General features: G+C 64.4%; 54 protein-coding genes and 1 pseudogene (2 of these 55 running past the window's edge). 38 read left to right on the top strand and 17 right to left on the bottom strand.

Translation table 11 applies throughout. The features are described from left to right. The 6 genes and pseudogenes from OYT13_RS12560 to OYT13_RS12535 all read left to right on the top strand — a co-directional run. A protein-coding gene (locus OYT13_RS12560) for a metallophosphoesterase family protein (protein ID WP_268566327.1) crosses the window boundary here: on the top strand, positions 1-988 show its 3' portion. 8 nt of this gene lie to the left of the window's left edge; 988 of the gene's 996 nt are visible here — the last part of the coding sequence; the start codon falls outside the window, past its left edge; its stop codon occupies positions 986-988. A gap of 25 nt (positions 989-1,013) precedes the next feature. Next, complete coding sequence (locus OYT13_RS12555; protein ID WP_017232203.1) at positions 1,014-1,394, top strand: cupredoxin domain-containing protein; 381 nt, start codon at positions 1,014-1,016, stop codon at positions 1,392-1,394. A 115-nt stretch (positions 1,395-1,509) separates the two neighbouring features. Then, entirely contained in the window at positions 1,510-2,184 is a 675-nt protein-coding gene (locus OYT13_RS12550; RefSeq protein WP_261938523.1) for an RNA polymerase sigma factor, read from the top strand. After that, the gene (locus tag OYT13_RS12545; protein ID WP_268566326.1) at positions 2,171-3,028 is read left to right on the top strand and encodes an anti-sigma factor family protein; all 858 of its coding nucleotides are present in this window, start codon (positions 2,171-2,173) and stop codon (positions 3,026-3,028) included. Before OYT13_RS12550 ends, OYT13_RS12545 begins: the two co-directional genes overlap by 14 nt. A gap of 39 nt (positions 3,029-3,067) precedes the next feature. Continuing rightward, on the top strand, positions 3,068-3,859 hold the full coding sequence (gene tam, locus OYT13_RS12540; RefSeq protein WP_268566325.1) for a trans-aconitate 2-methyltransferase: 792 nt from the start codon (positions 3,068-3,070) through the stop codon (positions 3,857-3,859). A gap of 96 nt (positions 3,860-3,955) precedes the next feature. Beyond that, positions 3,956-4,807, top strand: a pseudogene (locus OYT13_RS12535) (AraC family transcriptional regulator); the annotation flags it as partial. On the opposite strand, the gene OYT13_RS12530 reads toward OYT13_RS12535, so the two are convergent. Both OYT13_RS12530 and OYT13_RS12525 read right to left on the bottom strand, forming a co-directional pair. After that, on the bottom strand, positions 4,768-6,009 hold the full coding sequence (locus OYT13_RS12530; protein ID WP_268566324.1) for a YbfB/YjiJ family MFS transporter: 1,242 nt from the start codon (positions 6,007-6,009) through the stop codon (positions 4,768-4,770). The pseudogene OYT13_RS12535 and the gene OYT13_RS12530 sit on opposite strands and share 40 nt — an antisense overlap. 179 nt (positions 6,010-6,188) lie before the next feature. Then, on the bottom strand, positions 6,189-7,115 hold the full coding sequence (locus OYT13_RS12525; protein WP_268566323.1) for a LysR family transcriptional regulator: 927 nt from the start codon (positions 7,113-7,115) through the stop codon (positions 6,189-6,191). Positions 7,116-7,237: 122 nt separating this feature from the next. On the opposite strand from OYT13_RS12525, the gene OYT13_RS12520 reads away from it, so the two are divergent. Then, a complete protein-coding gene (locus OYT13_RS12520; RefSeq protein ID WP_017232195.1) occupies positions 7,238-7,909 on the top strand; it encodes a glutathione S-transferase in 672 nt (223 codons plus the stop codon). 229 nt (positions 7,910-8,138) lie between these two features. After that, positions 8,139-9,800, top strand: coding sequence for a methyl-accepting chemotaxis protein (locus OYT13_RS12515; protein WP_268566322.1), 1,662 nt, complete (start codon positions 8,139-8,141; stop codon positions 9,798-9,800). A gap of 37 nt (positions 9,801-9,837) precedes the next feature. Here OYT13_RS12515 and dapA read toward each other — a convergent pair whose 3' ends face one another. Beyond that, complete coding sequence (gene dapA, locus OYT13_RS12510; protein ID WP_261938526.1) at positions 9,838-10,791, bottom strand: 4-hydroxy-tetrahydrodipicolinate synthase; 954 nt, start codon at positions 10,789-10,791, stop codon at positions 9,838-9,840. A gap of 629 nt (positions 10,792-11,420) precedes the next feature. Between dapA and OYT13_RS12505 the strand changes: the two genes are divergently transcribed. Together OYT13_RS12505 and OYT13_RS12500 are read left to right on the top strand one after the other, a co-directional pair. Beyond that, complete coding sequence (locus tag OYT13_RS12505; RefSeq protein WP_017232192.1) at positions 11,421-11,669, top strand: hypothetical protein; 249 nt, start codon at positions 11,421-11,423, stop codon at positions 11,667-11,669. A gap of 122 nt (positions 11,670-11,791) precedes the next feature. Then, positions 11,792-13,192 carry a sensor domain-containing protein gene (locus OYT13_RS12500; RefSeq protein ID WP_261938527.1) on the top strand — a complete coding sequence of 467 codons (1,401 nt, stop codon included), beginning with the start codon at positions 11,792-11,794 and terminating at the stop codon, positions 13,190-13,192. A gap of 28 nt (positions 13,193-13,220) precedes the next feature. Here the strand turns inward: OYT13_RS12500 and OYT13_RS12495 are convergent, their stop codons facing one another. Further along, the gene (locus OYT13_RS12495) at positions 13,221-14,006 is read right to left on the bottom strand and encodes an FRG domain-containing protein (RefSeq protein WP_017232190.1); all 786 of its coding nucleotides are present in this window, start codon (positions 14,004-14,006) and stop codon (positions 13,221-13,223) included. 161 nt (positions 14,007-14,167) lie between these two features. After that, positions 14,168-15,085, bottom strand: a complete 918-nt coding sequence (locus OYT13_RS12490; RefSeq protein ID WP_286798622.1) for a helix-turn-helix transcriptional regulator — start codon at positions 15,083-15,085, stop codon at positions 14,168-14,170. A gap of 220 nt (positions 15,086-15,305) precedes the next feature. Here OYT13_RS12490 and OYT13_RS12485 point away from each other — a divergent pair, with 220 nt between their 5' ends. The 5 genes from OYT13_RS12485 to OYT13_RS12465 all read left to right on the top strand — a co-directional run bounded on the left by OYT13_RS12485 (position 15,306) and on the right by OYT13_RS12465 (position 21,124). Beyond that, positions 15,306-16,064: a crotonase/enoyl-CoA hydratase family protein gene (locus tag OYT13_RS12485; protein ID WP_261938528.1), complete on the top strand. Its 759-nt coding sequence runs from the start codon at positions 15,306-15,308 to the stop codon at positions 16,062-16,064. Between the two features lie 19 nt (positions 16,065-16,083). After that, positions 16,084-17,022 carry a 3-hydroxyacyl-CoA dehydrogenase NAD-binding domain-containing protein gene (locus OYT13_RS12480; RefSeq protein ID WP_039829858.1) on the top strand — a complete coding sequence of 313 codons (939 nt, stop codon included), beginning with the start codon at positions 16,084-16,086 and terminating at the stop codon, positions 17,020-17,022. 99 nt (positions 17,023-17,121) lie between these two features. Next, positions 17,122-18,042 (top strand): 3-keto-5-aminohexanoate cleavage protein, encoded by a 921-nt coding sequence (locus OYT13_RS12475; protein WP_261938529.1) that lies wholly within the window; start codon positions 17,122-17,124, stop codon positions 18,040-18,042. 62 nt (positions 18,043-18,104) lie between these two features. Continuing rightward, positions 18,105-19,286, top strand: coding sequence for an ABC transporter substrate-binding protein (locus OYT13_RS12470; protein WP_261938530.1), 1,182 nt, complete (start codon positions 18,105-18,107; stop codon positions 19,284-19,286). Beyond that, complete coding sequence (locus OYT13_RS12465; protein ID WP_268566321.1) at positions 19,271-21,124, top strand: feruloyl-CoA synthase; 1,854 nt, start codon at positions 19,271-19,273, stop codon at positions 21,122-21,124. The genes OYT13_RS12470 and OYT13_RS12465 overlap by 16 nt, the downstream gene beginning before the upstream one ends. Positions 21,125-21,194: 70 nt before the next feature. Here the strand turns inward: OYT13_RS12465 and OYT13_RS12460 are convergent, their stop codons facing one another. Further along, positions 21,195-22,457: an MFS transporter gene (locus tag OYT13_RS12460; RefSeq protein WP_268566320.1), complete on the bottom strand. Its 1,263-nt coding sequence runs from the start codon at positions 22,455-22,457 to the stop codon at positions 21,195-21,197. A 212-nt stretch (positions 22,458-22,669) separates the two neighbouring features. On the opposite strand from OYT13_RS12460, the gene OYT13_RS12455 reads away from it, so the two are divergent. The 11 genes from OYT13_RS12455 (at position 22,670) to OYT13_RS12405 (ending at position 33,965) form a co-directional block, all read left to right on the top strand. Further along, positions 22,670-23,347 (top strand): hypothetical protein, encoded by a 678-nt coding sequence (locus OYT13_RS12455; protein WP_268566319.1) that lies wholly within the window; start codon positions 22,670-22,672, stop codon positions 23,345-23,347. A 33-nt stretch (positions 23,348-23,380) separates the two neighbouring features. Further along, on the top strand, positions 23,381-24,241 hold the full coding sequence (locus OYT13_RS12450; protein WP_268566318.1) for an IclR family transcriptional regulator: 861 nt from the start codon (positions 23,381-23,383) through the stop codon (positions 24,239-24,241). A 73-nt stretch (positions 24,242-24,314) separates the two neighbouring features. Continuing rightward, positions 24,315-24,446 carry a hypothetical protein gene (locus OYT13_RS12445; RefSeq protein ID WP_268566317.1) on the top strand — a complete coding sequence of 44 codons (132 nt, stop codon included), beginning with the start codon at positions 24,315-24,317 and terminating at the stop codon, positions 24,444-24,446. 95 nt (positions 24,447-24,541) lie between these two features. Beyond that, positions 24,542-25,273, top strand: coding sequence for an alpha/beta hydrolase (locus OYT13_RS12440; RefSeq protein WP_268566316.1), 732 nt, complete (start codon positions 24,542-24,544; stop codon positions 25,271-25,273). 61 nt (positions 25,274-25,334) lie between these two features. Next, positions 25,335-26,960 (top strand): AAA family ATPase, encoded by a 1,626-nt coding sequence (locus tag OYT13_RS12435; protein WP_268566315.1) that lies wholly within the window; start codon positions 25,335-25,337, stop codon positions 26,958-26,960. Between the two features lie 205 nt (positions 26,961-27,165). Then, a complete protein-coding gene (locus OYT13_RS12430; RefSeq protein ID WP_268566314.1) occupies positions 27,166-28,323 on the top strand; it encodes a PAS domain-containing sensor histidine kinase in 1,158 nt (385 codons plus the stop codon). Continuing rightward, positions 28,320-28,967, top strand: coding sequence for a response regulator transcription factor (locus OYT13_RS12425; protein ID WP_268567880.1), 648 nt, complete (start codon positions 28,320-28,322; stop codon positions 28,965-28,967). The genes OYT13_RS12430 and OYT13_RS12425 overlap by 4 nt, the downstream gene beginning before the upstream one ends. A 256-nt stretch (positions 28,968-29,223) precedes the next feature. After that, positions 29,224-30,492 (top strand): amidohydrolase family protein, encoded by a 1,269-nt coding sequence (locus OYT13_RS12420; protein ID WP_268566313.1) that lies wholly within the window; start codon positions 29,224-29,226, stop codon positions 30,490-30,492. Between the two features lie 31 nt (positions 30,493-30,523). Continuing rightward, a complete protein-coding gene (locus OYT13_RS12415; RefSeq protein WP_017232176.1) occupies positions 30,524-31,060 on the top strand; it encodes a DUF1097 domain-containing protein in 537 nt (178 codons plus the stop codon). A gap of 368 nt (positions 31,061-31,428) precedes the next feature. Next, positions 31,429-32,979 (top strand): gamma-glutamyltransferase family protein, encoded by a 1,551-nt coding sequence (locus OYT13_RS12410; protein ID WP_442796491.1) that lies wholly within the window; start codon positions 31,429-31,431, stop codon positions 32,977-32,979. A 59-nt stretch (positions 32,980-33,038) separates the two neighbouring features. After that, positions 33,039-33,965 carry a LysR substrate-binding domain-containing protein gene (locus tag OYT13_RS12405; RefSeq protein ID WP_268566312.1) on the top strand — a complete coding sequence of 309 codons (927 nt, stop codon included), beginning with the start codon at positions 33,039-33,041 and terminating at the stop codon, positions 33,963-33,965. On the opposite strand, the gene OYT13_RS12400 is transcribed toward OYT13_RS12405, so the two are convergent. The 4 genes from OYT13_RS12400 to OYT13_RS12385 form a co-directional block, all read right to left on the bottom strand. Further along, positions 33,922-34,761 carry a bifunctional allantoicase/(S)-ureidoglycine aminohydrolase gene (locus tag OYT13_RS12400; RefSeq protein ID WP_268566311.1) on the bottom strand — a complete coding sequence of 280 codons (840 nt, stop codon included), beginning with the start codon at positions 34,759-34,761 and terminating at the stop codon, positions 33,922-33,924. The genes OYT13_RS12405 and OYT13_RS12400 overlap by 44 nt on opposite strands. Positions 34,762-34,907: 146 nt before the next feature. Next, a complete protein-coding gene (locus OYT13_RS12395; protein WP_017232173.1) occupies positions 34,908-35,432 on the bottom strand; it encodes an AidA/PixA family protein in 525 nt (174 codons plus the stop codon). A 79-nt stretch (positions 35,433-35,511) separates the two neighbouring features. Further along, complete coding sequence (locus OYT13_RS12390) at positions 35,512-36,015, bottom strand: inclusion body family protein (RefSeq protein ID WP_130026056.1); 504 nt, start codon at positions 36,013-36,015, stop codon at positions 35,512-35,514. A gap of 353 nt (positions 36,016-36,368) precedes the next feature. Beyond that, positions 36,369-37,022, bottom strand: coding sequence for a GntR family transcriptional regulator (locus OYT13_RS12385; RefSeq protein ID WP_017232170.1), 654 nt, complete (start codon positions 37,020-37,022; stop codon positions 36,369-36,371). A gap of 252 nt (positions 37,023-37,274) precedes the next feature. On the opposite strand from OYT13_RS12385, the gene OYT13_RS12380 reads away from it, so the two are divergent. The 3 genes from OYT13_RS12380 (at position 37,275) to OYT13_RS12370 (ending at position 40,952) form a co-directional block, all read left to right on the top strand. Continuing rightward, complete coding sequence (locus tag OYT13_RS12380) at positions 37,275-37,742, top strand: VOC family protein (protein WP_017232169.1); 468 nt, start codon at positions 37,275-37,277, stop codon at positions 37,740-37,742. 276 nt (positions 37,743-38,018) lie between these two features. Beyond that, positions 38,019-39,068 (top strand): porin, encoded by a 1,050-nt coding sequence (locus tag OYT13_RS12375; protein ID WP_261938538.1) that lies wholly within the window; start codon positions 38,019-38,021, stop codon positions 39,066-39,068. A gap of 81 nt (positions 39,069-39,149) precedes the next feature. Then, positions 39,150-40,952 carry a hypothetical protein gene (locus tag OYT13_RS12370; protein WP_261938539.1) on the top strand — a complete coding sequence of 601 codons (1,803 nt, stop codon included), beginning with the start codon at positions 39,150-39,152 and terminating at the stop codon, positions 40,950-40,952. A 135-nt stretch (positions 40,953-41,087) separates the two neighbouring features. On the opposite strand, the gene OYT13_RS12365 is transcribed toward OYT13_RS12370, so the two are convergent. Beyond that, positions 41,088-42,083, bottom strand: a complete 996-nt coding sequence (locus OYT13_RS12365) for a 2-hydroxyacid dehydrogenase (RefSeq protein ID WP_268566310.1) — start codon at positions 42,081-42,083, stop codon at positions 41,088-41,090. Between the two features lie 148 nt (positions 42,084-42,231). Between OYT13_RS12365 and OYT13_RS12360 the strand changes: the two genes are divergently transcribed. From OYT13_RS12360 to OYT13_RS12320, 9 genes are all read left to right on the top strand, one after another. Next, positions 42,232-43,188 (top strand): fumarylacetoacetate hydrolase family protein, encoded by a 957-nt coding sequence (locus OYT13_RS12360; RefSeq protein ID WP_261938541.1) that lies wholly within the window; start codon positions 42,232-42,234, stop codon positions 43,186-43,188. A 37-nt stretch (positions 43,189-43,225) separates the two neighbouring features. Continuing rightward, a complete protein-coding gene (locus OYT13_RS12355) occupies positions 43,226-44,287 on the top strand; it encodes an ABC transporter substrate-binding protein (RefSeq protein WP_268566309.1) in 1,062 nt (353 codons plus the stop codon). A gap of 34 nt (positions 44,288-44,321) precedes the next feature. Then, complete coding sequence (locus OYT13_RS12350) at positions 44,322-44,879, top strand: VOC family protein (RefSeq protein WP_017232163.1); 558 nt, start codon at positions 44,322-44,324, stop codon at positions 44,877-44,879. A 28-nt stretch (positions 44,880-44,907) separates the two neighbouring features. Continuing rightward, a complete protein-coding gene (locus tag OYT13_RS12345; protein ID WP_017232162.1) occupies positions 44,908-45,651 on the top strand; it encodes an ABC transporter permease in 744 nt (247 codons plus the stop codon). Beyond that, complete coding sequence (locus tag OYT13_RS12340; protein ID WP_268566308.1) at positions 45,648-46,511, top strand: ABC transporter ATP-binding protein; 864 nt, start codon at positions 45,648-45,650, stop codon at positions 46,509-46,511. Before OYT13_RS12345 ends, OYT13_RS12340 begins: the two co-directional genes overlap by 4 nt. Before the next feature lie 56 nt (positions 46,512-46,567). Then, the gene (locus OYT13_RS12335) at positions 46,568-47,455 is read left to right on the top strand and encodes an alpha/beta hydrolase (protein WP_268566307.1); all 888 of its coding nucleotides are present in this window, start codon (positions 46,568-46,570) and stop codon (positions 47,453-47,455) included. A gap of 163 nt (positions 47,456-47,618) precedes the next feature. Continuing rightward, positions 47,619-48,524 (top strand): dihydrodipicolinate synthase family protein, encoded by a 906-nt coding sequence (locus OYT13_RS12330; RefSeq protein ID WP_268566306.1) that lies wholly within the window; start codon positions 47,619-47,621, stop codon positions 48,522-48,524. A 102-nt stretch (positions 48,525-48,626) separates the two neighbouring features. After that, complete coding sequence (locus OYT13_RS12325) at positions 48,627-49,886, top strand: porin (RefSeq protein ID WP_017232158.1); 1,260 nt, start codon at positions 48,627-48,629, stop codon at positions 49,884-49,886. A gap of 30 nt (positions 49,887-49,916) precedes the next feature. Further along, entirely contained in the window at positions 49,917-51,311 is a 1,395-nt protein-coding gene (locus OYT13_RS12320; protein WP_261938545.1) for an amino acid permease, read from the top strand. Between the two features lie 25 nt (positions 51,312-51,336). On the opposite strand, the gene OYT13_RS12315 is transcribed toward OYT13_RS12320, so the two are convergent. The 6 genes from OYT13_RS12315 to hutG all read right to left on the bottom strand — a co-directional run. Continuing rightward, entirely contained in the window at positions 51,337-52,665 is a 1,329-nt protein-coding gene (locus OYT13_RS12315; protein WP_268566305.1) for an NAD(P)/FAD-dependent oxidoreductase, read from the bottom strand. Positions 52,666-52,695: 30 nt separating this feature from the next. Beyond that, complete coding sequence (locus OYT13_RS12310) at positions 52,696-53,463, bottom strand: ABC transporter ATP-binding protein (protein ID WP_268567878.1); 768 nt, start codon at positions 53,461-53,463, stop codon at positions 52,696-52,698. Positions 53,464-53,534: 71 nt separating this feature from the next. After that, positions 53,535-54,305, bottom strand: a complete 771-nt coding sequence (locus OYT13_RS12305; protein WP_442796490.1) for an ABC transporter permease — start codon at positions 54,303-54,305, stop codon at positions 53,535-53,537. Between the two features lie 67 nt (positions 54,306-54,372). After that, the gene (locus tag OYT13_RS12300; RefSeq protein WP_268566303.1) at positions 54,373-55,377 is read right to left on the bottom strand and encodes an ABC transporter substrate-binding protein; all 1,005 of its coding nucleotides are present in this window, start codon (positions 55,375-55,377) and stop codon (positions 54,373-54,375) included. A 111-nt stretch (positions 55,378-55,488) separates the two neighbouring features. Further along, a complete protein-coding gene (locus tag OYT13_RS12295) occupies positions 55,489-56,451 on the bottom strand; it encodes a LysR family transcriptional regulator (protein WP_017232152.1) in 963 nt (320 codons plus the stop codon). 522 nt (positions 56,452-56,973) lie between these two features. Beyond that, on the bottom strand, positions 56,974-57,671 hold the 3' portion of the coding sequence (hutG, locus tag OYT13_RS12290) for a formimidoylglutamase (RefSeq protein WP_017232151.1). 265 nt of this gene lie beyond the right edge of the window; 698 of the gene's 963 nt are visible here — the last part of the coding sequence; its start codon lies beyond the right edge, outside the window — the gene reads right to left on this strand; its stop codon occupies positions 56,974-56,976.

The raw sequence follows: 57,671 nt of genomic DNA, 5'->3' as shown, positions 1-57,671 counted from the left end.
TCAAGGGGAAGTCAAGCCGGAGACCGGTTCCGATGCCCGTTCGTTCGACGAGGGCAACCCGTCGCGACGCATGTCGCGTCGCCGGGCGATGACATGTCTTGCGTGGGCGGGCGCGGGTATCCTGTGGACCCTCGACGGGGGCGTGCCGCGCGGCCTGTCGCTGGGGGCGCCGGCTGCGGCGGCCGACAAGGCGGCACGTCATGCACTGTCGTTCGTGCAGATCAGCGACAGCCATATCGGCTTCAACAAGGCGGCCAATCCCGATCCGGCGTCCACGCTGCAACTGGCCATCGATCGAATCCGCGGTGCATCGCAGCGTCCCGCGTTCCTGCTCCACACGGGCGACGTCAGTCATTTGTCGCGCGCCGAGGAATTCGATACCGCGCAGCAGATCGTAAGCAGCGCGGGCCTGGAAACCCACTACGTCCCCGGCGAGCACGACGTGATCGCCGACGACGGACGCGCCTTCTTCGCACGCTTCGCACCCGACAGCCGGGGTGTCGGCTGGTACAGCTTCGATCGACAAGGCGTGCACTTCGTCGCGCTGGTCAACGTGATCGGGCTCAAGGCGGGCGGCATGGGCTATCTGGGCGACACGCAACTCGCCTGGCTCGCGGCGGATCTTAAGGGGCGCTCGCGCAGCACGCCGCTCGTCGTGTTCACCCATATGCCGTTGTGGTCGGTCTATCCCGCCTGGGGCTGGGGGACCGACGACGGCGAACGCGCACTCGCCCTGCTCCGGCCGTTCGGCTCGGTGACGGTGCTTAACGGGCATATCCACCAGGTCCTGCAAAAAGTGGAGGGCAATGTGCGTTTGCAGACAGCCATGTCGACAGCGTATCCGCAGCCCGCACCGGGTGATGGCCCCGGCCCGGGACCGTTGAAGGTCGACGCGTCGCAACTGCGGCAGGCCCTCGGCATTCGTCGCGTCGACTTCACGGCGCTCGACGGAACGCCAATGCTCAGTGACACCTCGTTGGCGTCGTGACGCCCACGGCTTTCGGAGCCCTTCCATGAAATCGTCTCTTCTGAACGCTTGCGGTGCACGGCGTCGCGTATGGCTGCGTGGCGTCGCCGTGGCGTCGGCCGGCATGCTCACGCTCTGTCTGCCGGCGCTCGTGGGCGTCGTCAACGCCGCGGACGCCAATGCCGTCAATATCGACAACTTTGCGTTCTCGCCCGCGACGCTCACCGTCCGCGCGGGCACGCGTGTGACATGGACCAATCACGACGAGGACCCGCATACCGTGACCAGTTCGGACAATCCGCATGCGTTTGCGTCGGGCGCGCTCGATACCAACGGCACGTTCTCATTCATGTTCGACAAACCGGGAACGTATCGCTACTACTGCGCGATTCATCCTCACATGACCGGTGTGATCGTCGTGAAGTAGTCGCGAAATCGTCGTGGCGAAAGGCAGATGTGATTCAATGAGGCCATTGACGTCGTGTTCGCGACGACAGACCAATTCACCCGGGCACCGCGTTGCCCGCACTGGGGAGACTCCGGTGACCGACGCTGAAAAACCCGGCGCGCCTGCGTCGGAACGGTTCGATGCACTGGCCTTGCCGCACCTCGACGCGGCGTACAACCTCGCGCGCTGGCTGTCGGGCAGTGCAAGCGACGCCGACGACATCGTGCAGGAATCCTACTTGCGAGCGTTGCGCTTCTTCGACGGTTTTCGTGGCGACAATGCGCGCGCGTGGCTGCTGGCCATTGTGCGCAATACCTGGCTGACGGAGTGGCGTCGCCGCGCCGATGCGGCGCTCGGCACACCGTTCGACGAGGCCAGGCACGGCCTGCAGGATGACGCCCGTCTGCCCGGTTGGGATGACGCAACGCCCGGCGACCCTGAGCGTCTTGCCGTGCAACGTGACGAGTGCGCGCTTGTGCGCGGAGCGCTGGCCTCGTTGCCGGTGGTGTTTCGCGAGGTGCTGGTGTTGCGTGAGATGGAGGATCTGAGCTACCGCGAGATCGAGACGATCGTCGGGGTGCCGGCGGGCACGGTGATGTCGCGTCTGGCGCGCGCCAGGCAGATGCTGGCCGCTGCCGTGCTCGATGCACAGGCCGCCACGCGCACGAGCGCCAAGACCACGCCGTGCGCGCCGTCGGCGCAGGTCGCACGTCTGACACGTTTGCCGGTTGACGGCACCACGCGGGGAGGACCCGATGAACAAGCCTGACGACCCCAACGATACGACGCCGGGGACGAGCGCCGGCGAAACCCCTGTCGTCGGCGAAGCCACTACGCTCGGCAAGCTGTTGCGCGACGGTTCGTTGCGCCATGCTGCCCCGCAGACGTTACGCGAACGCCTGCGCGACGACATGGCGCTCGCCGAACGTCAAGTGCGCCTGACGTCGGCGCCCGCCACGGCAGTGCCTGCGCAGGATGCGAAGCCTGGGGGCGATCCGACGAATCCGGCCCATCCGGCGTCGCCGCCGAAGCCCTCACACGTGAATCGACCGGCCGAGCTGGCGTGGGGGCCGAGCCTTGCCCCTTGGTTGTTCGGCGGTGCCGGCGGCGCGATTCTCGGCGGACTCGCGGTCGCGATGGCGTTGCTGGTGGCGCGTCCGCCCGCGACGCCGCAGGGGATTGAGGAACCGGCTGTCATGGGCCTGCAACCGCAGGAGATCGTGGCGAGCCATGTGCGTGCATTGCTGTCGCAACATCCGATCGACGTGGTCTCGACCGATCAGCACACCGTCAAGCCGTGGTTCAACGGACGCATCGATTACGCGCCGCCCGTCACCGATCTGTCGGCCAAGGGGTTCCCGCTGGAAGGCGGACGCGTCGACTACGTGGGTGGACGCACGGTGGCCGTGCTCGTCTACCGTACGGACAAGCATCCGATCGATGTCTACGTGTTTCCGGCGCGTGACATGGGTGCGGCGGCGCCGACGATCACGGGGTCCGATGGCTATGCCATTGCGCGCTGGCGGCGCGGCGGCATGACGTATTGGGCGATCACCGATGCCGAGCCGTCGCACCTGCGTGTGTTTGTCGAGGCATTGCAGGCGGCGACCTGATATCGTAAGGCGCTTGCCCCATCCCCCATGGAGAGCGTCATGTCGAATGCCCCGGTGAATCCTGCGTGGCAGGCCGAACAATACGTCAAGTTCGAAGACGAGCGCACGCGTCCCGTGCGCGATCTCGTCGCCGCCATTCCGCCGCTTGCGGGGCGCGGAGTGGCACGCGTGGTCGATATCGGCTGCGGCCCCGGCAACTCTACCGAAGTGCTCGCCGCTCGTTACCCTCACGCTGACGTGCTCGGGCTCGATAGTTCGCAGGACATGGTCGATGCGGCGCGTGCGCGACTGCCGCAATGCCGCTTTGACGTGGCCGATATCGCGACCTGGGCCGATGGCCCGTTCGACGTGATTCTCGCCAACGCGGTGTTGCAATGGTTGCCGGATCACGAGACGCTGTATCCGCGTCTGGTCGATTGTCTTGCGCCCGGCGGTTCGCTGGCCGTGCAGACGCCCGACAATCTCGACGAGCCCGCGCACCGGCTGATGCGGGAAGTGGCGGCCGATCCGCGTTGGGCCGCAACGCTCAAAGGGGTGGAGCGCACGGCACGCCATGGCGCGACGTTCTACTACCCGCTGCTGCGCGCGCTGTGTTCGCGCGTCGACATCTGGCGCACCACGTACTACCACCCGCTCGCGGGCGGGGCACCGGCCGTCGTGGAGTGGTTCAAGGGCAGCGCGTTGCGGCCGTTCCTCGCGAAGCTCGACAACGCATCGCGAGAGGCGTTTCTGGCGCGCTATACCGACGCGATTGCCAGCGCGTATCCGGCGCTGGCCGACGGTACGGTATTGCTGCCGTTTCCACGCCTGTTCGTGGTGGCGACGCGATGATGGACGGGATAGGGCAGGATCGCCGTGCACCGAGGACTCAAGCAGGCAAGGTGCGCGCCCGGCAAACTGCCTGACGCCGGGTGTAAAGTAGTGCACATGAATCTACTGTCCCCGCCGATTCAGCCGTTTCGCAACGCCCCTCACTACTGGCGCTCGTCGCTGGTCCCCGGTGGCGATATGGTCACCGCTGAGTACAACGACCACACCTTCGCACCGCATTGGCACGATGCATATACGTTCGCCTGCATCGTGGAAGGGGCCGAGCGCTATGCCTACCGGGGCGGCGAGCATGTGGCGGACGCCGGATCCGTGGCCGTCATTCACCCAGGCGAAGTGCATACCGGCGCGCGCGAAACCGATTTCGGGTGGCGCTATCGCGTGTTTTACCTGCCGGTCGGCTTCGTGCAAGGCGTACAGCGTCAGGTGACGCGTCCGTTGGCGGGGCTGACGATGCCGGGCGACGCGCATCCCTGGTTTGGCGAGCAGGTCATCCGCGACCCGCAGGCGATGCATCGACTGACGGCGGCGCATCGTCTACTTCAGGCTGGCGCCGACCCGTTGCTGGCGGAAAGTGTACTGATCGAGGCCGTGTCGTTCATGCTGGCGCGCCATGCGCGGGCGCGGGTGCCGGATACGCCGGCATATCGCGATGCGGTGCGGGTCGAGACCATGAAGGCGCGGCTCTCGGCCGATCTCACCGAGCCATTGTCGCTGACGGCTCTGGCCGAGGCGGTCGACCTGTCGCCGTTTCACGCCGCGCGACTGTTCTCGCGCGAGACGGGCCTGGCGCCGCATGCCTGGCGCAATCAGTTGCGTCTGGTGCGTGCCTTGCCCGCGTTGCGCGCCGGCGCGTCGGCGACCGACGTGGCCGTCGCGCAAGGCTTCAACGATCTGTCCCACTTCACTCGCTACTTCCGGCGTGCGTTCGGTGTGTCGCCTGGGAAGTGGAGCGCCAGGCGAGCGGAGGCCACGTTGACGAGCAGCCCGATCGCCATCGCGACACCGCCCACCATGAACAGCAGCGAATAGTTGCCCGACGTCGCGGCGAACACAAACGATAGTCCGTAGGCGGCACCTGCCTGCAACGTCGCGAAACTGGTCGTGGCGGTACTCCACGCGGCTTTTTGTCCGGCAGGATGATGGGCGAGTAGTTCGTTCACGCGTCCGAGCACCAGCGGCACGATGCCCGGGGTGAAGGCGCCCATGACCACGCTGGACACCATCAGAGCGGGCAGGCCGAGGCCGAGCACCGGCAGCAGCACCGCACAGAACTGCGCGACGTAAGCGACACGCAAGGCCCTTGCAAAGCCGATCCGGTCGGCGAGGTGCCCGGCGAAAAGCGGACCGACGATCGCCCCCAGTCCGTACAGCACCCAATAGTTCGCGCCGGCGTCGAGTCCCTTACCCAGCCCGCGGGCGACATAGTCGACGAGAAAAATCATGTGCGGCACCAGTGCGACGGCGTTTAGTGCGTACTCGATATAGAGCGAGCGCAGCGCCACCGGACTGACGTGTGGGCGCCTGATGGGAGCGGGGGTGCTGGCGGCCGTTGCCGTCGGCGTGCCGTCGGGCCAACCGCGCCACGCTACCGCCGTGAGCACGAGCGAAAGCACGCCGAGGCCGCTCCACGTCTGGGCAAGGCCGTCGCGCAACAGGAGCGGCACGAGCGTGCCCGACGCGGCGATGCCCAGCCCGAGGCCGGCGAAGATTGCGCCGCTCACGATGCCGCGCCGCGAGGGGGGCACGTGCGCCAGCACCGACGGTGCTGCCGTGACCATCAATACGCCGCCCGCAAACCCCGAGGCGAAGCGCCATCCGAAGAACCAGACGAACGAGATGGGCCAGGCGCAGGCGAAGAAAGCGAAGACGGCGACCAGCATCATCGTGCGCACGAGTCTCACGCTCGACACATGCCGGGCAAGCACGCGTGCCCCCAAGGCGCCGGCCAGGTAGCCGCCGAGATTGGCCGCGCCAAGATAGGCAGCAGTCGTGGGTGCGAACCAGTGCGCACCGATGATCGCGGGCAGAAGCGCCGTGTAGGCGAAGCGGGCAAAGCCGATGCCGACAAGACTGGCGCAGGCGGCCGACAGCGTGGCGCGCCAGGCGTTGAACGCGGCGGTTGTGGGGCGGCCAAGGGCGGCGTGGGACATGAGGATTCCGGAAGCACCGGCTTCGCCCCGGCGTGGGTCGGTGCGAGGTTTGACGGCAATGCCCTCAGTCTAGGAGGTGGCCGCGCGCAGGGGAACGGCTATGTCTCGGAAGTCATTCTTCCGCACGGCGTAACAATGTCGCGGCGGCAGGACGCCGCTTCATCGGCACTGCCCATCCCTTATGCCTGGCTCGCCAGCTTGTGTACGCGTGCGAAATGTTTGCGCAGACGCGGTACCGCGAAGTCGACGAAGGCGCGCACCTTGGGCACGGCCAACCGTCCTTGCGGTGTGATGACGTGAACCGGCATGGGCGGGTGTTCGTAGTCCTGCAAGACGATGCGCAGCGTGCCGTGCGCCATTTCGTCGACGATGTGATACGTCAACATTCGCGCCACGCCGCGTCCTGCGACGACCGAGGCAATCGCGGCCCGGATCGAATTGACGACCAGCCGCGGGGTGAACTGTACGATCTGCGGTACTGAACCGCGTCCTGTGGCGGGGAAGCGCCACGAGTCGATGCCGAAGTACGTCATGGACACGATTTGCTGCTTCGACAGATCCGCGGGGGACCCGATAGGATCGTGGGTCGCCAGATAAGCGGGCGAGGCGGCAATGATTCTTCGAACCTCGCCCACGTGCGTGGCCACGAGCGAGGAGTCGGGCAGGTGGGCGACGCGCATTGCGACATCGATGCCCTCGTCGATCAGGCTCACGGGCAGGTCGCTCAACTGCAGGCGGACGACGACTTCCGGATAGCGTTCGATGAAGGCGTCCACGATCTCGCGCATGAACGTTTCGCCGGCGGCGAGCGGCGCGGAGACGGTGAGCAGGCCGCGTGGGGCCGAGCGTTCCCCGGCGGCGATCACATCGGCTTCGTCCAGATCGAGCAGGATGCGCCGACATGCAGCGGCATAGCGCTCGCCTGCAACGCTCAGCTTGACCGAGCGCGTCGTGCGATGGAGCAGCGCCGTGCCGGTATGCGCCTCGAGGTAGCCGATGGCGCGACTTACCGCCGCGGCAGAGCGCCCCAGGCGCCGGGCTGCACCGGCGAGGCTTCCTTCGTCGACGATCGCGACGAAGACTTTCATGGCATCGATTCGGTCCATGAGGGATGAAAGAGAGGGAGAGGGTGCAGAGTCGATTCCGGATCGGCCGAAGGACAAGATTACCCTTAAACCCGGCGTTGCGGCGACAATGGCGAGCGGACGTCCCGCCGGAGCCAGTCCCTATGCTGACGGTTCACCATTTGAACAACTCGCGCTCGCAGCGCGTGCTGTGGATGCTCGAAGAGCTGGGCATTCCCTACGACCTGCGTCGATATACGCGCGACCCGAAGACGATGCTCGCTCCACCGGCACTGCGCGAGGTGCATCCGCTCGGCAAGTCGCCGGTCGTGACCGACGGTGAACTGACGCTCGCCGAGTCGGGCGCCATCATCGAATATCTCGCCGATCGCGACGAACTCGGGCGACTCGCCCCGCCGCGAGGCACACCGGAGCGGCTGCGTTGGACCTACTGGTTGCACTACGCCGAGGGGTCGGCCATGCCGCCTTTGCTGCTCAAGCTCGTCGCCCTGCGCATCGCGAGCGCGCCCATGCCGTTCTTCGCTCGCCCCATTGCCCGCAAGATCAGCGACACGCTGCAGTCGAGCTTCGTCGATCCGCAACTGCGCCTGCACTTCGACTACGTGAACGACGCGCTCACGAAGACCGGTTGGTTCGTCGGCGATCGCTTCAGCGCAGCGGACATCCAAATGAGTTTCCCGCTCGAAGCCGCGAGCGCGCGCGGCAACGCGCAGGGGCGCTGGCCTGCGATCGCCGATTTTCTGCAACGCATTCATGCGCGTGATGCGTATCAACGCGCCCTGGCCCGTGGCGGCCCTTATCAGTTGCCAGGCTGACAGGCGTCGTTTGCGCCGTTTTGGTGCGGATATCCCCCGATGGCTGCCCGTCTGAACGGCACAGACGGAAGATTCGGCGAATTCGTCGCGCATAGGCTCAAGTTTCGTCAATTGCACTCGTTATATCTCCACAGAGGTACAGAGAGAGGCACTGGCCTGCCTGGCTTGCCGGCGGCAGGCCGAAGTCACGACTACACCGCAGGACGAATCGCTTAACGCGCGCAAGGCAATGTTCAAGAACCTCAGTATCAGCAAGCGGCTCGCCGCCGCCTTTTCCGTCAATGTATTCATGCTGTTGGTCGTGGCGGTGGTGGCCGTGACGAAAATGGCGACGATGGATACGAATACCCAGCTCATCGTCTCCGACCTGAACAACAAGATTCTTGAATTTCATGGCCTGAAGGATCGCGCGGCGCACGTTGCCGTACTCCTGCGCGATATCGTGATGTCCGAAGACAACACGCAACTCGATGCCCGTCTGGCCAAGATCGACGAGATGCGCCAGATCAACAACAAGAGCATCGCGGGCATGGCGACGATCTTTTATACCGACAAGGGCAAGGCGCTCTACCGCACGCTGGCCGACACGAACGCGGACTATGGAAAGCAGCTCGACGCGGTCGTGGCGCTGGTTCGCAGCGGCAACTTTGCGCAAGCCAAGACCGAACTGATGGGGCCGCTGCAGAAGGCGCAGGTGGCGTATTTCGCCCCCCTCGACGGTCTGATGGAGGTCGGTAAGGTGGTCAGCGCGAAGGAAGCCGCCGATGCGACCGCCGCGTATGGATCCGCACGCCTGTGGCTGCTCGCCACAATGCTGGCGTCGGTCGTGCTCTCCGTGGTGTCGGCGGTGGCGATTACGCGCTCGGTCACGCGCCCGGTGCGTGCGGCGGTGGCGGGGGCCTCGGCGCTCGCGCGTGGCGACCTGACGCATCGTGTCAATGCCGAGCGTGCCGACGAAATCGGCCAGATGGCGAGTGCGCTCGACACAGCCGTCGAACAACTGGGCCATCTCGTGCGCAATATTCAGGGTGCGTCGGGGGCGATCGACAACGCGGCACGCGAAATTGCGCAGGGCAACACCGACCTTTCGCAACGCACCGAAGAGCAAGCGGCCTCGCTAGAAGAGACGGCAGCGTCGATGGAAGAGTTGACATCGACCGTGCGTCAGAACGTCGAACATGCGATGGAGGCGCGGCGCCTGTCGCACGAAGCGACCGGGGTGGCGGACGCCGGGGCGCAGAGCGTGCGTGCCGTCGTCGAGACGATGCAGGCAATGGCCAGCGCGTCGGCGCGCATGAGCGACATGATCAAGGCCATCGAAGGCATTGCTTTCCAGACCAATATTCTCGCGCTCAATGCGGCCGTGGAAGCGGCACGCGCCGGCGAACAGGGACGCGGCTTTGCCGTGGTGGCCGGCGAGGTGCGCACGCTCGCCCAGCGCTCCGCAGGCACGGCCAAGGACATTCGCGAATTGATCGCGGCATCGGTGCAGCAGGTCGAAGACGGCACGTCGCGCGTGGAAGTCGCGGGTCGTACCATGGACCAGATCGTCGTGTCGGTGCGACGCGTGAGCGAGCTGATCGCCGAGATCGCCGCCGCGAGCGACGACCAGGCGCGCGGCATCGAGCAGGTGGGGCAGGCTGTCACGCAGATGGATCAGGTCACGCAGCAGAACGCCGCCCTCGTGGAACAGGCGGCGGCTGCGGCGGACCACCTGCGTCAGCAGGCCGCCGACCTGGTCAACGAGACCGCGAAGTTCCGCGTGGAAAGCGACGGCAGCGCGCGCCTGGGCATTACGCCGCGTGTGCCGGCATTGGCGTTGACCGGCGCTTTGTCGTCCCGCGGCGAGCGCGGCACGACGGCGCAAGGACGACAGCGCGCGGCGGCCTGACGTCCACTGTTCCACACCCCTCGTCTTCTATCTCGCCTCAGGCGGCATTGACCGCCTTCGCGCCCAACGCGGCGTCGATGGCGGCAACGGCCGCGACCAACTGCTGTGTCAGGGCAGGTGACGCGCTCGTCATCGGCGCGCGCAGTACATCGGCCATTAGACCCTCATGTGCAAGCCAGGCCTTCACGGGGCCGGGATTCGCCTCGGCAAACATGAGCTGCATCATCGGCATGAGCGCATGGAACAGCACGCGCGCGACATCGAGCTGCTGCGCTTGCACCGCGCGATACAAGGCCACGAAATGCGCCGGCCGGCAGTGCGACGTCGCAATGATCGCGCCATGGCCGCCCATCGCGAGCGTGGACAGCAATTGAGCGTCCTCACCTGCCAGCACCGATAGGCGCGCGTCGGCGATGAGTGCCTGCGTGGTGTGCGCGTTGCCCGCGCAATCCTTGATGCCGCGAATGTTGTCGTGACCCGCAAGCGTGAGCAGTGTCTCCAGCGTCAGGGGGGTACCCGTGCGATACGGAATGTCGTACAGCACCACCGGCGCACGCGAACGATCCGCCAGCGTCCGAAACCAGTGGACGAGCCCGGCCTGTGCGGGCCGGATGTAATACGGCGCCGGCGTTAGCACGCCCGCCAGGGGCAGGGCGTTAAAGGCGTCCAGGCGCGCCAGCGCGTGACCCAGGTGATTGCCGGCGAGCCCGGCGATCACCGGCAGGTCGCCGACCTCGGTCAGCACGGTGTCGAGCACGGCAAGCTGTTCGGCGTCGTCAAGGGCTGCCGCTTCACCCGTCGTACCACACACGACAAGGCCGGCGATGCCCGAGCGACGATAGTGCGCGACCAGTCGACGTAATGCCGCGTGATCGACCGGTGTGTCGGCGCCATCTCTGGCGAAAGGCGTGACGAGCGGCACCCAAATACCGCGAAAGAGTGGGGCGCGAGAGGAAGCGAGCGATTGGGGTTGGGACTGTGCGGCTTGCATAAGTGTCTCCCTGGACGTTACGTGCGAAACGAACGTACGTTGACCGGTAAGAAAACCGTTCAGCAGGACGACGGGCAATGGCAGGCGCGTGGGAAACTTCGAGGCAGGCGCGCCGGGTGAGGCAGGGCGGCGCGAGGTGAGGACTGCCGGGTCCACGTGGCTGTTCCGTCGCTCAACTGACGGAACAGCACGCCCCGGTCAGTTGAGCGACTGTTTTTTGCTTTTGACGAACGCACCCCGCTGTCCCATCGGGACAACGCGCAACCGCGGCGAGCAGGGGATTCGGAAATTCGTCATGGGCAGACTCTATCCGCTGTACGCAAGTGGCGTCAAGTGCATCGATCCGCGATGGCGCCGCAATGCGCGAGGGTCATGTCGATGTCGATCACGCCGGCATCTGCGCGGCGCGATTTAAAACGCCTTTTAATTCTTCGTTTAATCCATTCAATCGAAAATCGACGTTCGGTTAACGCCGGATTGCGGTGACCGCCCCGTGGTGCGACCGCCACGGGCGCACGTTCCCGGTTGCCAATTTGAATCCGTCAAGTGACAATCGCACTCACACCCCGGAAACGCAAAACAATAATGGGCACACTGGGGCGGGGAAAACTGAAAAGTATTGAGACAAGATGGCAGCCAAAGTCGTGAAGTATTCGCGTGACGGGGTGACGTATTACGAAATTCGAGGCCCCTTGCCCGACGGTACCCGATATGAGGACCGGGTGGGATTCAGCGAGCGCGAGTTGGCATTCCGGCGTCTCGTTGCGGCGAGAATCAAGCTGCTGCGAAGTGAATACGAGACCGCGTGCCGGAACGTGCGGGCGCAATGCGCGGCAAATATCGCAGCGCCGGGGTGGCTGAAGCAACTGATTTTTTGAGGAGCGCGGGATCGTAGTGCGGCGGGGAAGCGATCGCAAGTTTTGCGTCGTCAAGGTGACGAAATATTCACATATTGAGATTGCCTTATACTGCGCGGAGCCTTCGTGTCCGTTCGAGATACATGGAATTTGTAACAAAAGACGTCTTGGCAAGCTGTATGGCGTTGCTGCTCGACGCTGTGTTTCTTGTCGACAAGGCTGGCGCTCTCGTCTATGTGAGTCCGGCCTGCGAGCGCATTCTCGGGTACACCCCGGAAGAATTGCTGGGGCGCTCGATGATCGATTTCGTCGTGAAGGAAGATCGCGAGCGCACGATTGAAGAATCGAAGTTCGTGATGGCGGGACTTCCCCGGATCGGGTTCGAAAATCGGTATGTACACAAGGACGGTCATTACGTCCACATCATGTGGTCCGCCCGCTGGTCCGAAGACCACGAACTGCGCATTGGCGTGGCGCGCGACGTGTCGGCCAAGAAGCAGGCCGAAGCGCTGCAGCGCGCCACGTACTCGATATCCGAAGCAGCCCACGACGCCGCCGATATTCGCTCCCTGTGCAAGGCCGTCCACGACACGCTGGCCACACTGTTTCCGATCGAAGCCATTGTCGTGGCGACCTGTGACGCGGCACTGATGACGTGGGAGAAGGCGTATCAGTATCGCGACAGCGCCGACATCCCCTTGCTCGACTGGCCGCAGGCGCGGGGCCTCTCGGCGCAGGCTGCGCAAGCGCAACAATCGCTGTGGCACCTGATCGAAGCGGCCCCTATCGACGGCGCGGGGCAATCGATCCCCCACCTATGTACCGAACCGTTCGCGCCAGACGCGCTCGCCAGGCCCGGCGCACAGGCGTTGGTGATTTTGCCGATGCACACGGCGCGCCGTGCCGTGGGCACACTCATGCTCTACGGCCCGGCCAGCGCGCTGCGGGCGGAGGCTGCCCAGCGGCTGCTGGCGTTCGTCTGCGACCAGACCGCGTTGGCCATCGAGCGAAAGCAACTGATCGACGACCTCTACAAAGCGGCGCGATTCGATGAGCTGACCGGACTGCCGAACCGCCGCACGTTTGGCGAATTCGCGAGCGAGGCCGTGCGCCGCGCACAGCGCACCAACGGGAAGCTGGCGCTCCTGTTCGCCGATATCGACGGGTTCAAGGGGGTCAACGACAGCCTGGGGCACGCGGTCGGCGACTTGTTGCTCAAGGAGATTGGTCAGCGTATGAAGGCCGGGGTTACGGGAAGCGGCTTCGTGGCGCGTCACTCGGGAGACGAGTTCGTCGCCATTGTCCAGGATGCGGAGGTCGTCGAGCGAATCGACGTCGCAGTCACGCGTCTGCGCGCCGAGATCGAGCAGGTCATCTCCGTCAATGATGCCAGCTTGAGCGTGCGCGTAAGCGTTGGGGTGGCGGTGTTCCCCGACGACGGCGAATCGATGAGCGAACTCATCCGCGTGGCCGATCAGCGTATGTATGCCAACAAGTCCGCGCGCAAATCCGGTGGGGCCAGTTTCTTGCAGCAGTTGATCTGACGCCTGACTGACCCGCACGCCGGGGCATTCATCCCAGCGTCTGCGTTGGCCAGATCATTTCGATTTCGATGGCAATCGAGCGGGCGAGGCCGTCGAGATCCGGAAACAGCGATGCGTTCGTGACGTTCATCCGATAAAGCCATTTCATTGCGTCCGCGCGTAGCGCCAACGGCAGCACGATCTTGCGCAGCAGCGGTTCGTCGCTCTCATAGCCGTCGAGAATGCGGTGCATCGGCCGGTCGATCACGCCGGGTACCACGAATGTGCCGGATTGTGCGATCAGTCGACCGTCCATTTCTTCCGGCTCGCCGAACCAGACCACCTCGTTGTCATTGCCGAGGAAGTACTTCTCCATGTTCCCCTTGACGCGCGGATCGATCGTATCGCGGGTGAGCCACGGTGCATGACGCGGGCGAGCACGGTCGTCGTACAGTGCGGGGGTGTTGAGCGCGAAAATGGCCGAATCGCTCGTGGCGCGCTCCAGTGCAAAGAACGCGGCGACAAAGGGCGATTTCGTGAAGTCGAGCAAACGGGTCGGGGCACCATGGTGCTGCATCAGCCCAAGGCAGCGAAGATCGTCGTGCAGCAAGTCGGGCCAGGGCACATGGTTGTGCGCCTTGCGCCGGAAGATGCGGATGGCGCGTGCCTCACGGCTGCGCCACTGTTCCTTGTCCGCCACATAGGCGTGCAGGTACCGCGAGAGCGAGCTTTGCAGATGCCAGCGTGCGTCCTGCTGCCCGCGAAAGGCCCAGCCTTCGAAGCGGGAGGACAGTTCCATGAAATCCTTCCAGCTTTCGACGACGGTGGTGTCCATAGTGAGCGAAATCCTTGAGTTGGCGTGCGGCGCCGACGTGCCGCTGATCGAGCGCGTCACGACAGCGCGAGCGATGCATGGCGTCGGCCACTATAGTACGGCGTCTGTGACACCTCAAGCGCGCGACATGCGAATGCGTCTTTCACCCGTTGGGGGACCGCTCACGCGGCGCGGGCAGGCGACAGATCGCGCGTGAGCGCCGAGAGTGCGGCGTCGGGCGTGATGTCCGACGTATCGAGCGTAACGTCGGCTAGCCGGTAGAGCGACTCGCGCGCATCGAGCATGCGATGGATGTGATCGAGCGCCTCGTTGCGAAGCGCCTCGGTGGCAATGCGCGCGTCGTTTTGCTGCATCACGCGCTGGAAGTGAATTTCTGGGCGGGCGCGCAGCCACACCGTGCGAAATGCGCGGAGCACGCGCTCGTAGGTGGGCGCTTCCGAGACAATCCCGCCGCCGGTGGCGAGCACGACATGGTCGTGCTCCGCAATGATCCGCTCGATGCACTGCCGTTCGATGCGCCGCATCGCGGCCTGTCCGTAAAGCGTGATGACTTCACCGATGGCGATGCCCGCCTCGCGCTCGACCTCCTTGTCCAGCTCGACGAAGGGCGCGCCGATGGCCTGTGCCAACGCCGGACCAAGCGTTGACTTGCCCGCGCCGCGCAAGCCGATGAGGGCAATGCGCTGCCCCGTGCGGCGCGCGTCTGCCGCGCCCGGCACGACAATCTGCCGACGCAGGCGTGCGAGCGTTTCCAGCGGTTGCTGACGGAGATACTCGACGAGGATGAGCAGATCGCCATCGTAAGCGGTGCGCTCGGCCACGAGCGCCTCCACGCGCACGTTCAGCGCATCGGCAAGCTTGTGCAGGACGGCCAGCGAGACGTTGCCGGTGCCGGCTTCCACGCGAGCGAGATAGGGGAGGGACACCCCCGATTGCATGGCGAGCTGCTTGCGCGTCATGCCCCGCTGCGCGCGCAACGTGCGTACCTGCCGAGCCAACGACGCCAAAGGCGACGATGCCCCTGCCTCGGCGTCATCGGCCGGATCTAGGGTGGGGTGGTCGGCGGGCGGTTTCGGCATCGGGCAGACAGGGAATGCAAGGCTTGCGCATAAATATACTATGAGATACCCGCCGTGTGTCCTACGTTATCCGGACTCGTCGCCAGAATGTCCGCATGACGTGCATTAAATTGCCTGAAAACGTATTTATCCCTGTTAACCCTGAACTGCATTGCACCATCCGCGCAAAGCGGAAAATATCTTATAAGATACTTTTCATCTTTTGGAGCGACTGCAGACAATGACTTATCCCCACTTGCGCGTGCGCGTCGACGACGGCATCGCTTTCGTGACACTGGATCGCGCAGACAAGCGCAATGCGCTCAACGATGCTGCCATCGACTCGCTCGACGCCGCATTTCGCGATTTCAACGACAGCGTACGCGCCGTTGTGCTGAACGGCGCGGGAGAGCACTTCTGCGCCGGGCTGGATCTGTCGGAGAACAGTGCGCGGGACCCCATCGACGTGCTGCGGGTTTCGCAACGCTGGCACAAGGTGTTCCACGAGATCCAATTCAGCGGTCGCCCCGTGGTGGCGGTGCTTCACGGCGCCGTGATCGGCGGGGGGTTGGAACTTGCGCTTGCCGCGCATGTGCGCGTCATCGAGCGAAGCGCATTCTTTCAGTTGCCCGAAGGCAAGCGCGGCCTCTTCGTGGGCGGCGGCGCGTCGGTACGTGTGGCGCGCATTCTCGGGCCGGACCGCATGACGGAAATGATGCTCACGGGCCGCCGTTACGATGCCGTCGACGGTGAACGCCTGGGCCTGGGCCATTATTTGACGGAAGCGGGCGAGGGACTGGCGCTCGCGACGCAACTGGCCCACGAGACGGCGGCCAATAGCCCACTGTCGAACTGGGCGACGATTCACGCGCTCTCGCGCATTCACGATATGTCCATGGCCGACGGGTTGTTTACCGAGTCGGTCACGAGCGCGTTGATGCTCGCGACGCCGGACGCACGCGAACGCATGGAACGCTTTTTGGGCCGGGTGGCACGTTAGTCGTTCCACCCCCCTCCCTATGGAGACGAATGTGAAATACGACAACATCGAACAGATCGCCGTCATCGGCACGGGTGTCATCGGTGCCAGTTGGGCGGCTTACTTCCTGGCGCGCGGTCTGCGCGTGAGTGCCTGGGATCCGGCGCCGGGCGCCCGCGAGCGCTTGCGTGAGGCAATCGATGCGCATTGGCCCACGCTGATCCGGATCGGCCTCACGGCGGGTGCCTCGCGCGACGCGCTGACGTTCCACGACACGCTCGACGCCGCGCTCGCCGGCGCCGACTTCGTGCAGGAGAGCGGTCCCGAGCGCGAGGACCTCAAGCAAGATCTTTTTCGCAAGATGGACGCTGCCTTGCCATCGTCCGTCGTCATCGCATCGAGTTCTTCTGGACTACTGATGAGCCGTGTGCAGTCGGTCTGCACGCATCCTGAGCGCGTGGTGCTGGGGCATCCGTTCAATCCGCCGCATCTGATTCCGCTGGTCGAAGTCATTGGCGGCGAGCGGACGTCGCAGGCCGCCATCGAGACCGCCATGCAGTTCTACCGCGCCATCGGCAAACGCGCGATCCATGTGAAGAAGGAGGTCAAGGGGCACATCGCGAATCGGCTGCAGGCGGCGCTTTGGCGGGAGGCGATTCATCTGGTCGACACCGGCGTGGCTTCGGTGGCCGACATCGATGACGCGATCGCCTACGGTCCGGGCTTGCGCTGGGCGGCCTTCGGTCCGTTCGTTAACCTGCAGTTGTCGGGCGGTGCGGGCGGTATCGCCCACATGCTGGAGCATCTCGGCCCGCCGATCGAATCGTGGTGGGCGGATCTCGGTGAGCCAGTGTTGACGGACGACCTCAAGGCGCGCATCGCCGCTGGCGTCGACGCCGAACTGGCCGGCCGCGGCAATGCGCAACTCGAAGCACAGCGCGATGCGGTCATTCTCGGCATTCTCGCGGGCAAGGCTTAGTCGACGCGGGCGCGGGCATCCTCGGACACACCGCCCGCGCCCCAAATTCAACGATCTATCCATTCGACGCCCCGCATTCCGGGACGCAAGGACATTGGCATGAGCAAACCGAAAGTCATCGTGACCATCGCGCCGACGGGCGGCATGGCGTACAAATCGCAGAACCCCCACCTGCCCACGCAGCCCGACGAGATCGCGCGCGACGTCTACGACTGCTACAACGCGGGCGCGAGCGTCGTGGCGATCCATGCGCGCCGTCCCGGCGATGATGGCGCCACGTGCAACCCGGCCATCTACCGCGACATCAACCGCCGCATTCGCGACAAATGCGACATCGTGATCAACAACTCGACGGGCGGCGGTGTGCACGGCGACATGATCGGCCAGGCCGACAATGGCTACTGGGAAATTCTCTGGGAAGAGCGGTTGAAGGGCATGGATGCCGGTGCCGAGATGTGCACGCTCGACGCCACCACGATCATCGCGAGCTTCGGTGGCCGGGAACTGCTCATGCATACGTCGCCGGAGCGCTCGAAACATCTCGCCATCGAGATGAAGAAGCGCGGCATCAAGCCCGAATGGGAGGTTTTCAGCCCGACGCACATCGTGCAGGACCTCGCTACCCTCACTGCTGCGGGCTTCGACGACGAACCGTTCTTTGTCAATCTGGTGCTCGGTGTGCACCGGGGATTTCAGAATGCCATGCCATACACGCCGCGCGTGTTGCAGTCGATGGTTGATCTGCTGCCCAAGGGAAGCATTTTCTGCGTGAGCGGCATTGGTCCCGCGCAACTGCCGTCGGCCATGAACTCGCTGCTGCTGGGCGGGCACGTCCGCGTCGGTCTGGAAGACAACCTGTATTACGAACAGGGGGTGCCGGCAACGAACCAGCAACTGACCGAGCGCGTGGTGCGGCTCGTGCGCGAGATGGGTTACGAGCCGGCGACACCGGCCGAAGCCCGCGACATCATGGGCCTACCTCGCAATCGCGAAGTGCTGCCGGAGTTCGCGGTGCGTTGATTCCGGCGCCGGCGCGGCATGGGGCATGGCCCCAAATACAAAAAGACAAGGAGACATGTCACATGGCGGCAAAGAGGTTCACTCACCGTTTTGCATTCTCGCGCGCCGCGCTTGGCGCAATGGCCTTCTGTGCGGCGGCGCTGTGCGTCGCGCCGCCCGCAGGCGCACAACCGCCCGGCGTCACTATCGGTGTGACGCTTTCGTCCACGGGGCCTGGCGCATCGCTTGGCATTCCGGAGAAGCAGGCCATCGGCATGCTCCCGCCCACGCTCGGAGGCGTGCCCGCGCGTTATATCGTGCTCGACGACGCGACCGACCCGACCACGGCAACCAAGAACGCGCGCCGCATGGCGACGGAGGACAAGGTCGACGCCATCATCGGCTCATCGACGACGCCGGCATGTCTGGCGGTGGCGGCGGTCGCGGCCGATACGCGCACACCGCAGTTGGGGCTCTGCCCGTTCGTGCCGAGTGCGACGCAGATGCGCTACGTCTTCTCGCTGCCGCAGTCGGTCGCCGTCATGGCGGATGCGGTGCTCGACGACATGAAAGCGCATCACGTGAAGACGCTCGGCTTCATCGGCTTTTCCGATTCTTACGGAGAGGCGTGGCTCAAGGACATTCAGGCACGCGCGGTTGCACGGCAGATTCAGGTCGCGCCGGTCGAGCGCTACGCTCGCAACGACCAGTCGGTGACCGCACAGGCCCTCAAGGTGATGTCGGCCAACGTCGACGCCGTGCTCGTCGCGGCCAGCGGCACGCCGGGGGCCTTGCCGATGAACACGTTGCGCGAGCGCGGCTACAAGGGGCGTATCTACCAGACGCACGGCGTCGCCAACAACGACTTTCTGCGTGTCGGGGGCAAGTCTGCCGAGGGCGTGATTCTGCCGGTAGGCAACATTCTCGTGGCCGAGCAACTGCGCGCGGACCACCCCGGGCGTGCCGTGGCCGTGGACTTCGTCAAGCGTTACGAGGCGCAATACGGGGCGGGTTCGCGCAATCTGTTTGCCGGCTATGCCTACGATGCTTATCTGGTGCTCGACCGAGCGGTGGCCGTGGCGGCCAAGCAGGCGCAACCGGGCACGCAGGCGTTTCGCGACGCCTTGGTCGCGGCCATTGAGCAGACCCGTGGTTTGGCGGCAACCCACGGGATGATCAACGTCAATGCACAGGACCATTCGGCGTATGGCGAAGATGGTCGCGTGCTCGTTACGGTGAAAGGCGGCAAGTGGACGATCAATTGAGCGCCGCCGCGGCCGGTGCGCGCCGATTGGCCCGGCCCGATATCGAGCGTGAGACGCATGCCGACGGCAGCTTCGTGATTCGTTCACGGACGCCGCTGGGCGAATTCGCGCGCAGCCCGGCCGACTGGCTCGTGCAATGGGCCGCACGCACCCCCGATGCGGTGTTCCTCGCGCAGCGGCATGCGCCCGAGGCGGGCGATCGCTGGCGTCAGGTGACGTATCGCGACGCACTGACCATGGCGCGCGGCGTCGGGCAGGCGTTGCTCGACCTCGACGTGCCGCGAGATCGACCGGTTGTGATCCTGTCCGACAATAGCGTCAACCACGCACTGCTGGTACTCGGCGCGATGATGGTGGGGCGTCAGACGGCCATCGTGTCGTCAGCCTATTCGCGCGTGGCGAAGGACATGGGCAAGCTGCATGGCATCCTGGCGCGTCTCGACCCGGCGCTCGTCTACGTGGAAGATGGCGACGCCTATGCGCGCGCGCTGGCGGGGGCGCCTATCCGATGCCCGATCGTCGCGACCGACTGCCAGCGGGCAGACTGGCTGTCGTTCGAGACGCTCGCCGCCACGGCGGCATCGCCCGCTGTGGCGGCGGCGTTTGCCAAGGTGCTTCCGGAAGACACCGCCAAATTGCTGCTGACCTCCGGCTCCACGGGAAAGCCGAAGATCGTCGTCAACACGCATCGGATGCTCGCCGCGAATCAGCAGATGATCGCGCAATGCTGGCATTTCATCGACGAGGCGGCACCGGTGGTGGTCGATTGGCTGCCTTGGAGTCATACGTTCGGGGCGAATCACAACTTCCATATGGTGCTGCGCAATGGTGGTGCGTTCTATGTCGATGACGGCCGCCCCGTGCCGGAGTTGATCGGGCGCTCCGTCGAGAATCTTCGCGATGTGTCGCCCACGCTGCACTTCAATGTGCCCAAGGGATTCGAGGCGCTCGCGCCGTTTCTGGAAGCGGACGACGCGTTCGCCGCGCGCTTCTTCGGTCGTCTTCAAGCGCTGTTTTACGCGGCGGCGAGCCTGCCTCCGGCGGTATGGCAGCGGTTCGAACGACTGGCGTCGAAGCATTGCGACACATTGCCATTCTTCACGTCGGCGTGGGGGGCGACGGAGACGTCGCCATTGATCACCAGTGTGCATTTTCCGATTACGGGCGCAGGCAATATTGGCGTACCGGTGCCGGGCAATGAACTCAAGTTCGTGCCCAGTGGAGACAAGCTGGAGATGCGCGTGCGCGGGCCGTCGGTGTTCGAACGCTATGCGGGCGATCCGGAGGCAACGGCCGCCGCGTTCGATGAGGAGGGGTTCTACCGGACCGGAGACGCGGGCCGCCTGTGCGATCCGGACGATCCCGGGGCGGGCGTGATATTCGACGGTCGCGTCTCGGAAGATTTCAAGCTGACGAGCGGGACATGGGTGTCGGTCGGTGCGTTGCGTTTGCGTGCCGTGAGTGCGCTGGCACCGTACGCGTCGGATGTGGTGATCGCGGGGCACGACCGTGATGAGATCGGATTGCTGATCTTCCCGAGCCCCGCAATGCGCGCCAAGCTGTCATCGGACGACGCGCTGCACGAGGGCAAGGCAATGGCGCTGCACGACGATGTCCGGGCGTGGGTGGCAGGTGCGCTCGCACAACTGGCACAGGACGCGGGCAGTTCGCAGCGTGCCGCCCGCGCCGTGATCCTGGCGGCGCCGCCGTCGCTCGAGCAAGGCGAGATCACCGACAAGGGCTACGTCAATCAGCGCGCCGTGCTGACCTTGCGCGCCGACGACGTGGCTCGCCTTTACTCGGCCTGCCCGTCGGTCATTCGGTTGCCGGTGGCGTGAGCGAGCGGCGCTCGCGCGCGCCGGTGACCGAACAGGATCATTGGGCGCACAGTCGCTTAGGTGGCGCGTATCAGGCGAGCGCTTCGCCGCGACGTTCCGGCAGGAAGAAATAGACGATGACGGCCGCGAGCAAGAAAAACCCGGCGGTTGCGCCAAGCGCGGCGCTTACGTTCTCGCCGCGCGAGAGCAGACCGACAGCGGCCGGGGCGAGGGCGCTGGTCGCGCGCCCGGTGTTGTAGATGAAGCCTTGTGCGGTTGCTCGGATCTGCGTCGGGAACATCTCGGCGAACGTTGGTGCAAACCCGCTGTAGAAGCCCGTGCCGAAGAACGCCACGACAGGACCGAACGCAAGCAACAGCATGGGTTCACGGATCGCCACGTAAAGCGGTACCGCGACCGCCGACACGACAAAAAAGAGCAGGAACGACCTACGGCAACCAATGCGGTCGGCGATATAGCCGAAGCACACGAAGCCGGCGGCTGCGCCGAGTTGCATGATGACGATCCATGTCGTTGAGCGCAGCAGATCGAAGCCCGGCCCGCCTTGAGCGATCGGCGTAGCGAGGTAGGCTGGAATCCATGTGAACAACCCCCAATAGCCGCACATCGCAGCAGCCGTGAAGGCGAGCCCGACAATCGTGCTGCGCGCATAGGGACCGAACAACATAGCCAGCGTCTGACCCAGCGTGAGGCGCACGCGCTGCTCGCGCCATATCGCCGGTTCTTCGACGTGGCGGCGGACCCAGAATGCCAGCACCGTCGGCAGAAGGCCGAAGGCGAATACCCAGCGCCAGCCGAAGTGCGGCAGGATGACAGCCGCGACGATGGCCGCGACCGCATAGCCGAGCGCAAAGGCACTTTGCACCCACGCCATCACCTTTGAGCGATGCTCGGCGGGCCATGTCTCGGTAATGAGGGCAGCGCCTGCCGACCACTCGCCGCCGATGCCCAAGCCAAGCAGGAAACGGAACACTAGAAGTTGCGTGACCGAATCGGCGAAACCGCACAGCGCAGTGCCGATCGAGTAGCAGAGGATCGAAAGAATCATCGACCGGGTGCGGCCGATACGATCGGCGAGGAAGCCGAAGAACAGGCCACCGAAGGCGGTCGCCAGTAGCGTGAGCGAGGCAATCATACCCGCCACGCCCTTGTCGAAATGCAAATCCGCGCTGATGTAGCGAATCACCATCGCGAATAGCATCAAATCCATGATGTCGAGCATCCAGCCGATGTAAGCGGAACCAAATGCCCGCCATTGCGCAGGGCTTGCGCCGCGATACCACGGCCGCCGTGCCGTGCCCACCGCTTTCAGCGCGGTCGTGCCTGTGTCCATTTTTGTCTCCTTCATGGCGTTGATTTTCGTATTACGCCACATGTATCGATAGTCGATACGTGCGGGAATGATTTCGTTCAAATAATAACAGGGCAATTCGAAAGAATGTCTCGTGGTAAACGATAAATAGATCTTGTCGTATCGTTGATCGATACTTTGAGTCAGCGTTGTCTCGACGGTCGGGGCATCGATAGGTCACAGGAGATCGAGAAGTGAAACCGTTTCAATTGCGTTTGTACGAAGATGTCATCGCGCCGAACCATGCGCCTGTCTATCTGCCAGCCGCGCGTCGGGCAATCTATGTTGTGCATGGCGACGTGGCCATTGAGTTCGAGACGGGCGCGCAGCATCATCCGGCGCAGAGCGCTTGGCTAGGCGAGGACGACGTAGCGCTGATCGCGGGCTGCGAAGGGGCGACCTTGTGGCGTTGGGAGCTGATGACGGGCGATGCACCGCGACCAGGCGAAATAGTTTCGGCGCCTGGGGCTTCGTCGACGCTCAAGCTTGCGGCACCCATCGATCTGGACCCGTGCCAACGCTGGCTCATGCGTTGCGACAAGGTACAATTTCCCCCCGGCGGCGTGGCGCATACGCACGTGCATCAGGGACCCGGGGTGCGCTGTACGTTGGAGGGCGAGATCACGATCGAGACGCTCGGCGCGTCGCACACCCACGGGCCGGGCCAGGCCTGGCTCGAACTCGGGCATGCTCCGGTACTCGCGCCGACGACCGACGCCTGCGATACGACATTCATCCGCTGCTTCATCCTGCCGCGGGCCTGTCGCAATCGCAGCTCGATTCGTTACGTGCATCCCGAGGATGCAAACAAGAACAAGCCGCAGCGCTATCACGTGTTTGGCGAGCGTTTCATCTCGCTCGACGCGCAATAGTCAACGCACAGCGACAGTGACAAAGGACTTTCAGTGAAACGATCAAAGGACACCGCCAACGACGACATCCGCACAGTCGGTGCGTCAAACGTGGGCGAGCGAGGTGAGCGCGGTGAGCCGGGCGGAGACCAACTCAACACGTCGTCGACGTCGATCATTTCGCTGCGCATTCTTGAGTTGTTGGCCGAGCGCAATGCCGAGTGCGGCGTGACCCATCTGGCGGAGGCGCTCAGCGTGCCGAAGGCGCGTGTGCACCGGCATCTGACGGCGCTGCGTCAGGAGGGCTACGTTGTACAGAACCCGCGCACGAGCCGATATCGCATCGGCTGGCGGCTGTTCCTTCTGGGGCAAAAGCTGGTCAAGCAGTTTGACGTTGTGGGTCTTGCGCGTCCGGTTATGGAGGAGTTGCGCGATGCAGTGGGTCAGACCATCGTCATCAGCTCGTTTACCGAAACCGAGGTGGTCGTGCTCGATGTCATGCGAGGACGCAGCCCGCTGGAAATCCTGCTCCACCCCGGCACGCAATTCAAGCTGCACAGCGTGGCGCAGGGCAAGATCGCGCTCGCTTTCGGTTTGCCGGAGCGCCGCGATGCCGTGCTCGCCGGCCCGCTTGAAGCGTGCACGCCGCATACCATCACCGATCCCATGCGACTCTCGCATGAACTGGCTTTGGTGCGCGAGCGAGGCTGGGCCGATGCACCGGAGGAAGTGTTCCTCGGTGTGAACGCGCTAGCCGCGCCCATCGTGCAGGATGACGGCTCGCTTTTTGGCACGCTCGCCATCGTCGGCTCGATCCACTACTTGCCGGCGCGTCCCAATTCTCAAACGGTGGTGGCACTCACCGATGCCGCGCGACGCATCTCACGCCTGCTCGGCGGCGCTCGCGCAGCGTAGTGACGACGGGCGATGTCGCCCACGTTAGCCACCACGGGAATCGGCGCGTCATCGCGTCCAGGCCGTGTTGCGCATGACGCGCGTGGCCCGACTCGGCTTCACCAGCTTTTCCATCGAACTGGTTCGCACGAACCACATCACGATCTGCTGCAAAGTGACCTTCGACGCGCTCGTGGCGGGATTGGCTGCTTATATGGCCGAATAAGGTGGCTGTCGACAGGCATACCGGGTATCGACGGAGATCTTTGTTGATATACAATATATCAACAATATCAACGATCACGAGACAATCTCCTCGCTATGTTCGCCCCTTCGTTGTTCGGACGGATGTCACCGGATGTCCTGACGTCCGCCTCTCCCGACGTTTGCGTATCGGCGCCTGCGCCAACGTCACCCTGCGCGGCCTCGCCGTCCCGATGGCTTCCCGGCCGTCACTCGCTTGGGTTGAGTGAACAGCGCGACACTGTGCTTTACGTGCCGCCCGATCTCCCCACGGACACCGCCGTTCCTCTGTTTGTCATGTTTCACGGCGCGGGTGGCTTTCCGGAAAAAGTGTTGCCGTTCATCGAGCCGCATGCGCAGCGTCACAAGTTTCTCGTACTCGCACCGCATTCGACCTTTCCGACGTGGGACATCGTGATCGGCGGCAACGGCCCCGATCTGGAGCGTCTTCAATCGGCGCTGCGCGAGGTCGCCAGCCGGTATCGCATCGACACAGGGCGTGTGGCGTTTGCGGGCTTTTCCGACGGGGCGAGTTACGCCTTGTCCATCGGGGTGACGAACGGCGACATTGCGACCCATGTGATCGCGTTCTCGGGCGGCTTCATGTCCATCTTCGTTCAGGAAGGGCAGCCCCGCGTCTTCATCGCGCACGGACGCGCCGACGAACAACTGCCCATCGAGACAAGCGGCCGTCAAAACGCCAGCAAGCTCGCGGCGGCGGGCTACGACGTGCAATTCGTCGAGTTCGACGGAAGGCACATCATCGAGCCGGACGTCGTGGCGCGTGCCGTCGACTTCTTTCTCGCCTGACACGCGCCTTGCCACGGGGCAACGTACGCACGGGCCATACGCCTTACGGGGAGTGCCGTTCATGGATTTCGAAATTCCCGAGTCACTGATTCATCCGCTGCTGCAACTGATCGGCACCGATTCAACGCTGGGCAAACAGTTGACGGCTTACGGCGTGTGTCGCGGCAACCTGCGAGTGTCGAGCCACTGGTTCGACGCCAAGTCGCTCAATACGCTCTACGTGCTGTGCAAGACGCAGAACGAACGGGCGCTGATGTTCCAGATGCTCGCGCTCGACAACGTCTTCAACGCCCCGCAGGCGCGGGTGATCCCAAGTCTGGACAAGCTGGTGCCGGGCCTCGTCGCCTATCTGGCGCGCGACGTCATCGATGGCTGGCTGTACCAACGTCACCGTGACGGTGCGTTGCTGCCGTGGCTCGTGCGCCGCTTGCGCTATGTGGAGCCGGAGCAAGGATCGCCTTATGTCGTCATGGACATGCTGGCGAACACAATGCAGTCGGCCAATTCCAATCTGACGGAGCATCGCCTGCGCCGCTCGGGCATGACCACGTCGCTCGTGTTCACGCGCGACGACATCGCCAATCGCACCATTCCCGAGCTGCTCGCCGAGTTCGGTTTCTACAAGGAGTGCGCCGAATTCAAGCGCGAATACGAACAGCATGCGCAGCGGTTTCTGCGCGTGCAGCGTGCCTTCGGCGCGCAGTTCGTACTGCGCCGCGCGGCGTTCTCCGTCGATGCAAAAGGCGCGACCGAGTTGATTCGCGTGGTGGACGGCGCGGCAGCGAAGTGCGTGAACGACGAAGAGCGCCTGGAGCGCAATTTCGAGATGGCGTGCGATGCGGACTTCTGGCGCAACGCCGAGGTCGCGCAGGGGTTCGAGACCATTCCGCTGCATTGCTATGTGCACGTGTTCCACCTGGACTGGCACCGCAACCTCTGGGTGCACGTGCAGAACATGACCGAGTATGCGTATCAGCCGGGGCTGCGGGACAAGCTCGTGCTGCCGGCGCATCATCACGACCTGATCGACATCCTGACATCGAACATGGATGTGATGACGCCGGACTTCGTGCCGGGCAAATCGGGCGGTGCGACCATCCTTTGCCAGGGGGCCCCGGGACTCGGCAAGACGCTCACGGCGGAGATCTATTCCGAAGTCGTCGGCAAGCCGCTCTACCGAGTGCATTCGGGGCAATTGGGGACGACGGCGGCGTCGGTCGGGGCCACGCTCATGAGCATTCTGCGTCGGGCCATGCGCTGGAATGCCATTCTGCTGCTCGATGAGGCGGACGTGTACATCCGCCGGCGCGACAACGATCTGGAGCACAACGCCATCGTCGCGGAATTTCTGCGTTCGCTGGAATACTTCCATGGCCTGTTGTTCATGACGACCAACCGGAGCGGCGACGTCGACGACGCCATTTTGTCGCGCTGTATCGCCACGATCCATTACGAGACGCCATCGCCGTCGCATGCGCGCCGGCTCTGGCGGATGCAGGCCGATCAGGTCGGTGCGCCGCTCGACGACACCCTGATCGAGTCGCTCGCGAGCCGTTACCCGAACGCGAGCGGACGCGACATCAAGGAACTGATGAAGCTGGCGAGCCGCTATTGCAAGGTCAAGGGCACGCCATTCACGGAAGATGTATTCCGGCTGTGCGGGCTGTTCCGGGGGTATGAAGGCTGAGGTGTCGGGCGTGCGTCAGCCCCGCAGCATGGCGATATGCGGGAAAACTAGAGGCGCGCCCAGGCGCCGGTCTGGCTATATTGGGGGCGGGCCGGCACCGACGTCACGGTGTGCTGTCGATGGGGCGAGCGCCCCGTTCGCGAGCGCGTAAGGGCGTAACGTTGCCGCGCCGCTGCGGCAGTCCGTTGCCAGCCAAGGAGACGAAGTGGAGACGCATGGAGAGCTGCACCGGGCGATTCTGAACAACATTCCGGACCAGGCCTGGCTCAAGGACACCGAGTCGCGCTACATCCTCGTCAACGACGCTTTCCTGGTGGCTTGCGGCCGCACGGAAGCCGAGATCATCGGCAACACGCCCGACAAGGTCTGGTCTTCGGAATGGGGGAAGGTCTACCTCGCCACCGACAAAGCGGTCGTGGCCAGCGGCGAGCGCCGGCGCTACGAAGAGAGCCGGCCGGGGGCCGACGGCGCGCCGCGCTGGTTCGACACCGTCAAGATGCCGGTGCGCGACGCGGCTGGCCGTATCGTGGGCACCGTTGGGATTTCTCGCGACATCACCGACCGCAAGCGCTCCGAAACGGCATTGCTCGACTCGCGCGCGCAACTGCGTCAGCTCTCCGCCTATCTGCAAACGGTGCGAGAAGCGGAACGCACGCGACTCTCGCGCGAACTTCACGACGAACTCGGGCAGTGGCTGGGCGGCCTTCGGCTTGGCCTGAGCTACCTGGACACGCAACCCGTCGCGTCGCCGGCCGATCGGTCCGCCCATATCCAGATGCTCAAGGACCTGGTCGACGAGACCATCGACGCGGTGCATCGCATCGCCGCCGACCTTCGGCCCGCCGTGCTCGACGAACTGGGCCTGCACGCGGCGCTGGAGTGGCTGACAGAATCGTTCGCGCAGCGGCATGGGTTGCCGTGCGAGCTGGACATGCCGGAAGCGGTGACCACGCGTCTCGACAGCGAATGCAGCACGGCGATCTTCCGTATCGTGCAGGAGTCGCTCACGAATGCCAGCCGACATGGGCAGCCGTCGCAGGTGCGTGTGGCGCTCGAGCTGCGCGACGGCGATTGTTACGTGAGCATCGCGGACGATGGCCGGGGCATGGACATTGCACGGGCCGGGGACGGTCAGCGCCTCGGTCTGATGGGCATGCGCGAACGCGCGCTGATGCTGGGCGGCGCGTTCGAGATCGAAAGCGCCCCGGGACACGGAACGCGCGTGCGGGTGAGAATTCCTGCGCGCGCACCTGCGGCAGGGTTGACCGACGATGATGCCGCCAACGCGATGAACGCGACGAGCCTGGCGACTCCATCGAACCTCACGGACCTAATGAACCTGACGAACGAGAGGGAGTGGTGATGCGTGTCATGATTGCCGACGACCACGCGATCATTCGCGATGGGCTGAAAAAGATCATCTCGATGGCACCCGACATGTGCGTGGTGTCGGAAGCCGTGGACGGCGCGGATGTCCTCAACCGGCTTCGCCTGATCGCCGTGGACGTGCTGCTGCTCGATATGTCGATGCCCGGCAAGAGCGGCATTGCCCTCATCGCGCAGATCAAGGCAACGTATCCGGCGCTCCCCATACTCGTGCTCAGCATGTACCGCGAATCGCAATACGCGGTGCAGGCCATCCGCGCCGGGGCCGCCGGCTACCTCACCAAGAACGCCGAGTCGGAACAGTTGATGAGCGCCATCCGACGCGTGGCACGCGGCGGCACGGTCGTCTCGCCCCTGGTCGCGGACAAGCTCGTGCGCCAGTTGCAGCAACCGGCCGAGGCGTTGCCGCACAGTGGGCTGACGGCCCGCGAATTCCAGATCTTCCAGATGCTGGTCGAGGGCCATGGCATCAACGAGATCGCACGCTGCCTGTCGCTCTCGGCCAAGACCGTGAGTACGCACAAGGCCAATATCCTCACCAAGATGGACATTCCGTCGACGGCGGGCCTCGTGCTCTACGCTATCGAACATGGCTTGATCGTCGCCGGCACCGACGTCTGATCCCACAGGCGACCCACGGCCCCAACGCGCCCGGCATTCCCGAAGCGGCCATCGGCCACACGCATTCCCCCTCGGTTTCGCTTGCTGCACTGCGTCTAGGGAAATTCTTAGACGAAAACCAGCAAATCCCGATGCCCCGCCCGCGGGCACTCCCCTAATCTTGATTCAAGCCCCGAAGGCGGGGCACCGACTCACTGCCACCCGGCCGGCGCTTGCCAGCATTTCATTCAACCCTGAGACGTAAGGAGACCGCACCATGCATGTGGACCTGCTGATCAAACACGTGTGCGTGCGCGACGATGCGCCGCTCGTGGACATCGCCATCAAAGACGGACGCATCGCTGCGATGGAGCCCGGCATCGACGCCAGCGCGACCGAGGAGATCGACGCGCAAGGCCGCGCGGCGATTCCCGGACTTATCGAGGCCCACCTGCACCTGGACAAGGCACTGCTACATCGCCGTCTGCCCGCACGCTTCGGCACGCTCGACGAGGCCATCCGCGTGACCGGCATTCTCAAGAGCCGGCAGGAGCGCGAGGACGTACTCGATCGCTCGCGTCAGGTCCTCGACATGGCGATCAAGAACGGCACCGTCGCCGTTCGTGCCCATCCGGACGTCGATCTGATTCAAGGGCTGATCGGCGTCGAGACGCTGCTCACGCTCAAGGACGAGTACCAGAGCTTGCTCGATCTGCAGATCGTGGCGTTCCCGCAGGAGGGCATTCTCAAGTCGGCGGGCACCTACGAGCTGATGATCGACGCGCTGCGCATGGGGGCGGATGTGGTCGGCGGATGCCCTTACAACGAGCTGAACTGGGAAGACACCAAGCGCCACATCGACATCGTGTTCGAGCTGGCGCAGCGCTTCGACGCGCCCATCGACATGCATGCGGACTTTGCCGACGACACCAGCGATCAGCGTTTCGCGGCCATCTCGTACATTGCGCAGCGCACGATCGATACCGACTACCAGGGCCGGGTCTCGCTGGGGCACGTGACCAGCCTGGGTGCGCTCGACAACGACGAACTCGCCCCCGTGATCGAGCAGATCCGTCTTGCCGGCATCAGCATCGTCACGCTGCCCGCGACCGACCTTTATCTGGGCGGGCGCAAGGACGTGCAGAACCCTCGGCGCGGTCTCACGCCCGTCAAGGCGTTGCATGCCGCAGGGGTCAACGTGGCGTATTCGTCCAACAACGTGCGCAACGCCTTCACGCCGTTCGGCAAGGCCGACATGTTGCAGATCGGCAATCTGCTCGCGCACGTGGCGCAATTCGGCGTGCCGGAGCACCAGCAGGCGATTCTGGACATGGGCACGCATAACGCCGCACGCGCCATCGGACTCTCGCACGACTACGGCATCGCCGTGGGCAAACAAGCCGATCTCATCATTCTCGACACGTTCAAGGTGGCCGATGCGCTGCTCGACATCCCGCCACGCCTGTGGGTGATCAAACGCGGTCGGATCACGGTCGTGACGCAGCATCACTGCGAGATTCACCGGCATTCCTGTTGTTGCGCGTAATGCAGTTCTCATCACACTCAAGGAGACACTCATGAAGAAGCTGCCTGCGGAAGTCGTTGCCTCGTTACTGGCCGTGACCACCATCCCGATCGCGATGCTGCCACTGCATTTGCCGCCCTGGGCGATCTTTATCAGTTGGGCCGCCACCTTTGCCATGGGGGGACCCACGTTGGTGAACCTCAAACGGATCTGGGCGACACTGCCGGTGGGCGCGTGCTTCGCATGCCTCATCGTGCTGGGGTTCAAGCAAGCGGGCGCCCAGTTCAGCGGTAACACCCTTGTCGCCGCGGAGATGGTGATTCTTTTCGCGGGCAACGGCTCGATGATGGCGCTGGCCCGCGTGTTCCCGGCACTGAATTTCATTCCGGGCATGTTCTTCGGGTTCGCGACGTACTTCGCCACGCTGTTCGGCGGCTTCGGCCCGGTGGCGCAGGACCCGTTGGCGGCACTCGGGGCGGCCGTCGCCATGAACGCCCTCGGCCCGGTCTACGCCTGGGTGAAGGAGCGCTTCTCGGCCCCGGAAGTGACGCATCAACGCCACTGGAAGGGCTGGAAGGCGGAAGTCTGACGCAAGCCTGCCGTTTCGCGCATCAAGCCGGGGCGGCGGCACGGTGCGAGCCGGTTCCGGCTCGACGCACGGATGGGATCGGGGCGAAGCGTCTGCCGGTGTCGGGCGCGCTTCGTCTTCCAATGACATTGTTTGGGGAGACGGGCGGCATGACGTTCGCACAAGACATGGCCGATGGGCTGACCACGACACCTCCGGTCGCGACTGGCGACACCGCTGGCAGCACGACGCGGCGAAACTTCCTGCGAGGCACAGCCGCATTGGCCGGTAGCGCGGTGCTGCCCGCGCCGGCGGCCGACGCGGCCCAAGCCGCCCACAGCGACGCACGAGCTGACGCCGGCCCGCGCCTTGCGCAATCGACGCGGGGCATGGTCACCAGTCCGCACGCGCTGGCCAGCGAGGCGGGACTCGAAGTGCTTCGCGCGGGCGGCAACGCCATTGAAGCCGCGATCGCCATCGGCGCGGTGCTGAGCGTGACGTATCCTCACTTCACCGGTCTGGGCGGCGACGCCTTCATGGTGATCAGCGACCGCGAAGGCAACGTGCGTACGCTCTCGGGCATCGGACAAGCCGCCGCACAGGTGCCGGCCTACCGCGGCGCCATCCCCGTGCGCGGTCCGGGGGCGGCGCTGACCACGGCCGCGACCGTGGCGATCTGGGACAAGGCATTCGACCTCAGTCGCCAGCAATGGGGGGGACAACAGGCGTGGTCGTCGCTGTTCTCACGCGCCACGGAATATGCGGCAAACGGCTTCCCGGTCACCCCATCGCAACACTTCTGGCAAACATTGCGCGCGGACGAATTGCAGGGTTGGGAAGGCTTCGCCTCGGTCTTCATGCCGAACGGCCGCATTCCGCAGGCGGGCGAGCGCTTTCATCAGCCGGCACTGGCGCGCAGTCTCGATCGCATTGCCACCCATGGCGGGCGCGAGTTCTACGAAGGCGATCTGGCCGGCCGCATCGCGGCAGGCCTCAAGCAGGCCGGCTCGCCGCTGCGCGCCGGCGACCTGTCACGGGCGCAGGCGCGCGAGGAAGTGCCGCTGCGCGTGGCCTATCGTGACGGCGAGCTGCTCGGGCTGCGTCCGCCGACGCAGGGCGTGACGACGCTGGAGATCATGGGCATTCTCGATCGCTTCGATCTGAAGTCGATGCCCGAGGGCAGCGCCGACTACTACCACGTGCTGGTCGAGGCGGTGAAGCTCGCATTCATCGACCGCAATCGCTATGTAGCCGACCCCGATTTCGTCGATGTGCCGGTCGATCGCTTGCTGGCGAGCGCCCACCTTGACGCGCATGCCCGCAGCATTCGCATGGATCGCGCCATGCCGTGGCCGCATGTGTTCAAGACTGGCGACACGGTGTACATCGGTGCAGCGGACAGTCAGGGCAACTGCGTGAGCATGCTGCAGACGGTCTACTTCGATTGGGGCAGCGGTGTGGTGCTGGGCGACACGGGCGTGCTGTGGCACAACCGGGGCGCGTCGTTCAGTCTCGACGCAAGGAGTCCGAACGTGCTGCACGGTGGCAAGCGCCCGTTCCATACGCTCAATCCAGGCATGTATCTGAAGCAGGGACGCCCGCAACTGCTTTACGGTACGCAGGGCGCCGACGGGCAACCGCAGACGCTGGCCGCGGTGCTCACCCGCCTGATCGATTACGAGATGGATCCGCTCACCGCGCTGGGACGGCCGCGCTTCCTGCTCGGCAAGACCTTCTCCGACAGCCGCGATGCCCTCAAGCTCGAACAGGATGCCGGTGCCGAAGTGTTCGCGGCGCTGGCCGCGCGTGGGCACGAGATGAGCGAGCTGCCGCCGCAGAGTCAGTTGGCGGGCCATCCCGGTGCGATTCGCATCGGTGCGCGCGGGCAGATGAGCGGTGCCCACGATCCTCGCAGCGATGGTCGGGCCCTGGGGCTTTGACGCTCGGTTGTCGCGCGTGATACAAGTGCTGCCATCCATCGACAACGTAAATACTTCACATGGCTGGCAGTGCAAAATCGAATCGCCCGCTCTTCGATCTGGATCTGCTGCGCTCGATCATCACGGTGGCGGATTGCGGCAGCTTCACGGCGGCGGCCGCGCGTCTGCATTCGACGCAATCCACCGTGAGCCAAAAGGTGCGGCGTCTCGAAGACCTGGTCGGGCACAAGTTGCTCGAACGCGGCAATCGCGACGTCCATGCCACCGACGCGGGCGAGCGATTGCTCGGCCATGCGCGTCAGATGCTTGCGCTCAACGACCAGATGTTCGAGGCGCTCTCCGGAGCCGTGATAGTGACGGTGCGGCTGGGCGTGCCGGAGGATTTCGCGACCGGCGCCACGACGCAGGTGCTCGCGCGTTTCAATCGGCAGTATCCGCAGGTCAAGCTCGAAGTCACGAGCGGCCTGAGCCGCGATTTGTTCGCGAGCTATGATCGCGGCGAACTCGATCTCGTGCTGGTCAAGCAGCGTCGCGGCAGTCGCGAATCGGTGGCGAGCCGCCCCGAGAAGCTGGCGTGGATCGACAGCGCAGCGCATCCGTCGTTCGGATGCGATCCGGTGCCGCTCGTGACGTTTCCCGCGCGCGGGTTGTATCGCGACGACATGATTCAGGCACTTGAGACGATGGGACGCGACTGGCGCATCAGCTTCACCAGTTCCAGCCTGAGTGGCATTCAGGGGGCGGTGGCCGACGGGATGGGAATCAGTCTGGTGCCGCCGCGCGCCGTGCTGCCGCGGCATACGGTGCTTGGCCGCGCGCAGGGGCTACCGGTCATCGACGCCTTCGAGCTGGCGATCTTTCACCGACCGACGGCGGACGCCATGGTAATGGCACTCGCCAAAGTGCTTGTCGGGATGCTCGCGACGAAACCGCGCTCGGCACTTACCTCGGCTGGGCGCCCAGCGTCAGGTTCATGTGACGGTTGACGTCCTTGTACAGCAAGTAGCGGAACGGGCCGGGGCCACCGGCGTAGCACGCCTGCGGGCAGAAGGCGCGCAGCCACATGAAGTCACCGGCTTCGACTTCCACCCAATCCTGATTCAGGCGATAGACGGCCTTGCCTTCGAGCACATACAAGCCGTGCTCCATGACGTGAGTTTCCGCGAACGGGATCACGCCGCCGGGCTGGAACGTCACGATGTTCACATGCATGTCGTGGCGCATGTCCTGGATGTCGACGAAGCGCGTCGTCACCCAGCGGCCGTCGGTGCCGGGCATCGGAATCGGCTCGACGTCCTGCTCGTGCTTCACGAACGGCTCAGGGGCCGGCAAACCCGGCACGGCTTGATAGTGCTTGCGAATCCAATGGAAGCGGGCGGTGCCCTGGCTGTGGTTGCGCACTTGCCAGTCGGTCGCGGGCGGCAGGAACGCATAGCCGCCCGGGGTGAGGCGGTTCGCCTTGCCCTGGATCGTCACCGTGATCTCCCCTTCGACGACGAACAGCACGCCCTCGGCGTTTTCATCCTGCTCGGGTTGGTCGCTGCCGCCCCCCGCTCCGACTTCCATGATGTATTGCGCGAAGGTCTCGGCGAAGCCCGAGAGCGGACGGGCGAGCACCCACAGGCGCGTGTTGTCCCAGAACGGCAGATGGCTCGTGACGATGTCGCGCATCACGCCCTTGGGAATGACGGCGTACGCTTCGGTGAACATGGCGCGGTCGGTCAGCAGTTCCGATTGGCTCGGATGCCCACCCTGCGGCGCGTAATACGTAGTCTTCGACATGATTGATGGCTCCTGTGTCGTTCTGATCGCGGAGTTTCGTGGGGGCGAAACCATCGGGAAAGATGCACAAGATAGCGAACCCGCCATCCATCGACAAATTAAATATCAAAATGGGTGACATTCGATTTTTGAATGAATGAAGACGCTCAGGGCACAACCACGCGCATTGGCCAGCGAAATCGGCCGAGCACATGGACATCGCGGTCCGTGACGATGGCCTCGATGGTCAGCGCTGCCGTGCCGCTGCCCACGACATCGGCTTGCCAAAAGGCATCCGGGGCGTCGCGCGCGACGGCGGCCTGCGGCGAACCCGATTGCGGCGCGTAGCGCGTGGCGTGCTCAAGGCAATGCAACTGCAGGCCGCTCAGCGTTGTCTCGTCATCGAGGCAGAGCTGGAGCATCACGGCATGTTCGCCACGCATGGCGAGCGGCGTCCAGCGCAGCCGCAAGCGGTCGCCGGGGCGAACGTCGACACGCCATTGCGCCGCATTGACACCGGTGAGCGCCGCGCTATCCGCGGCCAGCGCATGGCAGCAGTCGGCGTCTACGCCCACGGGCGCGTCGATCGCTTCGGGGTGCTGGTCAAGCAGCGTCACGGTATCGATGACAAGCAGAACGTCGGCAATCGCACCGCATTCGCCATCGCCGTCGGAGGTGTTTGCGTTGGACATTGGGATTCCTTGCCGTGAGCCTAGGTGACCGCGATCGGGCGCCCGGATTGGCGCGTCGTGGATCGCGGCGCGGCGCTCGTCAGTGATTGCGAATGGTGATGAACGGATCCCACTGGTAGCAGCCGCACAAATTACCGCTGCGATCGAGGATCATGAACTGAAAGTGGTAGGTGACGCGACCGGTCTTGAGCGTTTCGCACGACCAGAAGTAGTTCGAGCAGGTCTGCTTCTTCGGATGGGTCGGGTCGGGCGGATTCGGCACGGGGATCGTGACCTCCGCTTCCCGTGGCGAGGGCGGGGAGATCAGGTCGTTGCCCTGATTGCCGATGAACTTGTAGAAGATGCACGATTGCTCGAATCCGAGCGAGAGCGAGCATTCGCGCCACCGGATGACGTCGCCGACGGTCGCCGCGACGTCCAGCTCACCGCCCGCCTGTCCGCTCACCACGTTACCCTGCGCCACGATCATGAAGACGTGCTTGAAGTCGATGAGGGGGGGATTCGCCATGCTGGAGTTCTTGCCGTACCGGTCGACGATCGTCTTGGTGTCGATGCTGACCAGCACATCGGTGATTTGCGACATGTGTTTCTCCACGAAAGGCTGAGTTGGATGCCGTCCATCGGACGATGGCGGTCTCTAAGCCAGCGGCCTGCCGGCCGCGCGAAACGCGGCAACGCGCTTCACGGATGGAGCCTAGAAACGGCGACGGCAATGTTCAACCTCGCGCGGGCTGCGCTTTATGAGTGACAGTTGCGTGCAAAGCGGCGTCGCGACTCGCGTTGCGCGGATGGGCACCGATACACCAATCGGGGAATTGGAGCGATGCCCCCAGGAAGGCCGATGCGTGCGTGCGGGCATCGGGGGCGTCAGCGACAGGAGCGTATCGGCCGGCCGTGTGAACGAAGCCGGCCTGGACAGACGAGCGGGGGCGGGGCTTAACTCAGCTTGCGGCTGTGTTGCAGGCGTTCGAGCACATGAATGCTCAACCGCGCCGTGTGGCTGCGCATGGCGTTATAGGCGGCTTCGGCGTCGGCCGCGAGCACGGCCTCGACGACGCGCTCGTGCTCGTCGAACGACACGGCGAAGCGCTCTTCGACATCGGCTTGCGCCGCGCGGAAGGGCGCCAGACGTTCACGATGACTGTCGATCAGCGCCATCAACGTCTTGTTCTGCGTGCCCGCGCTCAGCAACTGATGGAACTCGCGGTTGAGCGCGAGATAGCCGGCTTCGTCGCCCGCATCCATGCACTGCTTGCTCTGGATGTGAATCATCTCGAGCTGCTTCTTCTGCATCGCGCTCATGCGCTGGGCGCTCAGCCGGCAGCACAGGGCGTCGAGTTCGCACATCGCTTCGAGCATGTCGGACAGATCGTCGACGCTGATGCTCGCCACCACGCCGCCCTTGTGCGGGGTGAGTTCAATGAGGCCGCGTGCATTGAGTTCGCGCAGCGCTTCACGAATGGGCGTACGCGACGCCTTGAAGCGCTCGGCCAGCGCGACTTCCTCGAGCTTCTGTCCCGGCGGCAGGCGTCCGTCGATGATCTCGCCGGTCAACACCCGGCAGATTCGTGCGGCAATGGTTTCGGCCATGCTTGTCTATCTCGCTCCGTGGATGTGTCTTTTTGATGCGATTGTATACATGGAGATTATACGAGTATTTTCCTTCGCCACTATGTCTGGAGGCGTCATCAGGACGCCATTCCCGGATGGAAAGCGCAGCAGGGTGATCCAAGTGCATTCAAAAATACGTTTTTGGATGCAATATGCTGAGATAGTATACATGAACGTTTGCCGGGTGTTCCGGCACGCGTCGACACCTCAATTCGAAGGAGACATCTCATCATGGCCAAACTGCGTCACATTGCGCTTTCGGTGCCCGATCCGTGGAAGGCGGCAGCGTTCTATATGCAGGCATTCGACTTCAAGAAAGTGGGCGAGACGGACTCGTCGCTCGCTCGGGGCGTTTATCTGTCTGACGGCGTCATCAACCTGGCGTTGCTCAATTACAAGAACGACGAAGCCGCAGGCGATCGCGGCCGCGAGTATGTGGGGCTGCATCACATCGGGATCTGGGTCGAGGATGTCGAGGCCACGCGTACGAAAATCGAAGCTGCCGGGGGCCGCTACTACATGGGCGAAGTGCCGGTGAAGAGCAACATCTTTTATGAAGTGAAGTTCTTCGATCCGAATGGCGTGATCTTCGATGTCACTGCCCACGGCTGGGGCGGTGCGTCGAAGGACGGCACGGGCAAGGACAACGCGCCAGCGCTGCGTCACGAAGGGCTGCAAGCCGATCGCACGGGGCTCTGATAGCACGCCGTTCTCGCTCGGCGCCAGGGTTCGCAACACCTGCCTCTGCCCGCCGGACGCCACGCGCCGGCGGCGCTCAGCGACCAGCGCTCACGGGCCAGTGGCCATCCGGGGTGACCCGCTATAAAAAAATCGATCGTTTGTATAAACAAATAGCGGTAGAAATTCAATTTCTTTGCTATGTATAATAATTCGACTGATTGTATACATGTAGCGCGGGCGGCAGACACCCGGTCAGGGGCGCCGCGACAAAAACGAGAAAACTCAGGAGACAGCATGAAGAAGCGAGTGTTGTGTGCATTGTTGCTGGGCGCACTGCAGGGCGGTGCGTACGCGCAATCGACCGGGGGCGTGACGCTTTCGGGGTTCGTGGACCTGAACGTCGAGCAGTTGTGGGGATCGGGGGCCAATGGCGGCAAGGTCACGCGGGTCTCCAGCGGCGGGCTGAACAACTCTCGCTTCAATTTGAGCGGGTTCGAGGACTTGGGCGGCGGCAACCGCGCATTCTTCACGTATGAGCCCATGTTCTCCGCCGCGAACGGCACGCAATCGGCGCAGGCGCGCCAGTCGTTCGTTGGCCTGAAGGGGGCGTGGGGCGAAGTGTCGCTCGGCCGTCAGTTCACGCCGTCTTACTGGATCGCCGGTTACGCCGACCCTAGCTGGGCGGCGGACTTCAGTATGGTCAACAACATGGAGTTCTTCTACGCGTCGTACCGCGTCGACAACGCCATTCAGTACAACACGCCCCGCTGGCATGGGCTGATGGGCCGCTTCATGGCCACCACCGGTGTAGGCGACGGCACGCGCTCGGGCCGATTCTATTCGGCCGGCCTCGATTACCGCAACGGCGGCATCTTCCTGGGCGCCGTCAGCGAGTTGCAATACACGCGCGACATCTACTCGTCGAGCCAGATCCACTCGTCGCGCGACAACTACTTCTCGGCCACCTACAAGTTCGGCAGCGTCGAACCGACCCTGATTTATCACACGTACAACGGCTACTACGCGTACCCGCCGTATGTCGCATTCAACGTGCGCGGCTGGGATATTCAGGCCGGTGTGCGGTATGCGCTGACCGACCGTCATCGCTTCTACGCGAGCTTTGTCCATCGCCAGGACGACGACAACAAGGCGCTCTCGAACGGCAACGGCTTCGTGATCGGCTACATGTACGGCTTGTCCAAACGCACCACGCTTTACGCCACCTATGCCCGTGTGCAGCACAGCAACGACACAACGGTGCATTACCCGGTGACGTTCCAGGTCACGCCGACCGGCACACAGAATCCGTCGGGCGTGCAGTTCGGCATCCGCCACGCGTTCTGACGCGTTCCGATCGGCGACATCACGCCGCCAGCGCCTGACTGACGCGCTGGCGAGAAGATTTTTGAGACGAAGGAGGAAGACATGTTTCGCAAGCCCACACTCGGCGTTTCGTTGACCGCGACGGCATTGCTCGCGGCGCTCACGATGACGCTCGCGGCCCACGCGTCGGCACCGGACAGCGCGCCGGCGGCGCCCGCTGCCACGCGGTCGGACACACAGCCCACCGGTACGCCCGGTATGCCGAACGTCAAGGATCCTTACCTGGCGGGATGGTTGCGCCTCACGCCGGATCGGGAGCCCAAGCCGCTCAAGGCGGGCGTCGATTACGGCATGGATCCGGCAACGGGCAAATTCATCTGGCCGAAGGCCACACCGGAAGTGCACACCGGTCAGCGCTTTCCGGGTGAACTGACGACGTGGGACAAGAAAAGCTACACCAAGAACGTGAAAGTCCTGGCGTTCTACCCGGGGGTCAATTCGCCGTTCCACGCATGGAACAACATCGCCGACTTCAACGGCAAGCGCTACCTCTATATTCACGATCGCGACTACCTGCGCATCATGGACGTGACCGATCCCGCGCATGGCAAGGTGGTGTATTCGACCGGCGGCGTGTGGGGCCCGAAGGGATCGAGCGAGAAGTTCGATCCGAACAATGTGCACGGCTATCTGGGCGGTGCCACCATCGTGTGGAACAAGACACGGCGCAAGCCGATTCTCGTGGCGTCGTTCGAAATCGGCCGTTACGGCCTGATGACCGACAAGTCGAAGCAACCGGACAAGGTGGCCGCGCAACGGCACTACAACTCGCTCAAGGGCTTCAAGGTCTTCGAGATGGATGGGCCGCTACCGTCCGACTGGAAGCTCATCGCCACGCGCACCACCGACTACCAACATCCGGACGCGCCGGTCGGGCAGCAGCAGGGCTCGGGCTCACTCGATTCACCGGAGTTCTACGGCGGCAAGTACATGATTCTCTCGTCGGCGCCGGACGACAGCTACGCACTCACCGAGTACCCGAACTATCTCTACTCGCCGGGCTACCAGGTGTGGGATATGTCGGATCCGGCCAATCCGAAGTTCGTCTCGCAGATCTCGGTGCCGGGGCAGATTCTTGGCAATGCGGCGCACGAACAGGCCTATTTGCAGAATCCGCGGGCGGGTAATCGCACCTCGTGGATGGGCTCGCGCATGCCGATCTTCCTGCCCAAGCCGCTGGAGCAGGGCGGCAAGGTGGGCTTCGGCGCGATGGGGGGTCTGGGGCTGTGGTCGTTCGACTTGTCCGATCCGGCGCATCCGAAGGTACTGGGCAACGTGAATACGGCGCCGAGCTTCGCGGGCACCGAGTACGACAATGCGGACGTGAGCCAGTACGAGCGCACGGGGTACGTGCTGACCAGCGGCTACCCGATGAACCGGGACTGCTATGAGCCGTACAAGGACATCTTCGTGGTCGATGCGCGCAACCCGGCCAAGATGAAGGTCGCGGCGAAGCTGCCCGAGCCCGACGTCCCCGAAGGCGCGCCGTTCACCAGTTTCTGCCAGCGCGGCGGCAACTTCGGTCCGAAGCGTTCGAATTCGATCGGCCAGCCGGGCGCGTGGCGCCAGGGCATCGTGCCGTACTCGTTCTACAACGCGGGGGTGCAGATATTCGACGTCAAGGATCCGGCCAAGCCGCGCATTGCGGGCTACTTCGTGCCGGGGCTGGCCGACGAGTCCGAGCTGCCCGTCTACACGCTGGGCAAGGGGGTGCTCGCGATGTACACCGAGTACGACCGCAACATCATGTGGGCCTTCACCGAGAACGGCGCCTACGCCCTGTCGAGCCCGTTGCTGGGTGAGCCCGTGATGGGCGCACCGGCAAAACCCTGGCCGGCACGGTAAGCACAGTGTCAAGGCGGCACGACGCGTCGTGCCGTCGCCGCGCACGACTTCACAGGGCCTCCAAAGCGTGAAGTGTTGAGGCGGGCAACCTCCGAAGGTCTCCTGGTTGCCCGCTTCTTTTTTCACCTGAACGCGTTATCGCGCGACATGCCGCGCCACCGCATTGACGGGGGACGCCAGCGGCGCGCCCGCGAGATGGGCGTGAAGGCTGGCGAGCAGCGCGTCGATCTGTGCGTGCAGGGCGGCCGGCGAGCGTCCCGAGACATGCGGCGTCAGCACAACGTTCTCCAGCATGCGCAATGCCGAAGGCACCTCGGGTTCGTGCTCAAACACGTCGAGCGCGGCCCCTGCAATCACGCCGTCGCACAGCGCTTCGATCAGGGCCACGGTATCGACGACGCTGCCGCGCGACACGTTCACGAGAAAGCCGTCGGCGCCGAGCCGCGCCAGCACGTCGGCGTTCACGAGGTGATGTGTCGCGGCACCGCCCGGGCAGGCTAGCACGAGAAAGTCGCTGGCGTCGGCCAGGGCGCCGACGTCAGCGACATGGTGCCAACGGCAGTCGCGGCGCGGTGTGCGCGTGTGATAGCGGATGGACATGCCGAAGCCTTCCGCGCGCGTCGCAATCGCGTGACCGATGTGACCCAGGCCGACGATGCCGAGTCGCGCGCCATGCAGCGTCGGGCGCGGTGCGCGGTGGTTCGCCCAGCCACCGGCCTTCACGGCGCGATCGAGCGTGATGAGGCCGCGTGCGGTGGCGAGCATGAGGGCCAGGGCGTGATCGGCGACGGTCTCGCCGTTGGTGTTGGGCGCGTGCGCGACGGCGATGCCACGTGCGGTGGCGGCGGCGACGTCGATGTTCTCGTAGCCCGCCCCGAAGGCGCAGACGAGCTCGAGCTTCGGTAGCGCATCCATCTGCACGGCCGTGAGGCCTGTCGTGCCATTGGTGAGCACGAAGCGAACGTTGGACGCATTGGACATGAGGCGGATGACGTCGGCCCGATCGACGGCCTCGCAATCGGCGTCGATCTCGTGCAGACGCAGTCCCGCGGCGATCAGTCGCGCGCGGGTGATCGGCGCAAGCGGGATGAGGGAGAGGAGTGGCGAAGCATCGGTCATGGAGGCCTTCATCGTGAGGATCGTTTGGATAGGAAAATAAAATACAAATCAGTTGCTATGTATACATATGCTATGTATTGTATCTTCACATGGCAATCAAAAAAACGACCGATGCGCAACGCGCGACGTCGGTTCCCTGAGGGAAGACAAGGAGGAAGGTGTGACCTGGTTTGGACTTGCAACTTATGAATCGCTGGCGCCGGGCGCCGTTGCCGCGCGGCGTACGGCGCTCGTGCAACATGGGCATTTGTACGATCTGGAAGCCGTGCTGCGCCACATGGGCACGGACGTGGACGATGCGGTGCTGGCGGCGCACGATCTGACGGCGCTGCTCTCGGACTGGGATGTGCACGGCAAAGCGATCAACGCCGCCGTGCGCCGTGCGCTGGACGCGGGTGTGCCGGCGAAGGTCGGCGCGCTGGCGAGCGACGCCTATCGCCTGTGCGTGCCCTATCAGCCGGGCCGCATCTTTGCAACGGCCTCGAACTATTACGAGCACGCGGCCGAAATGGGTACAAAGCTCGCGCCGCGCAGCGAGAGTTCGCCGTACATGTTCATGAAGGCGGAGACGAGCGTGACGGCGACCGGCACGGACGTCGTGCTGCCGCCGCATGCGCAGCGCGTGGACTGGGAGGTCGAGCTGGCGGTGGTCATCGGCCGTCCGGGACGGCATATTCCGGTCGAGCAGGCGCATGAATGGATCGCGGGCTATACGGTCATCAACGATGTCAGCGCGCGCGACCTGAACCGCCGCACCGACTATCCGTTCACGCACGACTGGTTTCGCGGGAAGAGTTTCGATACCTTCGCCCCTCTGGGGCCGTGGTTTGTGCCGCGCGAGGTGATTCTCGATCCCCAGCAACTGCGCATGACGCTGTCGGTGAATGGCGAAATGATGCAAAACGACACGACGGCGGGGATGATCTTCAACATTGCGGAGCAGATCGCCTACCTGTCCGACATTCTCACGCTCAAGCCAGGCGATCTGATTGCCACGGGCACGCCGACCGGTGTGGGCATGGGACGCGGCGTCTATCTCAAGGCCGGCGACGTGATGGTGGCTGGCATCGAGGGCATTGGGGCCATCGAGAACCGCGTCGTAGCGCAGCAAAGATAACAACGGCCGCTCAGGTAGCGGCCAGGAGGAGGCGGCAATGGAGCAGTGGCAGTGGGCAAGGCGGTGGTGGACGGTGCTTGCGTGTGCCGGATCGATCGGTGCGCTGGGAGCGATGGGGGCGATCGGCACGGTGGGTGCGATCGGTGCGGGCGCGCTGTGGCCGACGCCGGCCGTCGCACAGGAGAAGGTCAAGTTCAACCTCTCGTGGCTGCCACAGGGCAGCACCGGGGGGGTGCTCGTTGCCATTCACCAGGGCTTTTACCGCGAGGCAGGCCTCGAAGTGTCGGCGGTCGTTGGCCATGGCGGGCAGCGCACCGTCAATGAAGTCGATCAGGGCCTGTTCGAGTTTGGCTACGGCGATCCGATCAGCGTGATGCTCAACCGCGCGCAGGGCGGAAAGACGAAGATGGTTGGCGCGATCAATGCCGTCTGGCCCGGCGCGATCTGCTACCTCGTCAAACCGGGGCGGACCCTTGCGAAGCCCGCCGATCTCAAGGGGTTGTCGATGGGCGGCGGCGGGGCGTCGCCGTTACAGAACATCGTGCCGGCCTGGCTCAAGGCCAATGGCTTGCCGCCGACGGCGATCAAGCTGTTGCGGCTCGACCCGTCGACGATCAATCCGTCGTTTCTGCAAGGTCGCGTGGATCTCACCGAATGCTGGGAAGGTGCGAACCTGCCGGTGCTCAAGTCGCTCGCGGCGAAGCAGGGGCGGGAGATCGGCTCGCTGCGCTACCGAGATTTCGGGCTCGACATGGTCGGCAACGGCATCGTCACGACCGAGACGATGATTGCGAAGCAGCCTGACGTGGTGCGTCGCTTCGTGCAGGCCACCTATCGCGGCTATGCGTGGATGCGCGAGCATCCAGAGGCGTCGGCGGGTGTGATCGTGTCGCAGTACCCCATGCTCGACAAACAGGTCATGGTCGAACAGATTCGGCAGATCGGCGTGCTGGAGACCGACCGCGAAACGCAGGGGCACAAGCCGGGTTGGCTGCCGGTGGCGCGCATGGCGACGACCGCGCAGTTTGTGCGTGACGCCTTCAACCTGCCCCCCACGCTGAAGGCCACCGACCTCTATACCAACCAGTTCGTCGAATGACGCTCGCGCAATCGCTGCAATGCAAGGAGTCGAGATGACAAGCCTCAAACCCAAGCTCAACCCGAAGCGCCTTGGTCACCTGGTGTTGGTGGTGCGTGATATTCAGAAGTCGGCGAAGTTCTACACCGAAGTGCTCGGATTGACCGTCTCCGACTGGATTGGCGACCAGATGGTGTTCTTGCGCGCCGGCACCGACCACCACGATCTGGCGCTCTCGCAGATTCCAAAGGATTCGCCGGACATCGACGATCTGCCGCGTTACGGCCGTCCCGGCATGGAGCACTTCTCCTACCTCGTCGACAGTGTCGAGGAAATGGAGCAAGCCGTGGCGGTGCTGCGTGCGCATGACGTCGAGATCGTGCGTGGGATCGGGCGTCACGGGCCGGGGGCGAATTATTTCCTCGTGTTCAAGGACCCGGATGGCAACAACGTCGAGTTGTATTGCGAAATGACGCAGATCGACGACGACCACCCGTACGAAGCGAAGGTGTGGGAGCGCTCTATCGAGAGCTTCGACCGGTTCCGCTTCGAACGCTTCGTCGTGCCGCCCCCGCCGGGCATGGTCAAGGACAAGTCGGGCGGAAAGACCTAGCCAGCCGAGATTCCGGAGGAGACATCGAATGAAACGCATCGCACAGACGATCGTATTTTGGGGCGTGCTGCTCGCCCTGTGGGAATTGGCCGTGACGTACTTCAAGGTGCAGTCGTACCTGATGCCGCCGCCGTCGGCGATCTTTCGCGCGGCCTGGGAAGTGCATCCGCAAATGCTGGAGGACACCTGGATCACAACGGTCGAAGTGTTGACCGGCTTCGTGGCGGCGGTGGCAGGTGGGCTCGTGATTGGCGTCGTCATCAGCTACAGCGCGTTTGCGCGTCGCACGCTGTACCCGCTCGTCACTGCCTTGCAGAGCATGCCGAAGATCGCACTCGCGCCGCTGATGATCGTGTGGTTCGGGTATGGGTTTGCGTCGAAGCTGGCGTCGACCTTCCTGTTCGCGTTCTTCCCGGTCGTCGTGGCGACCATGGGCGGACTCGCCAGTGTCGCGCGCAACCTCGACGAGCACTTCCGCGCGTTGGGCGCGAGCCCGTGGGACACCTTCTGGCGGCTGTACCTGCCGGCGGCGCTGCCCGCGTTCGCCGATGGCCTGAAGATCGCCATGCCGCTCGCGGTGATCGGCGCGATCGTAGGCGAGTTCATCGGCTCGGAAGCGGGGCTGGGGCATCTGATCGTGTTTGCGTCGGCGGCGGCGCGCACCGACGTCATGTTCGCGGCCATCCTCATGGTGACGCTGCTGGCGGTGGTGCTCTACTGGGTGATCGAGCGTCTGGCGCGCTTTGTCTGGTGGCGAGGGATCAACGTATGACGATCTCGACGACTACGGTGACGCCGTTCCCCGCGCCGTCGCGCCCCGCCGGCGATGCGAAAGTGGCACCGGCGGACGCCGCGCAGGTCCAAAACACGATGATCGAAGTGCGCCACATCGACAAGACCTTCGCCGCCAAGCAGCGCAAGGCCTCACCGGTGAAGATACTCGACGACGTATCGCTTTCGATTGCGGATCGCGAGTTCGTGTCGATTCTCGGCGCGAGCGGTTGCGGCAAGAGCACGCTGCTGCGCATCGTTGCCGGCCTCGTGCCGCACGATGGCGGCGAGGTGCGTGTGGCGGGCCAGCGCGTGACGCGGCCCGCCCCCGAGATTGGCGTGGTGTTCCAGACGAGCAATATGTTGCCGTGGCTCACGGTGCGGCAAAACCTGCTGCTCGGCACGCGTCTGCGCAAGATCCCGAAAGCCAAGAGCGAGCCGCGCGTGGCGGCGCTGCTGGAGATGCTGGGGCTCGCCCAGTTCGCCGATCATCATCCGCACGAGTTGTCCGGCGGCATGCGCCAGCGCGCGTCGATCGGCCAGATCCTGGCGCTCGAACCGAAAGTGCTGCTCATGGACGAGCCGTTCGGTGCGCTCGACGCCCTCACGCGCGACAACCTGAACGTCGAACTGCTGCGCATCTGGCAGGAGCACCGGCAAACGGTGTTGCTCGTCACGCACAGCATCGAGGAGGCGGTGTTCCTGTCGGATCGCGTGATCGTGATGTCGGCGCGTCCGGGCAAGGTGCAGCAGGAAGTCGTGATCGATCTGCCGCGTCCGCGCTCGCCGCAGACGATCAAGCAGCACCCGCGATACGCCGGGTATGTCGCGCAGCTCTCGCAACTGATGGGGGTCTATTGATGACCGGACAGACGATTGCGGCGACGGCAGACGGGTGGGCGCGAGCGCGATCGCACATGCGCGCGCTCGGGCCGCGCTGGGCCGACGATATCGCTGCCGGACGGCGCCTCGTGCTGGAGACCTACACGCCGCTGCTCGCGCAAGCGTCGACCGACGCGTACACCGTCGTGCGTGATCTGGCCTATGGGCCGCATGCGCGGCATCGGCTTGACGTCTATCGGCCGGTGTCGCGTTTGCGCGAGCCTGCACCGGTCGTCATCTTCGTGCATGGCGGCGGGTTCGTTCGCGGCGACATGAACGCCAATGCGCAGATCTACGGCAACGTGCCCCGATACTTCGCGCGTCACGGTTGCGTGGCGGTCAACGTGGAGTATCGGCTCGCGCCCGAGGCGCCGTTCCCGGGCGGCGCACAGGACGTGGGCGCCGCGGTGCGCTGGGTGCGCGAGCATATCGGCGAGTATGCGGGCGAGGGTGGGGCCGACGTGAAGCGCATGCTGTTGATCGGCCATTCGGCCGGCGGCTCGCACGTGGCCAGCTATCTGTGCGACCCGCGGGTGCGGCCGGCGCAGCCCGAGGTGGCGGGGACCGTGCTTATCAGCGCGCGACTGCGTGCGGATGTGCTGCCCGACAATCCGAACGCGCCCGGTGTGGTGGCGTATTACGGCGACGCGCCTGCACGCCACGAGGCCGACGCGCCGATGGCGCATGCCGAAGCGATGCCGGTGCCCGTGATGACCGTCGTGGCGGAGTTCGAAAATCCCCATCTCGACACCTATGCGCTTGAGTTCTGTCACCGGCTGGCCAAGCGCGACGCCCGCGCGCCGCGCTGGCTACAGGTGCGCGACCACAACCATACGTCGGTGGTTGCGCATCTCGATTCCGGCGACGAGTCGCTCGGTCGCGAGATCCTGCACTTCCTGCACGACATCGACCCATCGCCCTGATGCGGTTCGCGCCTGCCTGCGCCGGTGAGCCATTGCGCCGTTGAACCCTTGAACCGTTGAACCGTTGATCGAATCGGCGGCGGTTCAGCGGCGGGTCAGCAGCGAACAGGCGGCTCTCGGTGCGGGCAGCGCCGTTCATCTCTCCCTCCCTTAAGGAACTGTCATGGTCGATCACGAATTGACCGGGGCGTTTGCGCCCGTCGTCACGCCGTTTCAGGCGGATATGACGCCGGATGCCCCCCGTTTTCTCGCGCATTGCGAATGGTTGCTCTCGCACGACGTGGGCCTGGCCCCGTTTGGTACGAACAGCGAAGCGAATTCTCTCGACGCCCGCGAACGCATGGCGTTGCTCGATCATCTGGTCGACAACGGTCTTGATGTGCGGCGCATGCTGCCCGGCACCGGCTGCTGCTCGTTGCCCGAGACCGTCACGCTCACGCGGCACGCGGTCGAGCGTGGCTGCGCGGGGGTGCTCATGCTGCCGCCGTTTTTCTACAAAGGCGTCACCGACGATGGCGTGTACGACTACTACGCCCGCGTGATCGATCAGGTGAACGATGCGCGTTTGCGTCTGTACCTCTATCACATCCCAGCGCTCTCGGGCGTGCCCATCACGCTACCGGTGATCGAGCGGCTCAGGCGCGACTTCCCGCGGACCGTGGTTGGCATCAAGGACAGCTCGGGTGACTGGACTCATCTGAGTGCGATGCTCGACGCCTTCCCCGGCTTCGGCATCTTCCCGGCATCGGAGTCGCTGGTGTCGCGCGCGTCGGCCAAGGGCGCGAAAGGCTGCATTTCCGCGACGGTCAACATCAATGCGCCCATGATCGGGCGGTTGTGTCGCGAGTGGGCGGACGATGCCGGTGCGGCGCTTCAGGCACAGGCCGACATCGTTCGCGGCATCGTGCAGTCGTTCCCGATGATTCCGGCGCTCAAGGCGGTGCTGGCCTCGCATCGTGACGATCCGGCGTGGGCGTGCGTGCGTGCGCCGCTTACGCAACTGACGAGCGACCAACACGTACGGCTGCACGCGCAGTTGGCCGCTTGCGGTTTCACGTTGGCAGGGTAAGCGGACATGCGCGGCACGTTGCGGTATCGAGGGATATGTCGTGGCTGGCTGTATGTCGGGACCACGCGGCACCTGACTGCGCGGGGGGGCACGAGGCTGGCAGTGGCATGGGGCCTTGCGCTGGCGCTGGGTCCGGGCGCTTGCGAGGTGTCGCACGCTCAGGTGCAGGTCTACGGCCACCTCACGCCGATGACCGATTGGGTCAGTGTTAGCGGGCGTCAGGCGAGCGCGTCGGCGCCGCGTCCGACCCAGGCGCCGTCGGGGGCGATCAATGCGCCGACGGCGAGCGGTGCGCGCATGCTGTCGAGCATTTCGTACTTCGGCATGCGCGGCAAGGAAGATCTTGGCGACGGGTATGCCGCGATCTGGCAGATCGAGACACCTGTCGCGCTCGACGGCAAATCGACCGGCACCATCGCGGGACGCAATACGAATGTGGGCCTGACCGGGCCGTTCGGTACGGCGTTTCTGGGCAACTGGGACACGCCGTATCAATGGTCGACGCTCGCGGTCGGCTCGCCGGTGCGCAATCCATACACCGGCGACCTGAGTACGATCCTGAGCAATCCCGGATTCAATGTGCCGAACACGACGACGCAATCGGGGCGGGTGGGCAGTGCGGTCGATGCCACGTTCAACCGTCGGCAGGGCAACAGTCTTCAGTACTGGACACCGACGTGGGCCGGGTTGCAACTGCGGTTCTCGTACTCGCCGTCGAACAGCAAGGTCGTCACGCCGGCGGGCGAGATCTCGCCACAGGTGTTCGGGGCCGGACTGGAGTACCTGAACGGTCCGCTGCGCGTGCGTTACGCGTACGCGCTGCACAAGGACTACTTCGGGCTGGCATGGCTCGGCGCGCCGTCGTCCGCCAATCCGTCCAATGTCGGATCGCACGCCACGGGGTCGCGCGACGACGCGCACAAGGTGCTTGTGGTCTTTACCTATGCGCAAACCAAGTGGGTCGCGGGCTGGGATCGGCTGACCTACCGCACGGACGACGGCACTCTCGGCAATCTCAACCGCTACCGGCGCGATGCGTTCTACGCCATGGTCCAGCACTGGTTTGGCGGCGGCCGTCACTCGGTCTGGCTCGGCGGCGGCTATGCGACGAACGGCGCGTGTTCCCGCTCGGGCGGTGCGTCGTGCAGTACCGACGGGCTTGGAGCCACGCAACTCAATCTTGGCTATCGCTACGACTTTTCACGGCGCACGGACGTGTACGTCGCGTACTACCAGGTCATCAATCGCGCTTGGGGTCGGTACGGCGTCTCGCCGCGTCCGACGCTCGGCGCGAACGGCGCAAGCGCACCGCCGGGCGCGCACTACCGGGGCATCGGTTTCGGCATCGAACACAGCTTTTGAACAACACCATCCGACTCACAGGAGACGAAATTGAAGACGACACAAGCGGGCTTCGACAGCATTGTCGAGCGAGAAAAGGGGCTGCATCGCGGCCTGAGCAGCGGGCAATTGTCGATGATTGCCATTGGCGGTGCGATTGGCACCGGCCTCTTTCTGGGCAGTGCGTTTGCCATTGGCTTTGCCGGGCCGAGCGTGCTGGTGAGCTATGCGATCGGTGGCCTGATTGCGCTGCTGTTGATGGGGTGTCTGGCGGAGATGACCGTGGCGCACCCGACCTCTGGGTCGTTCGGCGCCTATGCGGAGCACTATATCGGGCCGCTGGCGGGGTTTCTGGTGCGTTACGGCTACTGGTCGTCGATCGTGTTCGCGGTCGGCACCGAGGTGACGGCCATTGCCGTCTACATGAAATACTGGTTTCCAGCGGTGCCGGGGTGGTACTGGATCGTTGGCTTCTCGGCCGGCCTGATCGGCATCAACGCGGCGAGCGTGAAGGTGTTCGGCGCGGTCGAGTACGGATTTTCGATGCTCAAGATCGCGGCCATTGTCGTGTTCCTGATGCTCGGGGCCTATCTGGTGTTTCGGGCGCCGGTGGACAGCGGCATCGGAGTGGCCAACTACACGTCGCACGGCGGATTCTTCCCGAAGGGCGGATGGGGGATGTGGGTCGCGGTGATCGTGTCGATCTTCAGCTATCTGAGCATCGAGATGATTGCCGTGGCGGCCGGCGAGGCGCAGGATCCGCAGCGGGCGATCACGCGCGCCTTCCGGGCGACGATGTTCCGTCTGGTGTTCTTCTATCTGCTCACGCTCGCGTTGACGCTTGCCATCGTGCCGTGGAACGCGGCGGGTGAAGACGGCAGTCCGTTCGTCAAGGTGATGGCCGCGACGCATATCCCGGGCGCGGCGGGGGTGATCAACCTGGTGATTCTGGTGGCCGCGCTCTCCGCGATGAACAGTCAGCTCTACATCACCACGCGCATGATGTTCAGTCTGTCGCGGGCAGGGTACGCGCCGCGCCGGTTCGGCGAGGTCAGCCGCAACGGCGTACCGGTCGCGGCGCTCATGCTCTCGACCATCGGCATCGGGCTGGCGGTCGCGCTCAACGTGTTCGTGCCACAGGCGTCGTTCACGCTGATGATGTCCGTGTCGATGTTCGGTGCGATGTTCACGTGGCTGATGATCTTCGTCACGCACCTGTACTTCCGCCGTGCGCACGAAGCAGCGTCGCTGAGCTTTCGCATGTGGGGCTATCCGTATGCGAGTCTGGCGGGCGCGCTGCTCATGCTGGCGACACTGGTCACCACCTATTTCACCGACGAATTCCGCCTGACGCTGGTCTATGGCGTGCCGTTTGTCGTGGCGTTGTCGGTAATCTATGCGGTCTGGTATCGCCGGCATGCGGACGTGGCGGCGCAGTCGCAATAAGCCGCGCTCGCCGTTGCGCGTCGGCCTATCGTTCCCTTCCGGCGCGATGCTTCTGATAGTGAATCGCCGACAGGATCGCCACGCGTCGGATCGGCTCGGGCGGCAGCCACGTCGGCCGCTCGAACCCCAGCGCATCGGCCAGTTCGGGCGACTGCCGGCCGCAGGCCATCTCGCCGAGCAGCTTGCCGAACATGCTGCCCTTGAGCACTCCCGCGCCGTTGCAGCCGAGCGAGGCGAACAGGCCCTTGCGGATCTCGCCGAAGTAGAGCGCACCGTTGCGGGTGAGCGCCGTCACACCGCCCCAGACGAACGCGAACTTGTGCGAGTCCATTTGAGGATAGCGGCGCCGATACGCGTCCGTGAGCATGGCGCTCACCTCGGCCATCGGACGTTCCTTCTCGTACGAATAGGCGCTGCGCACGACAAACCGGCCGCCGTGGGTCTTGCGCAGCGTCGTGCCGAGACGATTGGCTGGAATCACGCCCCATTCGCGCGCGGGGCCGAGCTTGGCCAACTCGTCGGCCGGCAGCGCGTCGGTCATGGCCGCGTAAGTGTAGATCGTGAAGACGCGGTCGCGCGCCAGCCCGAGCTTGCGCGCGAACCCGTTGTTCGCCACGATGACTTGCGAGGCGCGCAGTTGCGTGCGCGCCGTCGTCACGGTGAAGGGTCCGGTGCCGTCGAGCGACAGGACCGGCTCGTTTTCCCACAGCCGGACGTTGGCGGGCAGGCTATCCGCCAGACCGCGCACGAGCGCGGCAGGCTGTACGAAGACGTTGTTCTCCGAGTGATAGCCGTAGCCGTAATAGTCGGTGCCGATCTCGCTTTGCAGGGCATCGCGCGACAGTTCCCGGTAAGTCACCCCCCATTCGCGATATTGCGCGAGCGTGTCGCGCAGGCGCTGCTCGCCATCGGGCGTGGCGGCCGCGTGGTACTTGCCGACCGGGTTCCAGTCGCAGTCGATGCCATGCGTGGTGACGAGGTCACGCAGCCACTTCAGGCCGATGTCGTAGAGCCGGATCTGCTTGCGCGCGACCTCCACCGGGCTGCCGTGCCCGCCCATGCCCGTGTTGTGCGGCAGGTTGATGAGAAAGCCCGAATTGCGGCCTGCGGAACCATTGCCGACCGTGGTGGCGTCGATCACAAGCACCGACGCCTCAGGACGCAATTCCGCTACGCGCCGTGCGGCGGCCAGTCCGGTGAACCCCGCACCAATGACGATGACGTCGAAGCTGCGGGCCACAGGCGGCTGCGTGTGTGGCATGCGCGTCGGCAGCAGGGCGTTCCAGCCGGCCCCCGCCTGATACGCGGGGAAAGTGTCCCGCGCGCTGCGGGAGGGAGTGACTTGATTGGGCATGACGATAGAAGGACGGAGGCTCGCCGAACGTTATGCAGCCTGGCTTTCCAGGCTGCGCATGACTTCGGTCTGCACGGTGTTCCAGATTTGCGACTTGAGTTCGTTGTAGCGCGGCGAGAGCTGAACCTGGGCGTCGCGCGGCATCGGTAGATCGTTCGGCAGGTCGCAGGCCACGCGCCCGGGTCGCGCGCTCATGATCACCATGCGCGTCGACAACATCAGGGCTTCGTCGATGGAGTGCGTGATGAAGACGATGGTCTTGCCGCTCTTCTGATAGATCTGGAGCAACTCCTCCTGCAACACCTGACGCGTCATCGCATCGAGTGCGGCAAACGGTTCGTCGAGCAGAATCACGTCCGGGTCGTTCGCGAGCACACGGGCGATCGACACACGTTGGCGCATGCCGCCCGAGAGCGCCTTCGGATACCGATCCTCGAAGCCCCTGAGGCCAACCATGTCGATGTAGCGTCGTGCCGTGGCGTAGCGGGACGCCTTGTCGACGCCCTTCATCTTCAGGCCGAACGCCACGTTATCGAGCACGCTCAGCCACGGGAACAGCGCGTACTGCTGGAAAACCATGCCGCAATGCGGGTCGATGCCCTTGACCTCGCGGCCGTTCACGCGGATGCGCCCGGTGGTCGGGGCGTCGAAGCCCGTGATGAGGTTCAGCAGCGTCGACTTGCCGCAGCCCGATGCCCCGAGCAACACCACAAACTCGCCGCGTGCAATATTCATGTCCACACGCTCGAGTGCCTGAAAATCGCCGTAACGCTTCGACACGCCATCGATGGCGATCATGGTTTCGGCGGGGCTTGCAGACGCGGCACCCGACGCGTGCAAAGCGCCCACGTGGGAATCGATTCGATCGTTCATGCCTGCCACCTCAACACCTTGCGCTCGATGGCGCGAAAAACGATATCCGTCACCAGCACGGTGACACTGATCATCACCATGCCGAGCACGACGACTTCCGTCTGGAAAAACTCCTTGCCGTTCATGATGAGAAAGCCCAAGCCCTCGCGCGCAGCGACCAACTCGGCGGAGATCACGCACGTCCACGACAGGCCGAGAATGATCTTCATCCCGCTCAGAATCTGCGGCAGACTTGCGGGCAGGATGACCTCTCGCATGACTTGCGCGTTGCTCGCCCCCAGGTTCTTCGCGGCGCGGATGAGCAGTGGGTCGACATTGCGCGTGGCTTCGATAACGTAGACGAGCGCCGGGGCGAACGTTCCCATGAACACGATGCTGTACTTCTGCGTCTCCGAGATGCCGAACCACAACAGGGAGAGCGGAATCCAGCTCATCGAAGGCAGCGGTCGCAGGAACGACAGAATCGGGTCGAACGCCGCACGGGCGTAGCTCGACGTGCCGAGCACGATCCCCAGCGGAATGGCCACGGCGGTCGCGGCAATGAAGCCCGTCATCACGCGGCGCGTCGAGGCGAGCACGTTCGCGAGCAGCGTGCCGTCGGACAGCATCGAAACGATGCGTTCGCCGACGGCCGACGGGGGTGGCAGGAACAAGGGATCGACGATCCCGGTGCGGCACGCCGTTTCCCACGCGAGCAGGAACACGACCACGGACACAAAGCCCACACCCAGCAGCGTGGCGCGGGACGGTTGATGATGACTCACAATCAGACTCCTCGAGCGTGCGCCGGCACCGCGATGGACCGGCCCCGGCGCACTGATCCAGCCGCAGGACTTACAGATACGACGTGTTGATCCACTGACGCACGGCCGGCGCCTTGTCGATCTGCTTGTACGTGACGAGCATTTCCGCCAGACGTTGCAGGCCGTCGACATAGCTCCCCGGCGCCTTGAGCAACTGCGTTTGCTGGGCGAGGCCGTACCACTCCGCGCCTTTGATCGTCTCGATCTGATCGAGCGCCGACATGCCGGTCAGCGCGATCAGCGAGCGTGCCGCGTCGTCCGGCTTCTCGCGCAACATCTGGCAGGTATCGAAATACACCTTGAGGTACTTGCGAACCGCGTCGGCGTTCTTCTCGGCCCACGCATTGCGCACAATGAGCACATCGGGGCCCGGCGTGACGTTGTACTTTTTGTAAAGCGAGAACTGCGTATCGTCGGCCAGCAGCTTCATACCCGACATGGCGCGGATGCGATTGAACTGCGGCGTCCAAGCGGCGGCGGCATCGATCTGGCCCGATTGAATTGCGCCGGGTAACTCGGGGGCGGGCACATTGAGCACCGTGACGTCGTTCGACAGGCCGGCGTTGCCGAGCAGATCGAGCACGAGCAGGTGCGCGCTCGAGGCGAACGTGACGCCCAGCTTCTTGCCCTTGAGATCCTGCAACGAATTCACACCATCGCGCACGAACAACCCCTCGACGCGGCCGAAGCTCTCCGGCACCGCGACGATCGAGAAGTGCTTGGAGCCGCGCGCCATCAGCGCGAGCGCCGACACGATACCGGTACAAGCGATATCGATGCCGCCCGAGAGCACAGCGCTCATGCGCGCCGACGACGTGCCGAACGACTGCCATTGCTGGTCGATGCCGGCGCTGGCGAGCGCCCCCGACTTCATGGCGAGGTAGGCCGGGTAGTGACCGAGCCATGCCGAGCCGCCGTACTGAACGGACGTCGCGTTCGTCGCGCGGGCGATACCCGAGAGGGACAGAGTGCCGGCGGCAGCGGCGGCCGACAGGGCCGCACTGGAGTGAAGGAAATTGCGTCGTGACAGGTTCATGCGTGTCTCCTTGGTAGGTTATGTGTTATTCGCGTTGAACGATGGGCGCGCTTCAGGTGAAATTCATCTGGCCCGGCGCCTGGGGCGGTGGCTGACCATCGTTGGCCGGGCTCAGCAAAGCGCCAGCCGTTCCCCCAGCCAGGGCATGACGCGGCGCAGTTCTGGAAAGGCTTCCTGCGCGAGGGCCATGCGCCCGGCGAGAAAGCACTGCGAGGCCATCTCCGACACTTCGCCCTCGCGCGATACCTGATAGATCGTGCGAGACAGGGCGGGGCCCGGCAGTGGCAGTGCGGCCACCTGCGGCAGCGAAGCACGGCCTTGCAACACGCACAGCGGCGTGGCAATCGTGAAGCCCAGGTCGGCGGCAACCATCGACATCACGACATCCGACGTATCGATTTCGAGATGCATGCGAGGCGAATGGCCGGTGCGGCGCAAATGTCGTTCGATCACGGCGCCGAAGTGCGAACGGCCCGAAAAGCGAATCAAGGGCAGCGTGCGGATCAGTTCGCTCAAATCGGCCTGTGCAAGATCGGCCTCGCGGGCCTTGGGCACGACGACGATAAACGGCTCCGTGAAGATCGGGCGGCGCACGAGGCGCTCCATGTCATGCATCGGATCGCTGGTTACGATCAGATCGAGCTGGCGGGCGAGCAACGCCTGCGCGTGGCCGTTGGCAAGGCCCGACCAGAGCAGCAACTCGCTGGTGCTGTCCGACATCTGACGTACGATGGACGGGCCAACCGTCGCGGCGAAGGAATCGATCATGCCCACGCGCACTGCGGCACGGCTGGCGACGTCGGCGTCCTGCACCTGAGCGATAAGCCGGTCCATGTCGTCCACAATCTGACGCGCGTGGCGTGAGAGCGCGAGTCCGGCCGGGGTGAGCTTGAGTGGGCGGCGCGACCGATCGAGCACGCGTGTGCCGACGGTCTGTTCGATTTGCGCGATGGCTTGGGAGATAGCGGATTGCGTGACGCCCAGGGCATCGGCGGCGATAGAGAGACTGCCTGCCGACGCGACGGCCTCGAAAATCCGAAGTGATCTGACATCGAGGTCTGCGCGCTTTTTCATCGGCGTGTCTCCGGTTCGGGCGACGCGTCTTAGCGGGCGGAAATGGCCTTGCTGGCGCGTCGCGATGAATCGATATAAGAATTTTTAAGAATTGTAGGGATTGAAGGGCATAAAACAAAATCAACATAAGAAAAACTAATACTTTGTATTAGGGCGAGGGAATTTTGGGCGAGCAGTGGCGACGGGAGCGGGACGTTCGTCTCGGTCGGTGAAAGCGGGGGCATCAGACGGAGGAGGTATCGGAGGAGGGCGTGGGGCGAGGCGGTGCGGGGAGGTGGTGAGGGGCGGTGGTGCGGGGAGGGTGGTGAGGGGCGGTGAGAGAGACGGACCGGGGCCCCTTTCTGCAGCGAGTTGGGTTTATGTCTGAGAGGCGGAAAGGGGCCCCGGTCCGTCTGACTGTGGGAGAGTGAAGCGGGTGGGGCGTGTGAAGCGTGTGAAGCGTGTGAAGCGTGTGAAGCGTGTGAAGCGGACGCGACGCCACCGGGACGCACCCGACGTACCGGCGGCTACGTGGGGCAGACGTTAGAGCAGACGATAAGCGAGGCGGGCGGCGACGCGAGCCCCTGCGCCTTGCGGGTCAAAGCGCGGGTTGTATTCGGCCAGGTCGGCCACGCGCAGTTTGCCCGAGCGGCGCACATGCGTGACGATGGCTTCGACGACGGACATTGGCACGCCATACGCGGCGGGGGCGGATACCCCTGGCATGACTGGCGCCGGAAGCACATCGAGATCGATCGTCAGATAGACATGTGAGACGTCGGCAATCAAAGCGTCAATCTGTGCGAGACGCGCGTCCAGATGCCGCTCTTGCATTTCGGTGTCTTCCACGTGGATCACGTTCAACTCGCGCGCGCGGTCGAACAGCGATGCCGTATTGCTCAACCGGCTGACACCCAGACATGCGTAGTCGAACGGAAGTCCGGCCGCTTCGCAGGCCTGCGCGATCTGATCGAACGGTGTGCCCGACGTGCCTGGGCGCGCCGTGCGCAGATCGAAATGGGCGTCGAGATTCAGGATCAACACGCGCGAGCGGTCGCCAGTCGCATCGAGATGCGCGCGGAGTCCTTGCCACGTGCCCCACGCCATTTCGTGACCGCCGCCCAGCACCACCGGTTGCGCCCCGGCATCGAGCTGATGGCGTACCGCGTCGGCCAGTGCTGCTTGCGCCGCCTCGAGATCATCGCCGTCACAGGTGATATCGCCGGCATCGAACAGGCACG

Origin of the sequence: Pandoraea sp. XJJ-1 (assembly GCF_026802345.1) — a bacterium.
GTDB lineage: Bacteria > Pseudomonadota > Gammaproteobacteria > Burkholderiales > Burkholderiaceae > Pandoraea > Pandoraea cepalis.
This window is presented reverse-complemented; position numbering and strand designations above follow the sequence as displayed.

Coding starts and splice junctions, on each gene's coding strand:
- OYT13_RS12525 (WP_268566323.1), bottom strand. CDS start 7,115: ATGGACCGAATCGATGCCATGAAAGTCTTCGTCGCGATCGTCGACGAA.
- OYT13_RS12400 (WP_268566311.1), bottom strand. CDS start 34,761: ATGTCGAAGACTACGTATTACGCGCCGCAGGGTGGGCATCCGAGCCAA.
- dapA (WP_261938526.1), bottom strand. CDS start 10,791: ATGCAAGCCGCACAGTCCCAACCCCAATCGCTCGCTTCCTCTCGCGCC.
- OYT13_RS12545 (WP_268566326.1), top strand. CDS start 2,171: ATGAACAAGCCTGACGACCCCAACGATACGACGCCGGGGACGAGCGCC.
- OYT13_RS12505 (WP_017232192.1), top strand. CDS start 11,421: ATGGCAGCCAAAGTCGTGAAGTATTCGCGTGACGGGGTGACGTATTAC.
- tam (WP_268566325.1), top strand. CDS start 3,068: ATGTCGAATGCCCCGGTGAATCCTGCGTGGCAGGCCGAACAATACGTC.
- OYT13_RS12410 (WP_442796491.1), top strand. CDS start 31,429: ATGGTCACCAGTCCGCACGCGCTGGCCAGCGAGGCGGGACTCGAAGTG.
- OYT13_RS12415 (WP_017232176.1), top strand. CDS start 30,524: ATGAAGAAGCTGCCTGCGGAAGTCGTTGCCTCGTTACTGGCCGTGACC.
- OYT13_RS12295 (WP_017232152.1), bottom strand. CDS start 56,451: ATGAAAAAGCGCGCAGACCTCGATGTCAGATCACTTCGGATTTTCGAG.
- OYT13_RS12390 (WP_130026056.1), bottom strand. CDS start 36,015: ATGTCGCAAATCACCGATGTGCTGGTCAGCATCGACACCAAGACGATC.
- OYT13_RS12555 (WP_017232203.1), top strand. CDS start 1,014: ATGAAATCGTCTCTTCTGAACGCTTGCGGTGCACGGCGTCGCGTATGG.
- OYT13_RS12350 (WP_017232163.1), top strand. CDS start 44,322: ATGACAAGCCTCAAACCCAAGCTCAACCCGAAGCGCCTTGGTCACCTG.
- OYT13_RS12335 (WP_268566307.1), top strand. CDS start 46,568: ATGCGCGCGCTCGGGCCGCGCTGGGCCGACGATATCGCTGCCGGACGG.
- OYT13_RS12355 (WP_268566309.1), top strand. CDS start 43,226: ATGGAGCAGTGGCAGTGGGCAAGGCGGTGGTGGACGGTGCTTGCGTGT.
- OYT13_RS12385 (WP_017232170.1), bottom strand. CDS start 37,022: ATGGCCGAAACCATTGCCGCACGAATCTGCCGGGTGTTGACCGGCGAG.
- OYT13_RS12520 (WP_017232195.1), top strand. CDS start 7,238: ATGCTGACGGTTCACCATTTGAACAACTCGCGCTCGCAGCGCGTGCTG.
- OYT13_RS12315 (WP_268566305.1), bottom strand. CDS start 52,665: ATGCCCAATCAAGTCACTCCCTCCCGCAGCGCGCGGGACACTTTCCCC.
- OYT13_RS12445 (WP_268566317.1), top strand. CDS start 24,315: ATGACGCGCGTGGCCCGACTCGGCTTCACCAGCTTTTCCATCGAACTG.
- OYT13_RS12420 (WP_268566313.1), top strand. CDS start 29,224: ATGCATGTGGACCTGCTGATCAAACACGTGTGCGTGCGCGACGATGCG.
- OYT13_RS12485 (WP_261938528.1), top strand. CDS start 15,306: ATGACTTATCCCCACTTGCGCGTGCGCGTCGACGACGGCATCGCTTTC.
- OYT13_RS12395 (WP_017232173.1), bottom strand. CDS start 35,432: ATGTCCAACGCAAACACCTCCGACGGCGATGGCGAATGCGGTGCGATT.
- OYT13_RS12475 (WP_261938529.1), top strand. CDS start 17,122: ATGAGCAAACCGAAAGTCATCGTGACCATCGCGCCGACGGGCGGCATG.
- OYT13_RS12370 (WP_261938539.1), top strand. CDS start 39,150: ATGTTTCGCAAGCCCACACTCGGCGTTTCGTTGACCGCGACGGCATTG.
- OYT13_RS12515 (WP_268566322.1), top strand. CDS start 8,139: ATGTTCAAGAACCTCAGTATCAGCAAGCGGCTCGCCGCCGCCTTTTCC.
- OYT13_RS12380 (WP_017232169.1), top strand. CDS start 37,275: ATGGCCAAACTGCGTCACATTGCGCTTTCGGTGCCCGATCCGTGGAAG.
- OYT13_RS12470 (WP_261938530.1), top strand. CDS start 18,105: ATGGCGGCAAAGAGGTTCACTCACCGTTTTGCATTCTCGCGCGCCGCG.
- OYT13_RS12300 (WP_268566303.1), bottom strand. CDS start 55,377: ATGAACCTGTCACGACGCAATTTCCTTCACTCCAGTGCGGCCCTGTCG.
- OYT13_RS12530 (WP_268566324.1), bottom strand. CDS start 6,009: ATGTCCCACGCCGCCCTTGGCCGCCCCACAACCGCCGCGTTCAACGCC.
- OYT13_RS12365 (WP_268566310.1), bottom strand. CDS start 42,083: ATGAAGGCCTCCATGACCGATGCTTCGCCACTCCTCTCCCTCATCCCG.
- OYT13_RS12440 (WP_268566316.1), top strand. CDS start 24,542: ATGTTCGCCCCTTCGTTGTTCGGACGGATGTCACCGGATGTCCTGACG.
- OYT13_RS12375 (WP_261938538.1), top strand. CDS start 38,019: ATGAAGAAGCGAGTGTTGTGTGCATTGTTGCTGGGCGCACTGCAGGGC.
- OYT13_RS12435 (WP_268566315.1), top strand. CDS start 25,335: ATGGATTTCGAAATTCCCGAGTCACTGATTCATCCGCTGCTGCAACTG.
- OYT13_RS12490 (WP_286798622.1), bottom strand. CDS start 15,085: ATGCCGAAACCGCCCGCCGACCACCCCACCCTAGATCCGGCCGATGAC.
- OYT13_RS12500 (WP_261938527.1), top strand. CDS start 11,792: ATGGAATTTGTAACAAAAGACGTCTTGGCAAGCTGTATGGCGTTGCTG.
- OYT13_RS12460 (WP_268566320.1), bottom strand. CDS start 22,457: ATGGACACAGGCACGACCGCGCTGAAAGCGGTGGGCACGGCACGGCGG.
- OYT13_RS12405 (WP_268566312.1), top strand. CDS start 33,039: ATGGCTGGCAGTGCAAAATCGAATCGCCCGCTCTTCGATCTGGATCTG.
- OYT13_RS12340 (WP_268566308.1), top strand. CDS start 45,648: ATGACGATCTCGACGACTACGGTGACGCCGTTCCCCGCGCCGTCGCGC.
- OYT13_RS12495 (WP_017232190.1), bottom strand. CDS start 14,006: ATGGACACCACCGTCGTCGAAAGCTGGAAGGATTTCATGGAACTGTCC.
- OYT13_RS12480 (WP_039829858.1), top strand. CDS start 16,084: ATGGAGACGAATGTGAAATACGACAACATCGAACAGATCGCCGTCATC.
- OYT13_RS12310 (WP_268567878.1), bottom strand. CDS start 53,463: ATGATCGCCATCGATGGCGTGTCGAAGCGTTACGGCGATTTTCAGGCA.
- OYT13_RS12330 (WP_268566306.1), top strand. CDS start 47,619: ATGGTCGATCACGAATTGACCGGGGCGTTTGCGCCCGTCGTCACGCCG.
- OYT13_RS12345 (WP_017232162.1), top strand. CDS start 44,908: ATGAAACGCATCGCACAGACGATCGTATTTTGGGGCGTGCTGCTCGCC.